Raw genomic sequence first — 57671 nt, forward strand, 5'->3', positions numbered from 1 at the left:
GCACCCTACCGCTTTTTGCAACCTTGCCATTAGCTGCGGCAAAGGCAGCGTTAACCAACTACAGCAAAGGACTTTCCAAAGAAGTTGCCCCGAAAGGCGTGCGAGTGAATACGGTGGCTCCCGGTTTCATCGAGACATCGGCTACCACAAGACGGATCGAGAAATTAGCTGCAAACGCAGGAACAGATTTTGAGACTGCAAGACTTGGGCTGATGAAGTTACTCGGAGGAATTCCAATGGGTCGTCCGGGTCGCCCTGAAGAAGTTGCTGAACTGGTTGCTTTCCTGGTATCCGATCGCGCTTCTTACATCAACGGGTCTGAGTTTGTCATTGACGGTGGAACCATTCCAACAGTGTGAGATATCGAACGGCGAGGGTTCAGTTCTTGCATTCAGGAAAAAATTATGAATATTAACAGGCAAGGAGAAAAAACATGAACATCAACAAAAACGACACCGCAGTAGTTGTCATTGATCCACAAAACGATGTTTTAGATGGAGAAGGTGTCTCCTGGGATTTGGTGGGTGATAGTGTAAAGGAAAATCAGACCATCGAAAACATCGAGCGGATCTTCAAAGCTGCTAAGCAGAATGAATTTGAAGTATTTATCTCCCCTCATTATTATTACCCCACGGATTATGGCTGGAAATTTGCCGGAACGGTGGAGCGCATGATGCTGGAATCCAGGGAATTCGATCGCAAGGGTGCGTTGAGCCTTGACGGTTTCTTGGGGTCGGGTGCTGATTGGCTTGATCGCTATAAGCCCTTCATTGAGGATGGCAAAACCATTGTGGTTAGCCCTCACAAAGCCTATGGACCACAGAGCAACGATCTCGTTCTACAACTGCGTAAGCGCAACATCAGTAAAGTCATTCTCCTGGGAATGTTGGCAAATATTTGTGTTGAAGCGCACCTGCGTGACTTGATTGAGCAAGGATTTGAAGTACTTGTCGTCAAGGATGCAACTGCTGCTCCGCGACACCCAGAGCTAGGCGATGGCTATAAGGCAGCACTGATCAACTTTGGATATATCGCCAATCAAGTTCTGTCTACAGACGAGGTTGTAGCAGTAATGGCATAACACCAAACGCAGCTAGCTAGTTATCTCACCAGTTTCAAGTTAATTGTGTGGGCAACAAAGCCCATTTTAAGGATTTCAGTAATTCAATAAGAATAAAGCATTCACCCAGAAGGAGTAACCCTTATGTCTAAAGATAAACCGTCGATCGTTCTTGTTCATGGTGCCTGGGCTGACGCTACATCATGGCAACACGTCATTCCGCTTTTACAACAGGCTGGCTATACCGTGACTGCTGTGCAAAATCCTCTTACCTCTCTGCCAGACGACGTTGCCACGACCAAGCGCGTGATTGATGCCCAAGAGGGACCCGTCGTAGCGGTCGGTCATTCCTATGGCGGAGCCGTAATTACAGGGGCAGCGGATGGCAACCCACAAGTAAAAGCACTGGTTTATATCGCTGGTTGGGCATTGGGTCCGGGCGAAAGTGTTGGTCAATTAATTGACAAATTTCCGCCACCGCCGCTTGCCACAGCAATTGTTGCGGATACAGCCGGATTTCTCTACATTGATCGTGAGAGGTTTCACGAAGTCTTTGCCAAAGACGTGTCACCAGTTGAGGCGCAAGTGTTGGCAGTAACGCAAAAACCTCCTGCCAGTCTAGCCTTTGGACAATCATTAGATAGCGCAGCTTGGAAAACAATTCCCTCATGGTATCTGGTGTCCCAGGAAGACCAGGCTATTAATCCAGATCTTCAGCGATTCATGGCAGAGCGAATTGGTGCTAAAACAACTGAAATCAAAGCCAGCCATGTAGCCTATATCTCTCATCCGAGAGAGGTTGCTAACTTGATTCTTGAAGCAGCAACCTCCGCTGTCACAGCAGAAGTTGCTGTGAAGTAATCCCTATTAAATCACAGTAACATTTGCCGATTCGCACAGCGACAGCCCCTGCCTACCCCAGCAATGGTATTGTCATACCACTTCTAAAAATTAGAGTTACAGCTGGAAGGGCACCCCGCTTCGCGGGGTGCCCTTCCAGCTGTAACTTGTTTTTGTAGAAACGGTATCGCATCAACAATGCTTGGAGCTGAAAGCTGGACATAACAAAACTTTCAATGGCTATTGTCAACTTGAGGAGAGCCTACTTACAAAGTTTACAAAGTGCCCTCTGCCAACGTTAGGTCAGAATCCCCGAGTTATGTGGACTGTTATGTGATGAACGCAATCTGTCAATCTGCTAATATTCTCTCGTGTTGTGAGCACCAATTAGAAGTAGCTGTGAGGGTTTTGTCTGCGTTACTGAGAAAACACTGGGCATCAGGTTGTGTTGCAAAAACGAGTCAATGGCAAAGTAAGCAGGACTAAGCTTCCCTCGTTGCCCTCTGATTGTCTGCTCCTAAACTAACCCCTGACGTAAAGCGATCACAGCAGCCTGTACACGATGACCAACTCCAAGTTTGTTGAAGATGCCACGTACATGAGTCTTTACCGTGTGCTGGCTCAGATATAGATGGGCTGCAATTTCAAGATTACTTTGACCTTCAACCATGAGTTTCAAAACTTCCAATTCACGAGCTGAAAGTCTGTGAGCAGGCGTTGAATAGGTTGATGAGTAATGTTCTACTCTCTGCATGGGAACCTCTTACGAAACTTGATGTTAATCAATGCAACTACCCGCGATCGCCTAGCGCTTTCCCCAGTAACCCAAGCTGATTTTCAGAGGGTGAGGAAGATAGTGGTAGAAAGGAAAAAATTACTCACTACACTGAAGTACTATGAGATTTCCCCTTTTCTACAATCCTTTGTATAGTCATAATTTAGGGAATAAACCCAAATTTGTCATCCATGCAGAGTCTATATTTGAAGTAACAAAATGATCAATCGTCAGGCAGCCTGTAGCATTGGGGTTACATCAAACTTAAGGTTAGAGCTACATCAAACCTAAGTTTGTATAGTACGAATGATACTGGAATGAGCTGTCTCACCAAGATAGATTAATAGTAAGGTAAAAAAGCTTAAAATTTTGCACCTAATTGTCCTCACAGTGCAGCATTCGTTGAATTAGGCGATCGCCTGACACGGCAAACAGTGAACCGATTAAAGTAGAATACATTTCTCTCTTACCCAATCTGAGGATTAACGGATTGGATCAGTATTCGACTGCTCCTAATGCCCTCAATGTGGCTTGTTGCGCGGCGGTCAACCCATGAACACCCCAAATATTCATCCCTTCATAGAGGCGATCGGCTCTCAGCGTTCTGATGCAGTGTCCTGTTTTTACATCCCATAGCTTAATAGTCTCATCATGACTGCCGCTAGCAATCACCTGACCATTGGGGCTAAAGCTGATGGAGTAGACTGCTCCTGTGTGACCCTGTAAGACTTTGAGGCATTCACCGCTTTGCAAATTCCATAAGCGAATCGAAGCGTCCCAACTGCTGCTTGCCAAAGTTTGACCATCAGGGCTGAAGTTAACTGAGCAGACCCAACCGGTGTGTCCCTGAAAGGTCTTAAGACACTCACCACTGTGGCTATTCCATAGCCTGATAGCCGCATCAAAATGCCCAGTGACTAATGTTTGATCATTGGAACTAAAGCGGGCAGACCAAACTCCACTGGGAGTTTGCAATACCTTGCGGCACTGACCATTTTGTACATTCCACAGACGCACCGTGCGATCGCTGCCGCCACTCACTAAGGACTGACCATCAGAGCTGAAGCCAACTGTCCAAACCCAAGCCGAATGACCTCGCAACACATTGCGGCACTGACCACTTTGCACATCCCATAACCGCACTGTAGTATCTTGGCTGCTACTTGCGATCGTCTGACTATCCGGACTGAAATTGACGCAGAGAACCCAGGATGTGTGACCGTGAAATACTCCTAAGCACCGCCCCTTTTGCATACTCCACAACCGCGCAGTTTGATCTGTGCTGCCGCTGACTAAAGACTGACCATCGGAACTCAAACTGACAGAGTGAATCCAACCTGCATGACCCTGAAATTCCCTCAAACACTCACCTTTTGGCACATTCCACAAACGAATGGAGTGGTCTGTACTGCCACTGATTAAAGACTGACCATTCGGAGTGAAGTGAATGGAGCGGACTCCAGATGAGTTTCCCCGTAAGACTTTGAGGCACTGACCCCGCTGCACGTTCCATAAACGAATCGAGAAGTCATAGCTGCCGCTGGCTAGAGTCTGACCATCCGGGCTGAAGTTGACCGATCGAATTGCCTGGGTATGACCATGCAGCATCTTGAGGCACTGACCGTCTTCCACATTCCATAGACGAATCGAAGAATCAAAGCTACCGCTGGCGATCGTTCGACCATCAGGGCTAAAGCTAATGGATTGGATAACACCTGTGTGACCCTGCAGTACTTTAAAACATTGACCGTTCTCCACATTCCAAAGGTGAATGGCTGCATCATCGCCACCACCTGCGACCGTTTGACCATCTGCATTGAAATGGACTGAGCGAATTCCACCCGCTTGTCCCTGCAAGGTCTTGAAACACTCACCGTTCTGCACATTCCATAAGCGAATGGTTGCATCATTACTGCCGCTGGCAAGAATCTGGCCATCAGGGCTAAAACTGATCGACCAAACCCGGCCCGTATGTCCTTCTAATGTTTTAAGACACTGCCCGGATGCCACATCCCAGAGGCGAATGGTAGAGTCCTCATCACCACTAGCTAATATCTGACCATCAGGGCTAAAGCTGATGGAGAATACAGAATTCCGGTGCCCTTCCAGTTCTCTGAGGCATTGACCGGATGCGACATTCCACAAACGAATGGTGAAGTCTTCACCACCACTAGCAAGCATCTCGCCATCGGGGCTAAAGCTGACGGATAAGATCCAACTCTGATGTCCTTGCAGCGTCAACAGTTGCTTTCCATCTGCCACCTGCCAGAAACTTATTGTTCCATCAACACCACCTGTTGCCAATTGTTTACCATCTGGAGTGAAAGCGACTGAATCAATCCCACTTAAGGTTTGAGTAAACACAGAGGTTGCCAAGTCAGCATTGCAAAAATTGACCCCTGCCAAGTTGACCTGCCGTAAGTCAGCCTGCCACACTGCTAACTCTGAAAAGTCATAGCCACATAAATCACTTTGCAAATGCACCAGCAAGTTGAGCAGGTTTCCCGCGACATAGTGTGACTGGGGTGATTGCTGCTGGTGCTTCAGCATGACTTTCAACTGTTGCTCGATCGCTTGAGAGCTACCAAACTGGATCAGCAATTGCTCGGCGATCGGCTCTATAATCAATCGCTTTTGCATCTCTCGAATATAATCTTTTGCTTGTGCTCTAATCAGGGCATGAGTTCGGAGCCGCTGTGGTGTTTGATTGGTAATTTCTTGAGAAACGCACTGAACCAACTGATGGGTGGCATACTCCAGCACAACAGGCTGAAGAAAGAAGTACTCACCTTCCTTTTCGATTAGCGATCGCCGCAATAATAACTGTATTGCATCTAGCAGTCTGCTTCTGGAGATTGTGGGGATAACATCCTGACTTAATTCAGCTAGCGAGACCGGTTCTCGATTAATCGCTAACTCAAAAATCATTTCCTGCTCAATCTCAGAGAGGCGATCGAACTGGCGTTTGAGCAAGTCGCGAATGTCATCAAAAACGGCAAACCCCTGCTGCACACACTTTAATACTTCAACGATTCTGCCATTAAACAATTCTTGAGTTGTGGCTGCCACCAGTCTCAACGCTAAAGGGTTGCCGCCATAGTGTGCTACTAATCGCTCCCACTCATGCTCCGTGCCGGTAAATTCTCCTTTGTGGCGAAACAGTTCTTGTCCAGCTTCTACATCTAGTCCCTTGAGCGACAGCGAAGCGCAAGTGCGACGAGAAGACGTTCGACCTGATTGTCCCTTTCCTTCAAGTGGCACAATTTCTCTAGGCTTCTCGCGGCTGGTGAGCAGAAAGCAACTCTGGTGAACGACTTCTCCAACCTCCTTGAACAGTTGACCATATCCTTCACAGCCTGCTCGGTACTGTCCCATCTGCCAGGTTGTACTCAAGATAGCTTCGGCATTGTCCAGGATCAACAGACAGCGACGAGAGCGCAGTCCCTCCATCAGCTTCAGCAGTTTTCCGTCCAGGCTAGCGGGTACAGCGATATCCTTTCCCTGAACTTGCAGCAGAATGGGCAGCACGCTCTCTAACCACTCCTCAAAGGGCGGGGCATTTTGTAGCGATCGCCAGATCACAACCTCAAACTCAGCTTCAATTTGCTCCACCAGCTTGGCAGCAAGCGTACTTTTGCCCATCCCACCAATGCCCAGTAGCAGGACAAGGCGGCAATGTTCCTCTAAGATCCACCGCTTGAGACACAGGAGTTCTTGATCACGTCCGCACAATAGAGATGTGTCGATGATGTTACCCCAATCTCGCTGATACTTCTCTGCTTGAGCAACAGACTCGATCGCTGCACCAGGTCGAGTATAGTCATCCTTGTTGAGCTTCAGCCCAAAGGCTCGAAAGGCCCGCTGCAAAGACTGTTCATCAACGGGGGCTGAGCGTCTAAACACTTTAGAAATTGTGGTTAAAGACAGATCCATGCGTTCACTGAGTTCTTCTTGAGTGAAGCGCTCCCCAGCATTCTCATTCAACTCAGCCTCAGTTTTGGCAGCTTGAAGCCTTTCCCATCCTTGCATGGTCAGGACGGCTCCCCGGTAGGATCTAGTCTTTTGCGGTGGTGTCAGAGTCATCTAAAACGCGCATGGAGTTTAAGCAGAATATAAATGCTCAACTTAAAACACTGTTATAAAAACTTTATTAAGATGCAGCAATTTATGTCAGGCTCATACAGGGTGTTTGACAAGTTCTAGAGTGCGATTCAGCAGCACACCCCCAAGTTAGGGATTAACCTAATTAACTTAACTGGTAAAAACTGAAGAAATGTTAAAGAATGAGCATTGCTGATTAATGTTAAAGAATGAGCATTGCTGATTGAATACATGAATTGCGTAGGGGTGTTTTGTGCAACATCTCTACTAAAAGAATCCACATTCGCACCTTATGTCTGTGTTTAGCGATACCGAAGAATGCCGCACAACTACAGCAAGCGGAGGTGTGAAAGGGAAAAGTTTTTGTGCTGAACGATCGAACGCTGGAGACAAGACCGGATGAGCAAGTGGTGTCTAAATGTAGGGGTTTTGCTGGGTAGTGCCTTAGGAGTATTGGTTTGTTCTAAACCGATCGCCGCCCAAGTGATCCCAGATAATACGCTGCCTGTGGGGGAGCGATCGCAAATTACAGGCGATGCCAATGCTCAGATTGATGGTGGAGCGAGGCGAGGGGGCAATTTATTCCACAGCTTCAGCCAGTTTTCAATTCCTACTGGCGGGTCTACTTACTTTAACAATGCGGCTGATGTGCAGAACATCTTCAGCCGGGTTACAGGTGACTCAGTCTCGGATATTGATGGCTTGATTCGAGCTAATGGCACGGCAAACCTGTTTTTGCTCAACCCCAATGGCATTCTGTTTGGACCTAATGCATTACTCAATATTGGGGGTTCCTTTATTGCTAGCACTGCCGACAGCATTAACTTTGCCGATCAATTTCAATACAGTGCCACAAATCCTCAAACAGCACCACTGTTGACCGTTAGCGTTCCGGTTGGCTTGCAGATGGGAGCAAATCCAGGACAAATTGAAGTGCAGGGGAATGGATACGATTTATCTGTTTCACCCCCTCTTGCCTCCCCTCGTATTGTCAGAAGCGTTAATCCAGAGGGGTTACGAGTGCCAATTGGGCAGTCCCTCGTCTTAATTGGAGGAGGTATAAACATTAATGGTGGTGTCCTGACAGCGGAGCAAGGACGAGTTGAGTTAGGAAGCGTGCGTACTGGACAAGTCAGTTTTGATGATAGCTTTGCCTTGAGCTACTCAGGAGTGAAAGATTTTGACAATATTCATTTATCTCAACAGGCGTTAGCTGACGCAAGTGGGGGTGGCTCAATTCAGGTGCAAGGGCAGCAAGTCTCGCTAACAGGTGGCTCACTGCTATTTGTTGAGAACCAGGGGACTCAAGTAGGAGGAAGCATCAGCGTGAATGCTGTGCAAGCTCTAGAACTGAGCGGAACCAGTCCAGATGGTGGAATACGAGGTGGACTAGATAGCCAAAGTGTGGGCATTAGAAGTGGAGCAGATATTACAGTTTCAACTCAGCAGTTAACTCTTCGAAATGGGGCACAGATTGCTGCGATTTCCTTCAGTTCTGGTAGATCAGGCGATGTAACTACGCGAGCCTCTGATTCAATACAAGTCATCGGAGTTTCATCTATTAATCCTTCTATAGTTAGCGGCATCGGTAGTAGTGTTTTTAGCTCTGGAGCGGCAGGAGATGTTGCTGTATCAACACGGCAACTAACACTCCTCAATGGAGGAAGCATATCATCACTAACGTATGGAAGTGGTCGTGGCGGAGATGTAAAAGTAAATGCTCTTGACTTCATAAGACTGATTGGACAGAGCAGCCTTTCCGTTCCAGGTAGTATAACTGCTGTTACTCTGGGTATCGGAGATGCAGGTCAAGTCATCGTCAACGCTGGAAGACTAGTAATTCAGAATGGAGGAGCTGTTGCGTCTTCAACCCTAGCAACTGGCCGCGCAGGCAGTCTCACAATCAATGCCAGAGAATCTGTGGAAGTTAGTGGTCGCCCCGTAGGTCCTGGTCTTCCCAGTTATGTGGGTTCGGCTGCCTCTATTGTGCCTGAATCCCAACAGCAAGCTTTCGGACTGCCTGACAGACCTAGTGGAAGTTCGGGCGATCTAACCATTAACACGCCCCGTTTAAGCATCAGTAATGGTGCGATCGTCACTGTCAACAACGAAGGAACTGGAAACGCTGGCACATTGCGGGTGAACGCCAACTCCATTTCTCTAGATCGTGGCGGTACGATTACTGGGGCTACTACATCCGGTGAAGGGGGCAACCTTAACCTGAATGTGCGAGATGTCTTGCTGCTACAAAATAGCAGTCAAATCACGACCTCAGCGGGTGGCAATGGCAACGGCGGCAACATTCAGATTGATGTAGGCGCGATCGCTGCCGTGCCCCCTGAAAATAGCGACATTAGCGCCGATTCTGTTAACGCTCGTGGTGGCAATATCCTGGTTAATGCTTCTGGCATCTTTGGTATCCAGCCTCGCCCACAAGATACGCCTTTAAGCGACATCACCGCAACCGGTGCAACTTCTGCCTTGAGTGGGGCGATCGATGTTACGACCATAGGCGCAGACCCGACTGCTGGGTTATTGTCCTTGTCTACAGGTTTAGAGGACTCATCTCAGTTAATTGGCCACGGCTGTTTTGCTGACGAGGGCAACTCCTTCATTATCAGCGGTCGCGGAGGCTTGCCTCCCACGCCGGAACAGCAGCTTGACGAGGATGCAAGATGGAGCGATCGGCGGCGACTGGTCGTGACTGGAGGGGGAGGACACAGGGACACGGAAACGCGGAGACGCGGAGAATCTGTCGCAACCTATCCCCGCGTCTCTGCGTCTCCTTCTCCTTCCCTCACCGCTGCCTCAGTTACCGAAGCCACTGAATGGCAGGTCAGTTCTATTGGAGAGATCATTCTGGTTGCTAACCCACCTAGCCCTGTCAGGCAGAATTCACTGAGTTATCTGACCGTCTGCCCGGAGAACTAAGGAACGGCAACAATATCGTTTCTGATTCATCGTGCATGTCTAATCTCTAACCCTCACTAGGCACTGCCATAAACTGGAACTGCTGCCCCTCGGACATCTTGCGCTGCTTCAGATGCCAGAAAGCAAATGACTTGAGCTAACGATTCGGGCTTAACCCATGTGTGCGCATTTTCAGCTCCCATCGCAGCTCGGTTGGTCGGTGTATCGATGATGCTGGGTAGAACAACGTTGGCAGTAACATTTGTGCCTTTCGTTTCATCTGCGATCGCCTTAGTCAGAGCAACCACTCCTGCTTTTGAAGCACCGTAGGCGGCGAGTTGTCCGCTGGGTTCTACTGCACCTCTTGATCCGACTGTTACGATCCGTCCATAGTTCTGTTCCAGCATTCGTCGGAGGCTGTGCTTGCAGACTAAGAAGGTTGAGTTGAGGTTTAAATTAAAGTCTCGTTGCCAGTCGGCAAATGGATACTCATGAGTTTTGCCCATTGCAAAGCCACCAACGAGATGAATTAAGATATCCACTTTGGGCATGTTGTTCACCAAGCGTTCTACGGACCGCTCATCTTGAAGATCAGCAGAGACACCAGTGATGCGAGTTATGTCATCAGCAGGCAACGATGCTTTTAGGCGAGCGAGATCTTGAACCCGACGGTATGGAATTGTTAGGTTAGCCCCTTGTGCTAACACAACCGGCGTTACACCCAAACCAAGTCCACCTGTTGCGCCTGTTAACAAAACATGTTTCCCTTTCATGTAATATCACCTTATATTGATTCAGTCATAGATCGGTTGCAGTAATGCCTTCTAACGCTAATCTGTAGCCGATTCTTTCAATGATTAAGCATTTGAGTTGTTGGGTGAGCGCAACGCTCGTGTAGCGTAAGTTCAGTAAAAGGGAGGTGGAGCTTGACCTCCCTCTACCTCACGCAGATGGAGAATGCTGTAACATCCTTATTTGATTTCAGCCGGATCAAATTCTGTAACTCGCCCAAGCCGTGCTGCTAGAAACACATCGTAGGTTGCACAATAGGCGATCGTGACATCGTTGGCTTGGTTGTAGAGATGGACAACCGTACCTGCTCCTCCCGGTTGAAGTGCGATCGGTCTTAAATCTCCAAAGAAAAGACGACGAATCGTATCACCGCTGCCTAATTCATCTCTCAGTTTTCGCAGTAGAGCCAATTTCTTCTCAAGATCTTGAGGGGTTGGATCGGCTGGATTTGTGGCTTGGCTCATGATCAAAGTTCTCCAATGATGTTTACAACGTACATAACTACGGCTCGATATCCGCAGGCTCATTCACTGATTGCAGAATTAAGCTGCATTCAGACTTCTCTACTGTGCGATCGCAGCATGCTCAATGATCTCGGCAACGGCATCTGGATGGGAAATCATCACGACATGTGACGCACCGCTCACGGCGACTGTCTCCCTTGAGTTAGCACGCTCCGCCATGAAAGATAGTGCTGCTGCGGGAATATTTAAGTCGCGATCGCCATAGATGAACCAGGACGGGATAGACTTCCATGCAGGCTCACCAGAAGGTTCGTTCAGTGCGGCTTCCGTGATCGGACGCTGAGTACTAGCCATCAGTTGCGCGTCGTTGGCGGGCACGTCGGCGGCAAACTGTGCGTGGAACTTGTCCTGTTGAATGTAGAGGTCTTTACCGCCATCGGGCAGTACAATGGGCGGTGCGAGTGTCGGTCCGAGTGTGCTTCCCGGATAACGTCCTGAGAGTTCGATGGCAGTCTCGCCGGTATCAGGAGCAAAGCCAGCAACGTAGACCAGTGCTTTCACGTTGCTGTTATCATTCACCGCATTGGTGATCACTGCGCCTCCATAGGAGTGCCCAACCAGTACAATGGGACCTTCGATATTCTGAAGGACGCTAGCGACATAATCTGCGTCACTCCTGACTCCGCGCAGGGGATTGGCGACGGCAACTGTCGGATAACCTTTCGGAATCAGCTCGGACAATACGCCATTCCAACCGGAAGAGTCAGCGAATGCGCCATGAACGAGGACAATAGTGGGCTTGCTATCTTGTGCGCTTGCAGGATTCATATTGGCTCCTAGAGAAGTGATCACAAGGGTTCCGACAAAGAGTGTGACGATTAGAAGTAGACGGATGCTGTGCTTGAGGGTGAGCCTATTCATGTTGTAATCTCCCTTTCTGTTAGGACGCTTTAAATCTGTGCCATACCACCATCAACAAATAGCTCAATGCCGTTCACAAAGCTGCTGTCGTCTGAGGCGAGAAAAACAACAGCCTTGGCGATCTCATCGGGTGTGCCGACTCGACCTAATGGAATGTTGACGGCTTGGCTATCCACGAATTCCTTTACCTGTTCATTACTTAGCCCCAAGTGATTGTAACCAGGAGTCGGAACCACACCAGGACTGATAGCATTAACCCGAATCTTGCGATCTTTGAGGTCGAGTGTCCAATTGCGGGCAAACGATCGCACAGCAGCTTTGGTAGCGCTATAAACACTGAAGGCTGGAGTGCCCACAATAGAAGCAGTCGAGGCATTCAGAATGATAGAAGCGCCTTCGGGCAGCAGCGGCAATGCCTTCTGCACGGTAAACAGCAAACCTTTGACGTTCGTGTTAAACGTTTTGTCAAAGTGTTCTTCGGTGATTGAGCCGAGTGGGGCGAGTTCTCCACCGCCAGCATTCGCGAAGATCACATTGAGGTGTCCTTGCTCCTGCTCGATTGTGGCAAACAGGCGATCGAGGTCTGCCAGATTGGAGGCATCGCTCTGAACACCCGTGACGTTTTCACCAATCTCTTTAACGGCAGCATCGAGTTCAGTTGGGCGACGACCTGTGATGAAGACATAAGCACCTTCAGCAACAAAACGCTTAGCAGTCGCAAGACCAATGCCACTCGTACCACCCGTAACAAGAGCGACTTTTCCTTCTAGTTTTTTCATGGTGAATCCTAAAGTTGTTGAGTTTGAAAGAACCGTCTGCACGGGTCACGAAAACATGAGAACGTACCCTTGTGAAGTGCCTGCAATGGCTGCCTTCTTACACCTTTGAAAACAGAATATTTAACCCCTCAGTCATTGTGGGATGAGTCAAAATTCCATCGCGCAGAACGGTATAGGGCATCTGCGCTTGCATCACCATTTGCACGGTTGAAATCACTTCACCCGCTGCATGACAAAACAGGGTGCAGCCGAGAATCCGACCTGTTTCAGTATCCACGATCGCCTTCATCAGTCCAGTGGTTTGACCCTCTGTTACCGCTCGCATAATGTTTGAGGCATCCAACCTCGCCACTCGGATGGCATACCCTTGTTGTCGTGCTTGGGTTTCGGTCAGACCTACCTGAGCCAGTTCTGGCTCGATGAATAGGCTGGAGGGAACCACCCGATCGCTCGTGCTGCGGTTGCTGCCATCAATCAGATTCGCTTTGACAATCCGATAATCGTCCAGCGCCACATGGGTATATTGCGGTCCCCCATTGATATCGCCTAACGCCCAGATATTCGGTACGTTTGTCTCCAGGCGATCGTTAACTGGAATGAATCCGCGTGCATCGGTTGCCACACCCGCAGCAGCCAGGTTTAAGCTATCAGTGGTGGGCACACGACCGACAGCAATGAGCAGATGTGACCCTTCTAGACTTACCTGGTGATCGCCAACTTGAATCTGAAGTTGAGTAGCATTGCCAGTGCGATCGACTTTCAACACCTTCGCCTTCAACAAGAAGTCAATGCCGTCTCGCTCTAACAGCGTTTGCACGGCGATCGCAATATCTGGATCGTGCTGTGACAGGATTTGCCCACTTTGCCCAATCACAGTGACGCGAGAGCCAAAACGCCGAAACATCTGGGCAAACTCCAACCCAATGTAGCCACTTCCCAGCACGATCAGATGTTCTGGTAATTGTTCTAGCTCCATGATCGATTCGCTGGTCAAAAACCCAGCTTCTTTGAGTCCCGGCACCGATGGAATCAGCGGTCGCGTACCTGTATTGATAAACAATCGTTCTGCGGTGAGTAAGCGAGTTGTTCCCTCATCGGTTGCCACTTCAATTGTTTTAGGTGCCACAAAGCGAGCCGTGCCAATAATCAGATTGTCTCCCAATGCAGTGTTCAATATGTTGAGATTGATAGGTCGCAAAGACTGCACGACCGAGCGCTTGCGCTGAATCACTGCCGCCATATCAACTGTGGGCGGTGCCGTGTGAATGCCATAGGCTGCACTGTTTCGCACCGTATTTGCTGTCGCTGCACTTGCCACCATCGTTTTGCTGGGAATGCAGGCAATATTAGGACACGAGCCCCCAATCATGGTTAAGCTGCGTTCCACCAGAGCAGTTTTGCGTCCGTCTGCGACGAGTGCGGGTGCCAGGGTTTTACCTGCTTTGCCACCACCGATAATAATGTCATCGTAGTGTTGTGTGTCCATTTATATCTCCTTTGAGTGGGAGGAATGTCTTTAACTAGTTTTGGCGGGCGATCGCATAAATCATTAAGCAGCAGCAACTTCCAAAACAGAAGCTTCAACCTGTTTCAGATATTTCTCAAACCATTTCACGGCAGTTGTGCTGGCAATCTCAAAGCCCTGTCCCTGGAAACCGTCGAAGTGTCCACCCTTCAAGATGGTGAAAGACTTCGGCTCCATTGCACACGCATAGACAGCGGCGGTTAAATCAGGAGATGCTAGAAAATCTTTCTCGCCTGCAATTAAACATAGCGGAGTAGGAAAAATCGCCTCAAGATGAGGAACAGGTTCGTAATAGAGACAGTGTTCGATCGATTCAAAGGTGATGCGATTCTCCCATCGTCCTTCGCTGGCAATTTTAGCGGATTCAACCCAGGTGAATGCATCGGGTGTCGGCAGGAAGCTCGGTTGTCCCGGTGGAGCAACCAGGGGAAAGTAACTCACTTCCCCGGTTTGATACCGTTTGACTCGGTCTTGTGAAAGCAACGTTGTCAGTCCATCGAGTTCAAGGGGTGAAGTCAGGCGACGGGAGTTGAGAAATGCATTCACCGTAGGCATCTGTGCCACAACAGCTTTGACGCGCCGATCGAATGCCGCCAGATGCAGCACATGACCACCACTGTAGGAGAAGCCCCAAACACCGATGCGTTCAGGGTCAACTTCCTTTTGGAGTTGGGTCCAGGTGATAGCATTGCGATAATCCTCGTGCTGCTCGGCAGGCAGCATTTGTCCACGAGGCTCTCCCTCACTGGCACCCATGTAGCGGTAATCGAACAGCGTGACGGCAAACCCAGCTTGAGCAAAGCGCTCAGCAAATTGGGGCAAACCCATTTCTTTAGTCAAGCCAATGCCATGCGCCATAACAATCGCAGGACAACGCTGACCAGATGCGGCTTTATCTGGAGTGTAAAAGGTGACGGAACACTTTAACCCTTTACTGTCAAAACTGGTGGTTCTTTTTGGCATCACTACTTACCTTCTTATTTCTGGAATACGCCCAATCATTGTGCTGATTGGACAGGAATGGGTTGCAGCCGTGATATGAGCAATCGATGGATGTAGTTTGCGATCGCGAAGCGCAGATTGCATCACTAATAGGCTCTTACACCTTGGACCCACTGCCTAAATGCTGTTTCAAAAACGCCAACGTGCGATCGCCCGCTAATTCTGCGGCTTCTTTGCGGTAAGCAGAACTATTGATGCGACTAAACCCGTGGCTCACGCCTTCATAGCGATAGATTGTGACTAGAGGATTGTCTTTCAGCCCTTGCTGAATAGTGGTTTGAGCGCTTGGTGACACATATTCATCATTTGCAGCCATGTGCAAGATCAACGGTTTCTGAATCTTTGTCGCCTCTGCTAAATTTTGGTCAATCTCAACACCGTAGTAACTGACATTGGCATCGGCATCGCTACGAGTTGCCATAAAATATGCCAGTTTGCCGCCCAAACAAAAGCCTACACTGCCGACCTTACCGGTGCTGCTAGGATACTGCCTTAGAAAAGACAGACTTGCCTTCAGATCTTCTACACCATTATCTATATCCAATGCTTTGAGTAACTCAAAAGCTTGAGCCCAATGATCCTGCTTCTCAGGATCGAGTTCTATACCAGGTTTTAGCCGCCAATACAGATCTGGCACGAGCACCAAATAGCCTTCTCTAGCATAAGCATCAGCAGTCTGCCGCATATTATCATTGACCCCAAGAATTTCTTGAATCAGCACAATTCCCGCACATGGCTGAGTATCGGGTATTGCTAGATAAGCGCTAAAACTGCCTCCAGAAAAGGCTGAAATGGTTACATTTTGAGTTGTCATTATGTCTTTTACAGAGATATATACTTATTTCATCAAACTGTTGTCGAGCCAGTGACTAAGCTTGCTCAGGAGGTGGGGGAATAATCTCGATGCCATACTTAGGCGCAGTAGTGAGGATTTTATCTAAGTCTTCAGGACTCAATGGTGAGGCAGATGTAACTTGACCATTCACTGCCTTTCCAACTTCGGCAATAAATTTATCAAATCCTGCGGGTGTCACCCAAACCAGCATTTTGACAGGTACAGCGGTAGTGTTGGTAAATCGATGAAGCTGACCTTTGGGCGAATGAAGGAAGGTTCCTGCTGTTGCAACAAGGGTGCGCTCGTCAAGCTGAAATTCAATCTCTCCCTCTTGCACATAAAACGATTCATTTTCTCGACTGTGCCGATGGGGAGGAGTACCTCCTTGAGGTGCAACAACAACCTCACAAAGCGCATAAGCTTCACCTGTATCCTCACCAACTGCCTTGAAAATATAGAGGTCTTGACCAAACCAATACGAATGTCCTTGACCTTGTTCAACTAAAAGTCCATCTCGGTTGATTGTCATTGTTGTCTCCAAGGAAACAAGTTGTTTATTCGTAAGTTAGTGTTAGTGATGGTGTACAGGGATGTTGCAATCTCGATCGCACACTCAATTTAGAGAACACCCCGCTACCGTTGGAATATACTCACGCCAACTTTTGGGTAAGGCTTCAAGTTGAGCAGCGCGGTGAAGTAACTTCTGAATTGCCTTCTTCACTACGACCTCAATTTAGGGGACTAAATCAAATTTGTAGTCCATTCAGGGTCTATAGTTTAGGCAACATATTGATCAATAGTCAGCTAATCTGAGGTATTAGTTTGGATCAAACTTAAGTTCAGGTTGGAGCAACCTTCTCCTCAATCGGTCAACACTGGTTCATGCGTTGTGCTAATGGAGGATTTCCAAATCAGCCATGATGCCGAAATGGTCAGAAGGATAGAGAGTACGACTGTTAGAAGCGGGTTGATCCAAAATTAGTTGGCAATTCTTCACCCGCAGATGATGACTGACAAAGATGTAATCCAAGGTGCCTCGCCAAGGACGAAGTGTGCGATTGAAGCGCAAATTACGAAAAGCATGCCACAGCACTTTCTGCCAATTGCGTCGCACCAGGGGAGTGGGGCAGGTATAGACTGGCTCCTGACCATGGTGTGCGGCATAAGCAGACGTGAACTGTTGCCGCATAAGGGCGATCGCTGAGGTTTCTGGGGTTCCGTTAAAGTCTCCGACTGCAACAACAGGTAGTTCTGGTGGAAGCTGTCCTAACCAATCTAAAACCTGCTGCACTTGGATATCCCGACCCGGATGGGAGCCGGGGTACCAGTAATAATGTCCATTGCAGAGGACAAACGGTTGCCCATCCACCACAACCTGAATATACTGGGCAACACGGTTCTGCCCTTCCAAGACGAGCATTTCCTGTTGGACGAACGGATAACGACTAAGAATTGCGATTCCTTCAAACAGAGAATTCTCTTCATTGTTGGCTTTAGGAACGAAATACACGTAGGGCATATCCAGTTCTTCTGCAAGCCAGGCTCCTGTATCTTCCGGTAATGTGACGACCTCCTGCAAAGCAATTAAATCAGCATTCTGTGCAGCCAGTCCTTCGACCAGTAGGTCCCGTCGCTGTGTCCATTCTTCTAGGTCAAATAAGATGTTGATTGTTGCAACTCTAACCATCAACGAACATTGAGCTTGTTACTTGATACATTATCAGTTTGAGGCGTGTACACAGTTCTCCATGCTTCGACTGTTTCCTGCCCAATTTCGCTGTCGATTGTTTCCCCGCTTTCCGTCACCAGTCGAATGCTGACATTGCCCTGCGGCGCGGTTTGCAAGGCTTGAGCTAACTCACTACTAACTGGAAAGGTGCTGTTTTGTCCTGAAACTTGAAACACCTGATCATTAATTCTGATAAACAGTTCAGTGATATTCCGGGCGTTGTTAAACTCTGAACAGTCTAAGTCAGACGAGAGACCATAGTGGAAGGGTTGGCTCAAACAATCGCGATCGCGAGTCACCAACAGGAACCGCACCGACTCTGGACTCCAAAGGCTCTGCACCTCAATTCGGGTAGTCGTGTTGAGAAACCTGCCGTAGAAATAGTTGCGGTCAAACACGCCAACAAAGTTACCCTCAAAGGGATCATTAATCTGAACAGGCTCAGACCAGGGTAAACTCCTGCTAGTTCCTAGTGCCGCTGAGTCAACGCTACGAAGATCAGTGGCAGCCTCTACAGATATAGCGCTGGTTGCCAAAATGCCCAGGATTCCCAAGCAAATCATTACCCGCCTAACCATAACTTCCTCGGATTGACGCGACCTCTTTTCGACGATAACACAAGGGCTTGAAGACGGTTGATGACAGCAACTGGCGAAGCAATCACTAGCAACTAGGACGATGGACTCACAGCTACGGTCATTCCAGCGCGACGTAACCGTTCTGCCAAAACATCACCTAGCCCGGTCGCTGGAGTGAGAACTCCTCCCCGCATCCGACCACCTGGTAGTTCATCGGGTTGGAGCGCCAGACTCAATGCCGATTCAGAAACAAACTTGACCGTCGCTCGATTTCCAGGATCGCCCTGATCTTGAATCAGTCCTCGCACCTTACGTCCATCTAGGGCAGTGCCCACCAATTCACAAGAGAACCAGCCCTCATTCATCGTTTGCTCAGAAGGTCCGCTACCGGGTTGAGGCAAAATAGGTTGCAGGAGCGATCGCATCTGTGGCTGTTGCAAACCTGCCACAAACAGAGCGAGTCCCGCAGTTACACCAGTTGCCTTCAGCCACGATAGGGGTTCGTCAAACTTGAGATATTCCTGATAGCTGAAGTCGGGACCATAGGGTTCTTGCCATTCCTGGTACAATGCACGACTGCGGCGGACAACACGAGTATTCACAAGTCCCATGAAAAAGGGAGCGACCCAGGTATTGAGCTCTGCATCAAAGGATGGTGTTTGTGGGTCACGGTTGCGATCAATTTCGGCTTGAGTATGAGATGTGGAGGGGGACAGCAGGAAGGGGTCACTCATCTGAGCTGCCCCTGGTGAGTCAAAGAGATTCAACGCCGATGCTAATGTGCCACCGTTAAAGCTACCAACTGCTTGAAAATAGGCATTCACCTGTTTGCAAGGCACACCCAACTCTCGTTGCAGGTGACGAACGACGAGGTAAGTGCCGAGATCAGATGGGACAGAATCAAAGCCACAGCAGGGAATGATGCGTGTGCCATCGGCTGCTGCCTGAGTCTGATAGCGATCGATTAGCGTTTTGACCCAAGGCGTTTCTCCAGTAATGTCTACGTAATGAGTTCTAAACCGAACGCAAGCAGCAACAAGGGCATTGCCATAGAGAGCAAAGGGTCCGGCAGTGGTGAGCAGTACTCGCGTTTGAGAGGCGATCGCATCAATCGCTTGCTGATCTTGACTGTCAGCAACTAGCACATCCACCCCTACGCCAACCTGATCTCGAACAGCCTCTAATTTCTGGCGGTTTCGTCCAGCGATCGCCCATCGCACCTGTTCAGCAGAGGCATGACGGGCAAAGTACTGCACGGTCTGCTTCCCAACAAAACCTGTGGCACCGTAAAGGACTACATCATAAACACGATCAGACATGGAGGTGCTCCTGGTAGCTATACCTGCAACTTTAACTTTGAAGGTTTTTAAAGAGATTTTGGGAGACCATTAGAAGTAACTTTGGGGACTGTCGAAGCGACCTTAGAGGGGTGTGAAACGACTCTGGAGGCATTTGAAGTGGCTTCAGGGGTATTTGAAGTGACTTCAGAAGCATTTGAAATAACTTCAGAGGCGTTTGGAGTGATTTTAGAGGCATCTGCATCAACTTCAGAGGTATTTGAAGCGGCTTTGAAAGCATTTGCCTTAGCTTCGGAGGCATTTGAAGTCATCTTGGAAGCCTGAGTTATACCAATTCTTCAAATTTGGACTATACATAGATACTCTTGTAGGGGCATTTCGCGAAACGCCCCTACCCAATCTGTTGCTCTACTTTAGGGACTTGGTATTAAAGGAGGAATTTACGGAGGAAAAAGCGATCGCTGTTAAAGCTTTCATCAAATTACAAAGATCTACACCCTACGAGGGCTAGTGTGTGTCTGCGATCGCCACATAGCGCAGCAAGATTCGCAAGACTTCTCCGGGGTTGAGCGTCAGCCTGAGTTCTGACTCAGCCGGGGGGATTTCTGGACTCCATAAGCCTGCTTCGGCGTAGTGCAGGTTGTGTAACTGGTGAATTGTGTTTTGCACGAGCGGGGGTGAACCGATTAGCAAATGGCGAATTGGCTCACGGTTGGGGTAGCGCAGGGGCAAGGGCTGTAGCTGTGGCGTGGAAACGGGTGCAGGAGTTGTTGCAGCAGGATAGGTGCTGCAGTGTGGGTGATTAAGTTGGAGGTCATGGGTTTTCCTTGGGATGAAACGACGGGGAGGAAAACCCAAAAATTTAGCCGCCCCAAACGTCATAACAAACTGGAGCGGCTGAAAATAGGGATAAAATACCTTCAGCCCTCAGACTGCCTCAATCAGTCGAAAGGGTTAGCTGTCGGAAGTTGGTGTCAACAACTTTCGGCAGCGCAACTAAATTTTTGGGTCTGCAACTTGAAAGAACTCATTCTGTTGAAGTCGCATTGCAGAATTAAATCTTATCGGAATAGGGTTAGTCAAGTAGAAAAGTTACAGCACTCGCAAAATAAATGGGTAGCGATAGGGTCGGTCTAGCTGGGTCAGTGCGTGAACTGTAGCAATGATCGGCATCAGCCAGCTAATAAACAGCGTTAGAAACAATAGTGGCAAGCCAATTCCAATGAAGGACAACAGTAAGAAAAGGAAGATATAGACAACAATATTGATGAAAAAGTTAAGTGCTTCTCTAGCATTTTGCTGCACAATTGGGTCGTCAGAGAGAACCAAAACCGCAATCGGAACTAACAGCGGCAAAACCGCAACATTGAAGAGCAAAACCCCGTGGCTGACGGCTGACAACAGCTTGCGTTTCTCTAGATTAGTCATGGCCCGATTCATCACCCGTTAAGCTGATCACGTAAATTTAACCAGGGGCTCCGCACATTGCGGTAGCCTTAAAAGTCTGTTTTCTCGAAGCGCTTTGCGCTTGCAAAACTAAACTGTCGAATTTATGTGGGTTGATTAATGCTGTGACTTTACCCTTCAAGTGTAGCCAACAGATTGAGAGGCGTCAGATCAGCAATGCCCCAATCGTCAAAGACCTACATCTAATACCACCGTCCGTAGAGTAGCGGCATCGATAGGGGCGAAGCGTTCCGTCACAATCCCTGCCACCAAGGCACAATTCTTTTGCCGAATGCTTCGCCCGTACACCCAATAATGCTTCTTAACGAAACGGCTTTATAAACTGCCGTATTCTGCACGCAACCGGGTTTTCTAACCTTACTCTAGACATCATCCCCAGTGGGAGACGGAGTGAAACAACCGCCTATGACTCCTTGCTCACGTCGCAAATGTAATCCAAATGCAGTTGATCTCACCTGGTCAAAAGACACAGAGCTAATCGGGCTGACCCTACAACTACAGCCCCTCCAGGACAGCTCACTCTACCCGCAATATACGATTGGGCTGCACGCCTGGTTTCTCGATCAGGTCCGTCAGGCTGACCCTGACCTATCTGCCTATATGCACGACGGCGAATCTGAAAAACCTTCCACCATCTCCGGTCTGCAAGGGCTCTCCTCTACCTCTAGCCGCTCACATTCGCTGAGTGCAAACCAGACTCATGATTGGACGATCACTGTACTCTCTCAACCCGTCGTACAGTGGCTATGGTATGTCAGTGGTTTTAGGAGTTTTGTCAGTCAACTAGGTCTACGACTGGAGCCATCGCTTGACCCTTGACCTCATCAATCAAAGACTGAATGCGATCATAGTGAGCACCCCGCCAGTAGACCTGATCACAGTTCTGGCATTGGGTAAAATCGTCATAGTAAAGATGGGTGTAGTAGGGAATTTGGTGTTGGATATCAGCTTTATCCACCCAGATTACTTCACCATTGCAACGAGGACAGCGCTGAAGAGGGGCGATCGCAGGATACAGCCTAAACCGCGCTAACACCTCCACTATCTGCTCCTCTGGATTGTGTGAACGAACCGCATACCCATAAGTAACAATGCTTCGCTTCAGTAGTTCCCGGTCTTGAGTCAGGAGAATGCGCTGTTCCTGGCTAGAGGTTTGAGCTAGTTCATCATCGTTGTAGTCATTGCGATAAAGGGTATCGAAGCCTAACAACCGTAAATAGGTTGCCAGCTTGCCCAAATGCACGTCCACCACAAAGCGCATCGGCGATAACGGTGGAGGCTGCACCTGGGAAACGGGTGTGATATCCAACGTGGTGAACTGGGGATAGACGCTGATGCGATCGCCCTCCTGCACCAGATAGTCAAAACTAACCGATTCCCCATTCACGATAATCAGGTTAATTTCAGGATGAGGGACTCCCACCGCTTCGATCGCATCTTTGATAGAACCCCGGTCTTTGATATAACGCTCAAATTCCACCTGCCGACGGTGGGGTGGCAGGAAGTCATTCAGGCTGCTATAAAAGCGAAAAAAGGCATGGGGCATGTTATCGCTGGAGCGTGACGTTACGCTTATCAAATTGCGCTGATCAAATTAGTCCGCATCAACCTCTGATTCTGTATCCTCAAACAAGCGATCGCCCCGGTGTAATCGATATGCCATCTGATAAGTTTGCTCCTGCGATCGCATCGTGGGCGCATGAGCCGCCAGGTATCGCGCCGCTGCCACCAATACAGGTACCCCTTCCACAGGATCGATGAGTTGAGAATACAGGCGAAATGCCGCTTCCATCGATTGCATCACATGAAAATCTCGATTCTCGCGCAACATTAGTTTTGCCAGCGCGGTCATTAGAGCTTTAGGATTGCCACCGCTATAAAGATATTGCGCCACCAATCGTCCCGTTTCGTTGACCTGCTGCTGGCGATCGAGCAGGTCAGGCAATTTCTCCAATAAAGATTCAGGATTGGCAACAATATCTTTAGCATCCGGTAAGCGAGCAGGCGGCACATTGAGAAATCGGTTCAAATAAACGCTCATGGCTGCATCGAATACACCCCGAAGTAGCTCAACCGTTGAAACCCGACGAATTCCTTGCAGAACAGCATTCGCAAAGGTAAAGGGATGGTGGGCACTGTTCCAATCTCCATGATCATTATTCGTGTGAAATCGGGCGACGCGCAGAGCCGCCGCATAGGTGACGATTTGGGCTAACTGTTCCTCCGTACAGCCCGATCGCAATGCATCTAACAAACGATTGGCGATCGCCTGAGCATCCTCTCCCAACAACACTGAAAGGAATTCTGGAGGTTGAACCCACTCTCTTCGATGAGATTTTCCAGTTTCTAGGACAGCAGGCAATTGCTCAAATGCCTCTTCTAGAATGGCTACCAAATCCACTGGATAGCGCCATGAACTGGCTTCTTCCATGCGCGTTGCATTTGCCAACCCTGCCACAAGACTTGCCAGAACAGGTTCAGCTTCTTGCCAATCGGTTGCTTCGCCGTGCTCCGAAGGGGTAACCGCATCTAATGCCTCTAATGCCTTATTGATAAAGTCCAGCACATGCCCCACATCCAAGTAGCGATGATCGGTTGCTGCTGCAAATAACATTTCGGCAATCTGAGTACGACTGATTCCAAGCTCTACTGCGGTCACCAAACACCGTTCAGCCGCCTCGCGATCGCGCTGGTCGATAAACTGACGAAACCACGCTTTTAAGGTCACAAAATCTAAGTGAGTTGTCGGCAGGGGGTGTACTCGAAAATGAGGAGGAGACCCTGCACTGTCACGCGCAACAGCAGAAAGTCCCTGATAGAGGGCACGGGGGCAATCGCTTTCATCGAGGTAGGGCAACAGATTCATCATGCAGGTGAGCATGGTTAGCCCCGTATCCCATCCGGTTTTGTTGTAGCGAGTGCCAAAGGACAGCCCGACCTGAAAGGGCTTAGTTGGCGCAATTCCCAAATCCAGTAATGCAATTACTGATTTTGCAATAACCAGTGAAATGCCTTGCTCTAGTCCATCCTGTAATCATTGCTGATGATGAACTTTGAGGTTATCCAGGGGGGTAACATCTACCCAAATCTCCCCATCTCGAATCTGTACGGGAAACGATCGCACATCATCTGCCCAAGAATCAAACGTGCCGCCGCTTGCCAAGTCAAACCGAGCATAGTGCCACGGGCACGTGACAATCCCATCCTTACACACACTGCCATGTAGTGGAAAACCCATGTGGGGACAACGGTTATCGATCGCATAGACGCGATCGTTGCTGTAGAACAGCGCAATGGGTTGCTGGTTTAAACGGACGAGTAACTGCCCTTTTTCCTGAAGTTCTGCCAGAGTTGCCGCACGAACAAGTGATTGAGGTCGGTCCGAAATAGATTTCATATTTATAAAGAATTAACTTTATAAATATCCTAAGCAAGTCCCCTTAGTTTGTAAAGACTTTTCTTTAGTTTCTTGACCACCGCGATCAAGATTGGTTTTGAATTGCTTTGTCAGTCACTACTGTAGACAAAACGATGGAAACTTCGACCGCTCCCAGTTGGAGAAATCGCTCCATCATCCCTTCCAGGTGTTGCATTGAAGGGAGAACTGCTTTCAAGATGTAATATTCGTTGCCCACAACGCGATGGCAACCTGACAAGCTATCCGATTTTTGAAGGGGCTTAGCAATAATCAAGTCCCTTCAAAAACTTGATCATGAGGTAATAACAACGTTGAGCTACTTATCCTAACTCATTCATTCTGTTTTGCCGCTTAACGCGGTAGTGGTCATAAGCTGCACAAATCCACGCTCCAATTAGCATGAACACATTTTTGTCCCAGTTGCCCTGGTTATTAGGCAATAGTCCACCTGGTCCAATTAGACCAAAAGCCAGAATAAAGCTCAGGAGCATGAGCATCATGATGATGCCAGCCCAGCGCACCCAACGGTTTACTACAAAGGCGGCTCCCACAATCATTTCGACTGCCGGAAGCAGATAGGCATAGGGCAAAGCAAGGAAAGCGGGCAAAGGTCCAACCCCTTGAAATCCCCAGCCCCAGAGAGCTAGCTTGCTCTGTGTCACTGTTTCAAAGAAACCACCTGGGGTGCGAAAGTAGATGTAGTTGGCGATTCCTGAGAGGATAAAAAAGATGCCTAAGAGGACGCGCATGGTGGCGATCGCCGTGATCACCATGCTGCGTTCGCTCTTTAATCCAACTCGCTGATCAAAAGTGTCTTGAAGCATTTGAAATTTTCCTAAAGTATCGGTTTCCCTGTAGAAGCGTTTCGCGAAATACCCCTACAAAATTCATCTATCTAGTTAGCAATGCCTGAAAACACTACTGGCTTTGCTGTAACTGATCTAACAACACAGGTAAACCCGTCGGTCGCAACACCTGACTAAATTGATTGGGCTGGATTGCTCGCCAAAACAATGCACTGCTACTGATTACCACCAGAACGGCCGCAATATCTCCCAACCGTTGCAATAGATGAAGGGAAGGTTGACTGGATAGGTTAGGTTGACTGTGACGGCTAAAAACTTCATAGGTGAGCCAATCTACCGTCGCCCTAAAGTTGTGAATAGGGGTTGGCAAAAGCTCTAAATAGGTGCCCTGACGAATCAAATGCCCCGATCGCCCAGAAATGATAAAGCGATCGAATAAATTAGCAGCTGCCTCCCCTAATCCTAGTTTCATCAAGGTTCCTCGAAGGGTAACTTTGACGGGTTTAAGAGGTTTGTTTTGCACCATTGCCATCACATTGTGGGCAATTGTAGCCCCCTGCTGGTAAGCAACTTGCGCTGTTGCAGGTAGCATCATGTCCAGTGCCGCATTATCCCCACCTACAAACACCTCCGGAAAATCAGGTAGCTGCATGGTGGGCGTAATTCGCAGGCGACCAGAGCGATCGCGCCGGTCAGCAGGAATGTCTAGTTGCTTGAGCAAAGGGTGAACGGCAGTTCCGGCTGTCCAGATAATTGTCGCCGCATCAAGCTTGTTCTCATGTCCCTGCTGCTTGTATTGCAAACACTCTGGATGAATGGCGCTGACTGTTGCTTCTGTCACAAGTTGCACGGGAATGGTGCGCTTCTTCAACGCTTTTTCAGCTACTTCCCGCAAATGACTATTAATGTCTCCTTTAAGAATTTCCTTACTACGATTGAGGATAAAAATTTGAATTTCTTCAGGGTTACCATTGAGCTTTCGATACCACTGGGGCAACAAGTCTGCTAAGGTAGCAGCCATTTCTACACCAGACGGACCTGCTCCGGCGATCGCCACCGTCAACAGGACGCGACGACGCTCTAGATCATCGGTTTGACTTGCCTGCTGGAGACACGCTCGCAAGTGCCGTCCCAGCGATAGTGCATCCTCACCCGTGCGAAATGCAAAGGTGTAGTCTTCTGCTCCAGGAATGCCAAAGTAGTTTGTTGTACTTCCCAATGCCAGCACAAGATGTCCATAACTATATTGCAATCCAGAGGCTAACTTAACCTGTCGCTGATGCAGATCAATCCCCTGAACCGTATCCTGCACAAACGTGATGCCGTCACAATCTAGCAGTTTTGCATAGCGAGGTTGAACCTGGCTATCGGACATTTCACCACTCAACAACTCATATAGGAGTGGCTTAAACACAAATCGGTCCGCTTGTTCGATCAAAACAATGGGTCGAGAGTGTCGGTGATGGCAAAGGTGTAATGCCGTCAGCAATCCAGTAAAACCACCACCTAAGATCACGGTTGGACTTAACGGATTCATGATCTCCCCATCTAACTAGAGAACTGGGAATCGGTTAGCAAAAGATACAACATACTTTGGGTGGAATAGAAACTGTAGGTTGGGTGGAACAGAGCGTAACCCAACACGGGCTTGGATTTTGTTGGGTTACGCTACGCTTCACCCAACCTACGCCTTTTTGGAGCAGGAACTAGGAACCAGTGAACTGTTAGCAGTGTCAATTGAGGCTATTGAATGCTGGCGCTGCTTGAACCTCCGAGGACGGCATAGCCCATTGTTGCGTTAGCCGTGCGACACCAAATCGAGACGGATTTGAACTCTGATAGATTAACCGAATCTGGAATGGGATAGCGCTGTTCACCCGTGACACTTTGCAGCGCACCCAAGTTTACAAAGCTACCAAAACTAGAGTAGCTACCCGGTGGAACTTCAGAAGTTTCTAGAACGACGTGTAGGTCAGGAGCCATATCGGTGGTGCTGAAGGCGGAATCTAACACGACATATCGTTGTCCGTCTTCTTCAATGATTTGGGCTGTCCCCGTGGTGGGTGCCTCTGCTGCAACAAAACTTCCAGCTAGGGCAACGATGGACTCACTTTGAGCAATTAAGCTTTCAGTTGCAGTGACCGATCCGAAGGTTCCATGAACAGGATTAGCAATGGTGGCAGCAGCAGCGGCAATTGAAAGTGCTGACGCTAAAACTGAAACCATGCCAAATTTCACAATTGAATGGCGCTTAATTGATTTGATCTTCATGCAGAAACCTCTCTTAGTTAGAATATTTTTGGAATGATCTGTTGTTTGGGCGATCGGACTAACCGTCAGGATGCACGGCAGAACTGAGAGTTGCCTGAGTTAGCCCTGAGAGTTCTCAGAAAAGAGCGTCAACAGGAAGTTCCTTTTCCTTGTAGATACAAGCAGCCTTGAGGTAACGCAAGACTTGAACGAAGTATCTGTGCTTAAGTCAGCTCTGTGGAAAAAGATGAAATCGAAGTTAAGGAAAAACTTATTTAATAGACTCCCTGCATGAATCATTTTTTGAAGCGTGAATGGGGCAAACTGAAGCCCCAGGTCGCCCACGACTTCATCCAGTCTCATGTTTTTACTGGTTGCTTTGGCTAAATCGTAGGCTAAACGAGTGACTCTGTCGACGCATTTCTAAAAGCTGCTGTGTATACACAACGCTTTTTCTTTGTCACCTGTAATGCCATATAGCAAGTAAGTTTGCTCTTAAAGTTCTCCTTATCTTCAAGTGAAAGATAGACCTAAGCAATAGGAATATTTGACAGAATGCCTAGAAGCTCTGGGTAAATTGATGAATGTAGAACCTCACCATCCCATTTCTATTCTGCGTCGTTGGAGAATGTCATCTCCGCACTTTGCAACCCTGGTTATGTTGGGGATTGTGGTGTTGTCAGGCGCAATTACGGTTGCCTGGTTTGCGGGAGAGGGTACGATTAGCACGCTTTTTCAGCAATTGGATCAGCTTCAGGCAAGCTCACCCATGTGGATTGAAGCGCCAATGATGGTTGGGAACTACCTGCTGTTTTGGACGGTAGCGCTGATGCTCGTCGTGATTGCTATCACCAAGATATCTCCACGACCGCGTACCTGGTCAAGAACAATTGTAGTAGGCGTTCTGTTAATTCTGGCTATCCGCTATTTGCTGTGGCGATCGCTCTCCACCCTCAACCTCAGCACACCTCTAAATGGAGTATTCAGCATCGGCTTATTTTTAATGGAGCTGATGCTGCTGAGCGGCGGCATTATTCAACTCATGTTGTTATTGCGAACTAACGATCGCCGTCCTGAAGCCAATCGCCTTTCGCAAGCGGTGATCAATAAGACCTATTTACCGACTGTTGATATCTTAATTCCTACCTATAACGAACCTAGCTTTATCCTGCGGCGCACGATAATTGGCTGTCAGGCGTTGAACTATGAGGCAAAAACGATTTATTTGCTCGATGATACTCGACGACCGGAAGTGGAGGCATTGGCAACAGAGTTAGGCTGTGAATATCGGACGCGCCCCAACAATCGCCATGCTAAAGCTGGGAGTCTGAATTATGCGATCGCCCACACCCGCGGCGAACTCATCGTGATCTTTGACGCTGACTTTGTACCTACCCGCAACTTCCTCACCCGCACGCTTGGCTTCTTTCAAGATCCTCAGGTGGCGCTGGTGCAAACCCCTCAAACCTTCTACAATCCTGACCCGATCGCCCGCAATCTTGGTTTAGAGAATACGCTTACGCCTGACGAGGAGGTGTTTTATCGCCAGATCCAGCCGATCCGGGATGGTGTGGGGGGTGTAATTTGTGCAGGAACATCCTTTGTGGTGCGGCGATCGGCATTAATCGCAACCGGATGCTTTGTCACGGAGTCGTTAAGTGAGGACTACTTTACCGGAATTCGATTAGCGGCAAGTGGCTATCGGGTTCTTTACTTGAATGAAAAGCTAAGTGCAGGACTGGCGGCTGAAAATATTGCAGTTCAGGCACTCCAGCGAACTCGCTGGGCACAGGGAACGTTGCAAGCCTTTTTCATCAAATCTAACCCACTCACAATTCCGGGGTTAAATCTGTTGCAACGATTGGCACATCTGGAAGGACTGCTGCACTGGTTCACCAGTCCGGCACGGGTTGGGTTGTTGTTTGTGCCTCTGGCTTATGCCTTTCTGGGTGTGATTCCGGTTCGAGCCACAGGAGCAGACGTGCTGTATTTCTTCATTCCCTTCTACCTGGTGCAAATTAGTACCTTCTCCTGGCTCAACTCACGATCGCGCTCCGCCGTGCTATCTGACGTTTATTCACTGGTGTTAGCGTTTCCGCTAGCAATTACCGTGTTTAAAGTCATGCTCAATCCCTTTGGCAAAGGTTTTAAGGTGACTCCCAAAGGAGGAGTAAGCGATTGCTTCTCCTTTAACTGGCAGCTAGCCTTTCCACTGATTGCCATGTTTTTGGTAACGGCAATCAGTTTGTGGATGAACCTGGGCACTTATCTGATCATGGGAACCTGGCAGCCCAGTATGCCCGTAGAAGTGGCGGAACAGCTGAAGGGGATCGGTTTAGGCTGGGTGTGGAGTGCTTACAATCTGCTGATGTTAAGCATTGCCCTGCTGATTTTGGTAGATGTGCCTCGCACTAGTCCCTATGAATGGTATAACTTGCGCCGCACCGCACGGATTCAAGTAGGTGAACAAATGCTTTGGGGATTCACCACTGCAATCTCAGAAATTGGAGCAGAGGTTGCATTAACTCAAACTAACCATTTAGCTATAAGTGAAGTAAAAACGTTACCTGTGCAAATAACTTTGATGGAAGAAGAATTAACCTTTCCGGGGCAAATTGCGCGGACTGATCTGAGCAATGAATATCCAATTGTGCAAGTTTCGTTTGAAGCTCTCACCCTGGATCAACAGCGAGGATTAGTAGAACTGTTATATTGCCGTCCGGGGCAGTGGAAGAGTCGCTGCTCTCCCGGAGAGTTAGAATCTCTGGGGTTGCTGCTTAAAATCCTGCTTAAACCGCGATTCCTATTTGACCGGCAGGCAAATGTTAGAGCGATCGCCGTTGCCCACGTTGATTGAGGTAAAAAATCTATGGAAACCACAGATTTAATTGTGACTGGCAGTGGTCAGAGTGCAATTCTCCTCGCGGCTGACTTTGCTGAAGACGGACGAAAGGTTATCTTATTTGAACGCGATGCACTGGGTGGAAGCTGCGTTAACTACAGCTGTATGCCTTCTTGCCCCAATACGTAACCCAATCGCACTTTCAAACTCATGTTGTTTAAGAGGTTTCAACCAATGAAATTTGCTCCATTAAGTATCCTTGCCAGTTTTCTTATCTTATCTGTAGGCTGTGCTGAACAAGCTGTTGAACAGCCTGTGAACGAGACGGCAAGTCCTTCTCCTAGCGCAGAGGTTACGGCTTCGACGGATGCACCTGCCGCGTCGGAGGCTTCCACAAAATCTGGTACCTTTGTGCCTGGAGAAGCCCCAACCAAAGGAATGGTTCAAGTTGTAACTGAAAATGGTGAACGTTATTTAGAGCTAGATGAATCCTTCAAAACCAGCGATCAAGGGCCAGACCTATTTGTAATTCTGCATCGTTCTGATGATGTGTTGGCAACGACTGAGCCACCTGCTTATCCCTTGCAAGAGGGGGATTATGTCATTCTGGCTCCGCTTGAGGAGTTTACTGGCGCTCAGCGCTACCTAATTCCTGAAGAGGTAAATCTAGACGATTACAAATCTGCTGCAATTTGGTGTCGCCAGTTTAACGCCACATTTGGGGTAGCTAAGTTTGAAGGTTAGAAACAGCGAGAATGAACTACCCCCGACGGACAGCCCTACAGCTTCACTGGAATTATTGTCGGGCAACAGGTGACATAGCTCCGGCTCATCGTACTGACTTTCAGCAGGGCATTCAAATTTGGCTACTCAGTGCCTTTGCCCTGGCGCATCTGCGAGTGTACAACATTTATCAGGTAAGAGTTTTAGGCTAATTACTCTTTCGCTACAGCAACGCTCACATCACCTCTTTTACTGCTCAGTTACATCATTATTTGGTTGCTAAATTTCTGTTTTAGCAGAGCGCGAAAGTTTTTCTTCTTAACAGGTTCTTGCAAAACCTCTGAAAGCGATCGCCACAGTTCGGCACCTGCTTCTCGAATGTAACAATCGTCATAACCTGCTTCTTTGGCGATCGCCCTATATTCCCTACCGTTCCAGGAATGATGGAATACCAATGTTTTGACCGAGGTTAATGTCCCTGGTGGTAAAATCCGTTCTACAATTTCCAAGGCTTCTTGGGAAGTCATAATTCAACCTCTAATTTTGATGGGATATGAGCTTGAGCTTTGGCTTCGATGAGAAGGTATCTTGCGGCTCAGGCAGGCACTCGTTGATATATATCTGCATCATTGGATTAAGACTGAAGTGAGCTCCCTGCCGCTGTAGCAACGATCGCCGATTGAGCGAATCTAGTCCCTCTAGCAAGTATGGTTGATTGCTTAATAGAGCAATATCCTTGCAGAACTGCGATATTGAGACTGGTGTCTGATGAAGAGCCAAATAACAAGCTAATTCTCGTTCTACTTCAGAGAGTCGATTGAACTGTTGGCTGAGTAGATCACGCAGATCGCCAAACAACAACTGCCCATGATTGAGATATCGAAGATAGTCAGAAATACGACCGTTGAAATAGTCTTGAATACAAACCACGACCACTTTTAACGCTAATGGATTTCCAGCAAACAGTTCAACAAGCGATCGCCACTCGTCTGTAGATCCAACTAGTTCACTGTGGTTGCCAAACATCTGTTGACATTCCAATAGTGATAAGCCGTTGAGTTGAAGCGATCGAATATAAGATTCTCGTTCAAGTCCAATCGCTCTTGGCTTTTCTCGGCTGGTGATGATTAAACAACTTTGGTGAGGAACTTCTGCAACAATTCGCAGCAATTCACCATAGGCTTCATATCCTGGGCGACAATAGCCTGCATACTGCCTGCCACACAAAACTGCATCAAAGTGATCAAACACTAATAAACAGCGGTGTTTCTGGAGCTGTTCGATTAGCATCCCTTTCAATTCTTCAATATGAGTTGGTAGTTGGAAATTTTCCTCCGTTCGTTTACTCAGACACTGAAGAATGCTGGTCAAAACGGTCGGAGTCGTCGGAATATGGTGAAGGCACCTCCAAATCACAAACTCAAACTCAGGCTGGGCTGCCTTCACTAGCATGGTTGCTAACGCCGTTTTTCCGACCCCTGCAATTCCTAAGACCTGCACGAATCGACAATGCTCAGTAATGACTGCTTGATTAAGCTGAGTGAACTCATGAACCCGCCCACAGAGGTGAGCTTCATCCACTGCTTCACTCCAATCCTGGTGCTTAACTGGAGAGACTACCTTTAAAGATGCTGTTGCGGGTGCGTTCACAGATGGCTGAACTTCAGCAGATTGGTGACATAAACCTGCATGAGCATAATCCCCCTCCTCAAGCTGGATCTGTAATATCCGAAAAATGAGTTGGAGCGATCGCTTGTCTACTCCGTTTTCGCCGTTAAGAATCTTTCTAACCGTTATCGGGTGAATGCCTTCAGGTTCACTCAATTGGACTCGCTCTGCGATTGTCCGAGGGCTTTGCCGCAATCGAGTTTGAATTTCTAGCTGCTTAATTTGTTCCTGTAGCTTTTGCAAACCCACAGTAGTCAAGACAAAACCACGGTATCTTTGAGGGCTACGCAGAGTTTTTGCCATTACGGATCTACCCCAAGCATTTCTAACAATTGTCGTTATCATGACTTGTTCTTCTTAGAAGAAGATTAATTTAGAAACAAATTACTTTCCGATTTTGGAAAAGCAAAAAATTGCATTAAGAAGTTGGGATAATAAGTCTTTTCAAGTTACCCTATTGAACTCTTACCCAGCCTTTTAACCAGTTCCTTTGCATGGGGAAAATGAGTTCACAAATTGTTCCTTTGGGGTAATGCGATCGCCTCTGGAACCGTCCTCCTAGTTCCCAAGCAATAACTTTTGCTTGTTTCGTTCCCTGACCTTCGTGAACAGATGTAGAACCCGGACCATTATCAGTAACCCGCAATACGTAATTATTTCCCTCCCGGAGGCACATTACATCTAAACGAGTCGTACCTATTGCGTGCTTCCCCACGTTCCACAACGCTTCCTGCAGGAATAGACATAATCCTCGTTTTTGTTTGACACTGAAATGATTACGCTTGAGAACTTCAAAATCGGGTGAAATATAGGTTTGAATTTCAGCGAAACCAGGAGCCTGTATCTCCAGGGTATAGTTGTAGACTTGATAAAGCAGTTCTGAAATTGGGGCTTGTAGATCTAGAATCAGGTTTCCTTTCAGATAAAGTCTGTCGCTGCGGGTTAACATCTCCTGCCGCATATGTTGAAAAATACTGCGTAGCTCCTCGTTCAGAGACTGTAATTGCTGCTGTAATTCTCCAGGTGAATTGCTCTCGTCCAAACTTCTGAGGACGACAGCCAAATGTTGTAATGGACCATTGTGAATGGCTTCATACATCCGTTCAACTGCAACGCGACGATACTCCAGTTCAAACCGTAGGTTACGCTCCAGAAAAGCTGTAACCAATCCGGCTCCATTCAGTGCCAGTCCCGCTGGAACTAAAGGAATCCACCATCCAAGGATTAAGGCAAAAAAGCTAATACCGATCAGGATAGCTGTGGCGACCACAAGGCTTAATACGCTTCTCCAGGGAGATTGCAGCAGGATTTCTAACATAATTCCTAGCAATCCCCAAGAGGCAATCCACAGATACTCCCAAGCATCAGCCCAAACTCGAAGCTGGGGCTGTCGCGTGAGTGCTATGTTAATGATCTGGTTTGCGGCATGAGCCTGTACCTCTACGCCATAGATGAGTTGAGTTGCTGGAATTAGTCTACTAATCAGGCGAGACGATAACGTTTCTCTCAAAGCAGAGGTAAAAAACACATCTTTGACGCTGGGAGCAGTCATTCCAATGATCACAATGCGATCGCGAATCCACTCCGGTGCAAAGTTTTGTTGTAGAACATCGGTTAATGAGAGCGTTTGAAAGAGGCTCTGGGCGGCACAAAAATTAAACAGTGCTTGATGACCCATTGTTTTAGCCCGAATGTAACCTCCAGAGCTAGCTTGAAATTGACTCAGCTCAGAGGCACCCAATTGAATTGATTTACTGGTGAAGTTTTCAGCTTGAAATGGAATATTTTGACTTGCAAGATACCTCTGCGCCAGCTGTAGTGCAAACGAATACAGCATTCCTTGCTCAGTTTGACTTGCCAAAACCATTCGGCGTAATTTGCCATCTTCATCGACGCTAACATCAACAAAACCAATTCGCTCTGATGGCAGCATAGAGGGTGGCTTAATGTTTAAACTTGGTTCTGGATTTAATGCCATCTCAACCCCAACCAGGTTTGAACTTTGAGCAAGCATCTGGGCAAGCGCGTCGTGCCCAGGCTGTACGGGCATATCTCGAAACAAACCTAGCCCAATCACAGCGGGGCTATAACGTTGTAGTGTCTTTAGCAAATCTACTAGTGTTTGATCGGGAATAGGGAAGCCTCCAACCCTATCAAGATCTGCTTCATCAATTCCCACAATCACAATGGAATGCTCCGCTGTTGAAGAGGGGCAGCGGCTTGATAGGGAATCGAATGCCATCCATTCTTGAATTTGTAATAGCCCAGTCCAGCGAATTAGCAGCATAAGGACGATGATCAGTAGCCCTGGCAAAGCAACTTCACACCAAACGATTGCCTGTTGTCTAAACTGTTGCCAGAGCGCAATCAACACATCAACTGATTAAACCTGCTTTTCGGGCTGCAATCTGAATCTGAATCCGTAAATCTTGATTAGGATGATCATAAACATTCAGAGCATCTTGAATTCTAAGCCAATAATTGCGAATGGTGCGATCGCTGATTCCCATCCGTTCTGCGATCGCTTTATCAGACAAACCCTCCTGATATTTGAGCATTAGAACTTCCAGCCATCGTCGGTCGAACTCTGGGCGCGATCGCACCTCTGAAGGTAAATAAATTGAACCTCGTAAGGCTAAATCTACATACTTCAACATCTCTCGAACCGGCAGGGATTTATCCAATGCTACAAAGCCACCTTCATAAATATGAATAGCAGGTTTAAGCCGTAGCAAAGGTTTCACATTAACACTCAACACCATAAGGTTAGGTGCTGGATCAGTACGCATGAGTAACTCTAGAAGTTGAAGCCCAACTTCAGTACTGGGAACAGTAGCAGGAGAGGCAGGTAAACCGAGATCAACTACAACAAACTCTGGGCAACATCGTTTGATGCACTGTTTTGCTTCTTGCTGACTTTTTGCCGTTAAAATCTCAACCGTTGGATACTTTGTCTGAAGCGCAGGAACTGTGCCCTCCAAAATAGCTTCGTGGTCATCAATAACCAGAAATCGACGTAGTGTTGGATTGGCGCTGCTTGACTGCATAGACAGAATAAAGGGTTGCTGGTGAGATATGGGAACAAGGAATGTGAGTCACTAAGCAGCAAAACCTAGAGAAGCAATCGCCCCCGTCTCATTCTCATCTTGGTAGTCTACTCTAACTGGTAACTTTAAAGCATAAGATAACGGTGAACTTAAGCATTATTTCAAGGCCTCAAAACAGGTCAGCGCAATACCATCTTCTTTGTTGAAGCGGGGTGTCCCTACAAATTTGCAATACCCCGCTTCAACGCCAGGAGTACAGCTTGAGTGCGATCGCTCACCCCTAATTTACTTAAGATATTGTTTACATGATATTTGACGGTGTTTTCTGCAATGTGCAAACTATCTGCAACATCTTGATTACTTTTGCCCTGTGCCATTAGTTGCAGCACTTCCCGTTCACGATCGCTCAACTGAGGATGGCTCAACCGTTCTGCGAGTTTTGCGCCGACTTCAGGCGGGATGTATTGTTTCCCCATATGAACCGTGCGAATTGCTTTGAGCAATTCATCCAGGGGAGCATCTTTAAGGATATAGCCCTTTGCCCCAGCTTGCAGTCCCCGATAGATATCTTCGTCAGTATCATAAGTTGTCAAGATGACAATGCGGGCATTAGGAGAATCTTGGCGAATCTTGGCAATTACCTCTACGCCGTTCATGTCGCCCAAACGTAAATCCATCAGGGTTACATCGGGTTGATGTTCATGGAATTGGGCGATCGCCTCAATGCCAGTGCTAGCTTCAGCTACCATTTCCATGCCTGATTCATACTTGACCATCAGCACTAAGCCATTACGAACAATAGGATGGTCATCAACAATCAAAATCCGAATCGGCGTAGAGGGTATCATGGTGACTCCAAAGGTACTTGAATGCAAATATTAGTGCCTTGTTCCAGTTGGCTCTGAATGGTCAAATTGCCGTTAATGCGATCGGCTCGTTCAGACATACTAATCAGTCCAAAACCACCCGTATCATTAGGAAATAAGAAGCCACGCCCATTGTCTTGAATACATAAACTGACCCATTCGGCCTCGTAGGTCAGCTTCACTTGAAGTTGAGTTGCACAGGCGTGTTTAAGCGTATTGGTAATAGCTTCTTGCCCGACCCGCAGCAAATTTTTACCAATTAGTGGAGAAAGTAGACGAGGGTCTCCTACAATCTGCATTTGAACTTGAATGTCAGTCCCTTGAGTCATTTGTTCAACGTATTGGGAGAGCTTTGTAGCTAGGTCGGCAAATTCTTCTGCTGTTGGATGCAATGCCCAAACTGACTGCCGGGCTTTGGATAGGGCTGTATTCGCAAGCTCCATGACGCGGTCGAGGATTTGTGACACCTCATCTGGGCTATGTTGAGCGATGCGTTTCGCTACACCCAGTTGAATCGAAATCGCTGTGAAAGCTTGAGCCAGCGTGTCATGGATCTCGCCTGCCCAACGGTTACGTTCTTGAGCGATCGCTGCCCGTTGAGCCTCTTCTGCCAGTCGAGTTAGCTCTAGAGCCAGTACCGCTTGGTTAGCCAGAGCGTGAGCGAGTTCAGCCTCCTCTGGAGTAAAGCAGTGGCGATCGCCAAATCGCAGCACCAGGATTCCCCGCAGCTCGTCATCTAAAAACATAGGAACTTTCAACGCCGCTTTAATCTGCCGCTGTTTAAAGTAATCTCGATACTGCTCGTAGGCAGGTTGAGTCTCAAAATCTTCCTCGTAATCTGCGACAATCTCACGTTTTCGCAAGTGAGCCAATATATCTTGATTCCGAATTTTCTTAGCCACTTCCAGACTGCCACCGGGATGAGATGCCTCTGATCGCAGTCTAATCCTGTCATCTTCGTAGGAGACAAACAGGCGAAAGATGCCCTCCTCATAGCGCCAAAGCCCTGCTTCTGAAGCTGCAAACCGTTTGGTACAAACCGTTAACAGATGTCCTAAAAACTTTTCTAACTCTGGTTCTTCTGCCAATTTTCGCAGTGAAGCTTGCAGAACTTTGTTTGCTTCACTAAGTTCTACAACTCGCTTTTGTGCGGCTTGCTCTTGCTCGTGGATAGATTCCTCCCGCTGCCTGTATTCGAGCACCTCTGCTTGCAGTGCAGCAGAGGCTGCTTCCAGATCTAAATTGTAGGGTGAGGTAAGCGATTGTGAGGAGGTGAGTTGCGATCGCAACATTGCATTCTCCGACTCCAGGGCAGCGATGCGTTCCTCAAGTTGAGCAATCTGTTGCTCCTGTTCTGAATGGGAGTTTGACACAGTTTTACAATAAACCTATTCACTTCTACTCTCACCTAACTGCCAATCTAGCCACAACCCTTCACTCGCCCATCGCAACCTAACAACTCAAAGACTAATCAAAAGTTGAGGATCAACCCATCCTTAAGAGTGGGTCAAACTTGGCGTTTTGAAAGGGCCACAATAATCCTACAAGCGGGTGACATGTAGCATCTGACTTTGTAAGCTTTCAGGAACTAGATCAATCGTTGTAGCCCAGGTTATGTAGATATTATCTAAACCCTAACGTAATGAGAAATACAGCAAAAACTGGTACAGCTTGCTTCTAGAATGGAGTACAAGACGAATGCAACCCCGTCTCCCCAATGCTTTAAGCAGGGTAGAATTAACTCATATTTTGATAGTTGGGCAAGGTGCGACAGTAGATGCAATCAAAATAGAACTTTGTCGGCAAGGCTATCAGGTTGATACGCTCGATAGCGATAAATTGACACTCCTCACTCCTCACAAGATGCATTCCGACCTTGTGATTTTAGATGGACGGCACTCAACCCTAGTGAGTCTTGATATTTGTCGTTACTTGCGGCAGTTAAGCCAAGTACCGATTATTTTATTAGCTTCTACTTATGAGCTGATTGACTCTAATGCTGGGTTTGAGGCTGGAGTTGATGACTGCATCTATCATCCATTTGAGATTGAAGAACTATTAACCAGGATTCGAGTACGCTTGCGCTATGTCCATAAGGAAAAACCACCTATTTTACAGTTTGACAAGTTGACCTTGAATTGTCAGAAACGCGAAGTGCATTGGAGCGACCAAGAGATCAGATTAACGTCTAAAGAATTTGACTTACTCAAATATCTAATGGTTCGCTATCAGCAGGTCGTTCCTCGATATGAATTGATGGAGCATCTTTGGGGATCGAAGTACAATGTATCTTCTAACGTGGTTGAAGCTTACATTTGCCGATTACGTTTCAAGTTAGAACAATATAGTCAGGATCGTCTAATTCAAACTGTGTATGGAGTCGGGTACAGGCTGTATTACGGAAATTGTCAGGACTGAGTATCAAATATTGCCTCTTTTTCATAAAAGTATCTTTCCTCTCCTTTCCTTCGTTAAGTAGCAGCGTTGCTTTATCCCCTGATGACTCTGCTCAATCAGATTCCCTCTGCAATTTACCTCATGTTCAACCGCTTCTTCCAGTTCTTCCTCAATCGCTCTGAGATAGCAGGTGTTTTCATCGGTTGCTACTCGTTGCAGGGAGGTACTGTGCGACCTCATAGGCTTGAGCGAAGAATGCTTTTGTGGCTTCCATGTCTCGCTTCTCGCTCAATCCCACATCCACCAAGGCTCAAATTGAGTACCCAGTTCTGACAGAGTCTGTTAATCAGATGACTCACTGAGTAGCGATGGCTGACCTATTGAAGCATCCAACCCGCAAATTGTTTTTCAACGGCTTTCAACGGATCGGCGATTGCAGAAAATACACTCTGAGAAACGAGATCGGGATAGACATCATCAATTTCTGTCTCAATTGCCTGCAAAGCAGCTTTAGCTACTTCGCTTGGAGCAATTTTTTCTGCAGGAATGGCTTCAGCCATTGCCGTATCCACCGGTCCAGGGAACACACCAATCACTTGCGTTCCCTGCTGTGCCAGTTCTGCGCGAATACCTTGGGTTAAGGAGTGGAGCGCGGCTTTGGAAGCACTGTAGCAGCTAAATACAGGTGCATTAGCAACGGCTACCACTGATATCATATCGACGATCGCACCGCCACCGTTGCGCTCTCAGACACAGGGTTGAGGCGGCTTAAGCCAGCATTGTAGAACCGACGTCGCCACAGCTTGTCGGCGGCTTTAGGGTCATCTTCGTGAATGCTGGTAGCAAAAATGTGGTCTTTGAATCGTTCAATCAATTCCCCGCATGTTGTTGCAGAAGAAGAGTTACTAGCTGCATCCAGGTAATCAGCCCATTCAAAGGTCTTCGCAGCCAATTTAGCGCCTACCATCTTTGCCTCAGCCTCGGCTTGTTTAAGCCCTTGATGGCTAGCATATATGCCCAACGGAATCCTTTGCTGATGATCCTTAGTTTTGATTGAGTCTGGTTTTGGCGGCAGCGTAGCTACCAGGCTAATGCGATCGCCCCGTAGCTGTAGGGCAACTCCCATTTTTGCTGCTTTCAATCTGGCATTGGCTTTTCGGACTTCCTCTTGAATGTTCATGTCCAATCGAAATAGAGACACAGAGACAACGTAGAGACGCAAATAGAGACAGGGTGTTTTTAGCCCAAAACCCAGTGATTACAATGGTTTAAAAGAATAAGAAGAAGAAAATAGAGACAACTTTTTCTTTTCTGCTCCATTTCCTTTGATCCGTAGTTCTGAAGCTTAACGGATTACAATCAGAGATTGGCTTAAGTTTGGCTTAAATTTAGGGCAGAAATTGAAAGAATTGGGTGCGATTTAGAAGATAGACACCCCTCCAAATCACACCCGAAACCCTTGACACTTATGAATTTTGGCGAAAGCTGGTGACAAGACTCGAACTTGCGACCGGCTGATTACAAATCAGCTGCTCTACCAACTGAGCTACACCAGCAATATGACTAATATATCAAATTGGGCGATCGCCTTCCAACAAAATCGCCCAAAATCGCCTTCCAATAAAAAAACCCAGCAGCCCCTTGCTGGGTTAGTTCAATCAACGTCACTTACAGTTATTAAGGTAACGGCTACCGATGGTCTAGCACCTCATTCCAACGGCTCACCTAGTTGGGTGATTTTCACCAATGTTGGATTTTGAGTTCCAAATTTGAGTAAACCGCTACAACTTCATCTTTTACCCTTGCGCTGCCGCCTCAGTCTTTGCCTTATCAAGTTTCAGCACTAGTACGCCTAACGGTGGCAAACACAGATCAATCGAGTAAGGGCGATTGTGGTAAGACCATTCCTCTGCCCACTTACCGCCCAAGTTGCCCATGTTGCTACCGCCATATTCCCGCGCGTCACTGTTAAACAGCTCTGTATAGAAACCAGGTTGAGGCACACCGACCCGATAGTGGGAATGGGGCTGGGGGGTAAAATTGCAGACCGTAACCACAAAATCTTCAGAGTCCTTAGCTTTGCGAATGAAGGAAACGACGCTGTGGCGATTGTCGCTACAGTCGATCCATTCAAAGCCGTCAAAGCTAAAGTCATGCGTATACAGAGCTGGCTCGTCGCGATAAAGCTGATTTAACTTGGTAATAAAATGCTTCAGCTTTTGGTGCGGCTCGAACTGGAGCAAATGCCATTCCAGGTCGCCCCAGACATTCCACTCGCTCCACTGCCCAAACTCCATGCTCATAAACAGTGTCTTCTTACCCGGATGGGTAAACATGTAGGCATAGAGACAGCGCAAATTAGCAAATTTCTGCCATTCGTCACCTGGAATCTTGCCGATCATGTTGCTCTTGCCATGCACCACCTCATCGTGGGAGAGCGCCAGCATAAAGTTTTCGCTGAACGCATACATGATGCTGAAGGTGACATTGTTTTGATGGAACTGGCGGAACCACGGGTCCATGCTGAAGTAATCGAGCATGTCGTGCATCCAGCCCATATTCCACTTCAGGTTAAAGCCCAAGCCGCCAACGTAAGTGGGCCAGGAAACCATTGGCCAGGAGGTCGACTCCTCGGCGATCGAGAGCGCTCCAGGGAAATAGCTAAACAGAGTATGGTTGGTCTGGCGGAGGAAATCGGCTGCTTCAATATTTTCTCGTCCGCCGTACTGGTTCGGCAGCCATTCACCGGGTTCGCGGCAGTAGTCAAGGTAAAGCATGGAGGCAACCGCATCTACCCGAATGCCGTCAATGTGGTACTTGTCAAACCAGAACAGGGCATTGGCAACCAGGAAGTTACGCACCTCATGGCGGGCATAGTTGAATACCAGCGTTCCCCATTCTTTGTGTTCACCTTTGCGGGGATCGGCGTGTTCGTATAGGTGGGTGCCGTCAAAGTTAGCCAATCCATGTCCGTCTTTAGGAAAGTGCCCGGGCACCCAGTCCACGATTACGCCAATGCCGTTTTGGTGGCACTGGTCAATAAAGTACATCAGGTCTTCCGGACTGCCATAGCGCGAGGTGCAAGCATAGTAGCCCGTCACTTGATAGCCCCAGGAACCATCAAACGGATGTTCAGCGATTGGCAGTAGCTCGATGTGGGTAAAGCCCGTCTCCTTGACATAGGGGATCAGCCGATCTGCTAGTTCTCGGTAGGTCAGGAAGCGTGCTCCAGGCTTGAGTTCTGCCACAATGACGACGGGTTCGTCTTCGCCTGTGAGAGATTTGGCGGGTTCGGCGGCTGAAGCGTGTAGCCAAGAGCCAAGGTGAACTTCGTAAACTGAGATCGGCTGAGTCAGGGGGTCAGAGTGACGACGCTGTTCCATCCAATCGCGATCGCCCCATTCATACCGATCCAAATCCGCCACAATAGAAGCCGTCTTAGGACGCACTTCCTGCTGAAATCCATAAGGATCAGACTTCTCGTAAATATGACCCGTCTCATTCTTAATCTCGTACTTATAGCAGTCACCAACTTTTAGCCCAGGCACAAACAGTTCCCAAATGCCGCTCGAACCTCGGCGCATCTGATGCTTACGACCATCCCAATAGTTGAAATCGCCCAAAACGGAAACGTTTCGCGCATTTGGTGCCCAAACTGCAAAATAAACGCCTTCAACCCCTTCAATTTCGGTCAGGTGAGCGCCTAACTTTTCATAAATTCGGTGGTGGTTGCCTTCGGCAAACAGGTGAATGTCAAAGTCCGTTACCCGGGGCGATCGAAACGCATAAGGATCATAGATGACTCGCTCATGCTCCCCTTCCTTAACGCGAAGCTGATAATTAGCAAGTTCAGGGCGTTCTAAAGTGCATTCAAAAAAATGCGGATGATGCACGGTCTGCATTGGGTACTCGGCCCTTTCTTCTGGCAATACCACCCATGCTGCGCTGGCATCAGGCAGATAAGCCCGCACCACCCAGACAGCTTTGCCGTTGTCCTGAATTCGGTGGGGACCTAAAACCTCAAACGGGTCTTGGTGCTGGTTCCAAACAATCCGTTCGATCTGCTCTGGAGCGACAGTCATCGACATGAAACTACCTACCTAAATCGAGTTGTTGAACAGACGTTAAAGGGACTTCAAAAATAAAAGATTACTCTTTTGGGTTTAACTTAGCTGCTTACTAATACAGGAATAGGGAAACCCCCAGAACCTGCCACTACTGCTGATAAAACTAAATCCAGCCAGTCTTCACATCAGTCTAGGGATGCAATCCTGGCGGATGGGGTCAGTTAGATGTCATCCATCTAAGGAAAGGAGGAGAATATAAAGAATATGTAAGCATCTGTAATAAACCGTAGCAAATAGCGGTTAAAGTCTCAAATGTCGCATGGGAGAAATATTGGAAAATCCGTCTCTGCATCTCTTTTGCCTCTGCGTCTCTATAGTAGTGGTGCTAGGTCAACAACTGTGATAAAGATTTTGAGGCATTGCTGAATTGGGCAATTGCCAGCGCTTCCAGGTAAAACAGCATTGTTGAAGCTGCACTAGAATGAAGTATTGAGGAATTAACAGCCAGACGGGCTGGCGGATTTTTATATGTCTTTGCCTATAGTTGCTATTATCGGTCGCCCCAATGTGGGCAAGTCTACGCTTGTCAATCGTCTGGCAGGGGGAATGGATGCGATCGTACACGATGAACCCGGAGTGACCCGCGATCGCACCTATCGAGAAGCCTTTTGGCGCGATCGCGAATTTTCAGTCGTAGACACAGGCGGTCTGGTCTTTGACGACGACACCGAATTTCTGCCGTTGATTCGAGAGCAGGCAATGGCGGCTCTCGCAGAAGCCAGCGTGGCGATTATGGTAGTTGATGGTCAGGAGGGTCCAAATGCTTCTGATGAAGCGATCGCCACTTGGCTCAGGCATCAGACTGTTCCTGTACTGCTTGCGGTAAACAAATGCGAATCGGTCGAACAGGGGGCAGTGCAAGCGGCAGAATTTTGGAGTTTGGGGTTAGGCGAACCCTATGCCGTTTCCGGTATTCATGGCAGCGGCACAGGCGATTTGCTGGATGCACTGATGATGTATCTGCCCGCCACAGAAGAATTGCCAGAAACAAACGAGATTCGAGTGGCGATCGTCGGTCGCCCTAATGTGGGCAAATCTAGTCTGTTAAACGCCTTTGTGGGAGAAGCTCGGGCGATCGTCAGCCCCATCTCGGGCACCACTCGCGATGCGATCGACATGGTGGTCGAGCGTCAGGGGCAAATCTATCGCCTGGTTGATACCGCAGGCATTCGTAAAAAGAAGCAGGTCGAGTACGGCCCTGAATTTTTTGGCATCAACCGTGCCTTTAAAGCAATTCGACGGGCTGATGTAGTGCTTCTAGTGATTGATGCCATAGACGGTGTGACCGAACAAGACCAAAAGCTAGCCGGACGAATTGCCGAAGACGGACGTGCCTGTGTCGTCGTCGTGAACAAATGGGATGCTGTCGAAAAAGACTCCTACACTATCTATGCCTACGAAAAAACGGTGAAAGATCGACTGCACTTCACCGACTGGGCTGAAACCATTTACGTCAGTGCCATGACCGGACAACGGGTAGAAAAAATCCTGGAACTGGTCAACATTGCCGCAGAACAACATAAGCGTCGCGTTTCAACTTCCGTCATTAACGAAGTGCTGGAAGACGCGGTCAAGTGGCACACGCCTCCCACAACCCGACAGGGACGACAGGGCAGAATCTACTACGGCACTCAAGTGACCAGTCAACCCCCGACGATCGCCCTGTTCATCAATGATCCCAAGCTGTTTAACGACAACTACCGCCGCTACATCGAGCGCCAGTTCCGCCAAAGCCTTGGCTTCAACGGCACCCCTGTTCGCCTCCTCTGGCGCGGCAAGAAAATGCGCGAACTAGAGCGAGGCGCGAATCGGGCAACGAAGGTTAAAGGGTGAATCTGGGGCTGAGGACTGGGGAAAGAGGGAGAAGGACGCAAAGAGCAGGAGGGGATTACTTTTCTGCTTTTTAGAGTCTTTTGGTGGTGTTGCACATTTGACGAATAATTTTCGTGGGGCACGGCAATGCCGTGTCCCTACGGTGGGCGATTCGCGTATTAGGAATTTCCGCATCATTCTCAATTTGTGCGATGCCCTTTTGGCGACTTCTCTTTGAAAAATTGCCCAATGTTTGCAACGCTGTAGACTGGACTGAGCCTGTGAAACTTAGACATTGCACAGATAGGGATTTAACAATCTCAAACTCCTGCAATCACAAGATTAGGCAGGTTAAGCCCATCTCCCCTGTTGGGTTCCGCTGCACTTCACCCAACCTACGGTTCTGCTATCTGTAGGTTGGGTGGAGCAGAGCGAAACCTAACACTTTAGACTTGCCGTACTACTACCGTTCTACAATTCCGTGATCTTCCTTAGCCCCCAAGCCCCTAGCTCCTAGTCCCTAATTACCCTCATGGATCTGCTGCGATCGCTCCCAATTGGGCTTTATCTCGAACAACCCGTCACCTGGCTCCATCGGATTGATCCCCGAATCAAACTGGTCTGGCTATTTGGATTTTTGCTCTCGCCGATTTCAGCGGGTCCAATTTGGCGGCTTTCACTGGTTGGCTGGCTGCTGCTGTTGACGCTGGCGACCCGAATTCCGTTTCGGGTTTGGCGGCAACAGATGGGGTTGGTGATCATCTTTAGCCTCCTGCTGTTTTTTGTCACCATGCTGGCTCCAGACGGCTTAAATGTAGGTCATCAGGGTCGGTTGCCCGAGAATGAACTTGCTTTTGTAGAAGCAACGTTAGAACCTACAGATGCGGCGGTGGAGGTGGCAGCTAGTGGATTGCCTCAGCCCACGGGCTATCAATATGTGCTGATTGAGCAGTCCCGAATTACGGTGACGCGGCGATCGCTAGAGTTAGCCATTCGCGCTGGGACGCTGATGTTTGTGCTGATCTACAGTACGAATTTGTATCTGCTGACCACTGCTCCCGAAGAGATCACCGCCGGACTGGATAACTTGATGCAGCCGTTGCGTCGATTTAACGTACCCGTCACTGAAATCGTGCTGACGTTGACGCTATCGCTGCGGTTTATTCCGCTGGTGCTGGAGGAAATTCAGAATTTGGTGCGATCGGTTCGCACTAGAGCGATCAACTGGAAAAAATTGGGGCTTCGCGGCACGACGCAGATTTGGCTGGTGATTTCTGAGCGGCTGTTAGACAACCTGCTGCTGCGGGCAGAGCAAATTGCTAGCGCCATGCAGGTGAGAGGGTTTACCAGTCCCAATCAGCATCAGGTGCGCTGGTATCAATTTCGGCTGCGGCTATTAGATTGGGCAGTGCTGCTGGGTGCAGGCGCATTTTGGAGTGCCCGTTTTTTCTGGGGCTATCTGTGAGGGGCAATGCTGCAATCGATTCAACCTTGGCACTGGCGATCGCTTCCCCTTAACCAGCGCACTGGCTCAGACGTATTTGAGGCGCTGTTTCACCGTCCAGGTGGAGCTGCTGAAACTGGAGTGGGGGCGATCGCCACCCTGCTAGAAAGTCCTTCTGCTACTTCTACTGCCTCTACTTCTTCCCTTGCGCGATACTCCATTTGTGCCGGAGCGCCCCGCTTTCAACAGGGGAAACCGCAGGTCTGGACACCCGCTGTCGGCAAGATTTTGCCTCAATTGCGACAGCTACTCCAGCATTCAACCACTCTGGAGATTCCCGATCCTGAACTTCCCTTTACCGGAGGCTGGCTGGGCTGGCTGGGCTACGACCTTGCCTGGGAAATTGAGCGGCTCCCCTCGCTCAACTTCGACCCTCTCCCCTTTCCGGTTGCCTACTGGTACGAGCCAGACCAATTTGCCATCCTCGACCACCACAGCCAAACCCTCTGGCTAGCCGCCACCCATTCCTCTCAACTCGACACCCTTCAATCACGCTTAGAAAACCCTCCACCCGCCATTCCCCAATCCCTAATCCCTAATTCCCATCCACTCCCCACTCCCCACTTTCACACCTCTCAAGCCGACTACGAAGCCGCTATTCTTCAGGCTAAAAAATACATTCAAGCCGGAGACATTTTTCAGGCAAACCTCTCTCTGCGATTTGAGACTCAGACTCTGGTAGATAACTGGTCAATCTACCGAGCCCTTCAGCAGATCAACCCTTCCCCCTTTGCTAGCTATTGGCAGACACCGTGGGGAGCGATGATTAGCTGTTCACCAGAGCGATTAGTAGAATTGCGGGGACGCGAGGCTCAGACTCGACCAATTGCCGGGACGCGATCGCGAGGCAACACCCCAGAGCACGATCGCCAGCAGGCTCAAGACCTGCTCGACAACGCTAAAGAAAATGCCGAGCACATCATGTTGGTTGACCTGGAGCGCAACGACCTGGGGCGGGTTTGCGAATGGGGATCGGTTACCGTCGATGAACTGCTGACGATCGAAAGCTATAGCCATGTGATGCACTTAGTCAGCAATGTCAGAGGCAGACTTCACTCAGACTGTGATGCGATCGCCTTGATTCGGGCTTTGTTTCCGGGTGGCACAATCACAGGCTGTCCTAAAGTTCGCTGTATGGAGATCATTGAAGAACTGGAACCTGTTCGCCGCAACTTGTTCTACGGTTCCTGCGGCTATCTGGACTGGCGCGGCAACCTAGACTTAAATATTTTGATTCGTACCCTTCTCTCCGCCCCTGCTTCATCGCTGTCAGTTCCGACAGAGAGTGCAGTGAGCGGTCGAGGAAATGTGATCTGGGGACAGGTAGGAGCGGGGATCGTAGCAGATAGCAACCCAGAATTGGAGTGGTTTGAAGCACTACACAAGGCACAAGCACAACTAGCTGCACTAGCAATCAAATCTCGTAGTGTCGAGACTTATCAAGAGAAATAAACCCAGAAATGCCCTGATTTTGATAACATTTGATCAGGCTTTCTACAAATTTCTATAAATTAGGAAAAAGTAGCAAAGTCGACATAAATTAAGCAACGGTAAGTAATGTCCAGCCAGCGTTTTGACATCTACCTTCTAAATTTTTGCGTTTGGTTAGACCCGTTTTTTAACTTAATTCCCGATCCTATTGCTGCCACACAGCCCAAATTTGAATGAGTACCGAAACTTATCTAAATCATCCAACATTTGGTTTGCTGTTTAGGGTCTGTCTCGTCGAAGAAAGCCGCGAACTGTTTGCTACACTCTACGCCCAACGATTGTTCTTTCTAGTTACTACCGGACCAGAGGGAGTCCAGTTTGAACCAGTGGGTCGCAGTGATGCTCGAATTCTGGTTGAAAATCGCCTCCGCAATCTGCGCCGTCTGGGGCAGCAGCAAGAATATAGCCAGCTTCAGGCGGCATACAAACAAACTTTTCATTAGATTCTGCCTCGTAAATGGGGGCTACAGATAAAAGGGCACCCTGCTGAGCAGGGTGCCCTTTTATCTGTAGTCTCTTTTAAGAGAAACGTTGTGATTTGCGCTCAGTTACCGCAATAAACAATCAGGTCAATTTCTACATTGCCCTGACCTGCCAGCCCCATCACTCCAACAGTAGTACGACTGGGACGGCGACTGGCGTCAAAGTAAGACGCAAATACCTCATTGACAACCGCATAGTCTCTAAAATCAGTGAGAAACAGACGAGCCATCACAACGGTGTCAAAGCTCGCGCCAGCATGGTCAAGCACAAGCTTCAGGTTTTCCATCACTCGCTTGGCTTGCTCAGCAATGGGTCCGAGAATAATCTCGCCACTTTCTGGATCTTCTGACAACTGCCCCGTTACAAACAAAAAATCACCTGCCCGCACAGCATGGGAGTAGGGAGCTGGAGGCGGCAGCAGGTTATCTGGAAGCGTAATGAATTCAAGCATGGGCTACAGCGGTTTCGCGACTAAAGTTCCGGGTTCTTGCTGAATTGGCAGCACATCTAAAGTATCAGTTTGGGCGCAATATTTCAGGTCATCAATTACTCCCAAACGCAGCAATCGCTGACCGTGACTGGCTTGGTGCAGTAACTCTAGCAGCTTGTCTTGCCACTGCGTATACAGGGCGATCGCCCCCACAACTTCATCGTTACCAGATAGCTCTTTTAGGGAAAGCCCCGTTTGAGTTAGCAAACTGTGGGCGATCGCGCCTGCACAAACCGTATCTTCTAAAGAAAAGCTACCTTCCCAGCCAGAGCCAGAAATCCAAACGGTTTCAGGCTGGTGGCTGAGCAAATATTGCACGACCGCATTTCGGTTGACTAGCGCAGCCGTCAACACGACCGGGGCATTCTGAATGCGCTCTAGACAGCGAGTGCCATTGGTGGTGCTGATAAATAGCCGTTTGCCGCTCACCCGTTCTGGGGTACAGTCCAAAGGCGAATTTCCTAAATCGCACCCTTCGACCGTAGCTCCCCCCCTTTCACCTGCGCGGAGTCGTTTGTCGGATGGCCACGCTTCACTGGTTTGCATCAACTGGTCGATGCTGCTAAAGACCTGAACCGCTTCAGCACCATTTGCCAAGGCAGTTGCCATCGTCGTTGTAGCACGAAGCACATCAATGGCGATCGCACAATCAGGCACGTTATCACTAGGGGTAAGTTCGGGTGTATGGAAAACAAATAGCTTCACGAGTTGGCGCACCTGGGTTGAGAACTGCCGAAAACCATTCTAGGGTGATTAGGGTAGCAAATTAGCATTAAAGTTATTTCGGTGAATCAGTAGGAGCATACTCGGAAAACATGAAAGGGGGAAGCAAATATCAGCCACTACTGGACTACTTGCTTCGGAGCGATCGCCCTGAAGTCACGCTAACCTTTGTTGAAATTGAAGCAATCATGGCTGAAAAGCTGCCTGAATCTGCCCGTACCCATCGCGGCTGGTGGAGCAACCGCAGCAAAGGAGCCCTGCAAGCAACCTCCTGGATGAACGCAGGCTTCCTGGTCGCAGCGCTCGACCTGGATTCCGGAAAAGTCACCTTTCGCAAACCGCCAACTCAGTACATCGTGAAGCGCGTCGGCGACACCGTGATCTGGCACAGCGACTTAATCAAGGCACTCCGACAACATATGCAACTGTCGCAGACCGAGTTTGCCGAAAAGCTGGGCGTGCGACAGCAAACGGTAAGCGACTGGGAAACGAGGGTGTATGATCCCCGTCTGTCTACTTCAAAACATCTAACAATCGTGGCAGAGCAGGCTGGCTTTGAATATGTAGAAGAAAACGGACAGACTTATTCAGAAAACTCTTAACCAGCCTCTTCTCAATTGGATGACAGCCATTCGGCATTCGGTTGACACGATACGCATAAGCGTGTATTGTGCCAATACTGCCCAATGAGCCAGTTTTCACAGCCATACCTTACAGCTATCTACCTTATAGAGAGTGTGCTCCCCCCAACTCTCCTGTAAGGTGCGGTGAAAATTCAGCAATTTTCTACTGGAATAGACCAGCGATTTTCTACTGGCTTTGCAGTGCAATGTCTTTACAGATATCTTTGCAGTGCAATGTCTCAGACTTCGCCTGTATGAATGCTGCAAAGTGAAGCCTTTCATCGCTTGCTCTATGCTCCCTGGGGGCATGGCAATGCCATGCCCCTACTGAAGGGATTGAGATCCGTGAATCATACCCGCATTCAGCAACGCCATCTCCAGCACTTCACGCTTGTTTGTCGCAGTGCCACCTCTGAAAACCCAGTTAGTACAAAAATACTATAATTAATAAAAAGGTTAACCCCGGAGGTGTTAGCCAGTGGATGCTAAATACAAAGCTGTTTCACGCAAAGGGCTAGTGATTTCACGCACGCCGACAACTGAAATTCGCCCTGGAGGAATCTTTAAGTACGTGGGGGCAGATCAAGGCTACGCTAAGCGGCTACCAGGGTACGTTTTGATTCACAAAAACAATCCTGAATACAAAATGCTGAAGCGAGAAGACGGTTTTCCGGAAGTTGCCTATGACATGACAATGGTAGAAGCACTGCCTCAGGATTACTGCTTGTTTTGGGTGGAGAAGGCTGATTTGCGATCGCTCACTCCAGAAGAGCACCAGGAAGCACTAACCCAAATGGGCATCGAGATACTGGAGCCAGAGTTAGAACCCGAACCCCATTCAGAACTGCAATCGGTTCAATAGTTTATAGGGGCTTAGTGTTGCCGAATGAAGGGATCGTAACGGGCGATCGCTCTGTTGCCCTGGTTTCAGGCATGAGCTATCTAAGGCTCAAAACAATAAGCCCTAACCTCGCGGTCAGGGCTTTGTTTTTTATATGCCAACCTTATAAAGCGTGGTTGGCGGCTTTGGTATAGATGTATCATCCTGCTTTCTTTTGTTCTGGCATAGTCGGTGATCTACCCGTCCTTATGGGTAGATATGGGCAAAACAAAGAGTAATCACGCTCCTGTATTGGAGCACAATTTCTAACCCAAAGTTTTGCAATTTCTGCCAGATGAGAGAAAGAGAAAAACTACTTGATCAGCCTTGATAGAGCAAGTGTGTTTTCCACTGTGACTATGAAAGATGTGCAAGCTAAACCCCATACCCACCAAGCGCTTTTGGCAGGACTGACCGTGCTTCTGGTTGAGGATGAGCCTGACATTGCTGAACTATTTACGTTCATTCTTGAAGATTACGGAGCCGAGGTTATCCTATCTAACTCTGCTATTAAAGCTTTAGGGAGGTTGGGAGAACGACGACCAGACATTCTAGTGAGCAACGTCAAGCTTCCTGAAGAAGATGGACGTTGGTTGATTGAACAAATCAGGCAACTGGAGGGCATATGGAGCGAACTTCCAGCCATTGCTGTCACGTCCTATACCAGGGAGTACGACGCTGAAGGAGCATTAGAATCAGGCTTTCAACGCTTTATGCCCAAGCCCATAGACCCAGATGAGTTAGTTCAAGAGATTCTCAAACTTGTTGGGAGAGGCAAGGCAGAAAAGAATGAGGACAATAGCTAAAGCCTTGTATAGGAATTCTCAATTGCAGGGCATACAGCAGTAACGCGCTGTGCCATTGCTGTATGCCCTGCTTTGTAGTCCACTCAAGCAAGAACCGCTATATTTCAACGGAGAGGGTGGGATTCGAACCCACGGTACCTTTCGGTACACTCGATTTCAAGTCGAGCGCATTCGACCACTCTGCCACCTCTCCTTCAGACCTCTTATCTTAACCTGAGTATCTGCATTGGCGAAACCATCCTGATTGTAGGACAGGAAGGTTTTTCTGTCTTAAACCCTTAAGAATCTGCTACTTCATACCGCTTCTATATGAAGCTGCCTAGTTCAAAACGCTCCAAACTACGCAGCCTTGAAGAGAATTGGTATCAGTCATTCTCAAGTAGATGCAAGTTGTGCAACTGGATTAACCTGATAAAGAATTTGCTCAGAATGAATGTCGAAATCTTGATTGAGCCAAGTCAGGGTAATTTGCGAAACTACGCCTGACTGAAGCGTGACAAGGGAGAAATTTCGGAGGCGATCGCCCCCTTGCTCCACAATTCGAGGCACGCTCGCTGCATTCAGGTAGACCGTTCCTTCGGGGCTAGTGTGAACCATTTTGCGAAGCTGGGTCTTGGTGTGACGCAGCCTATGGTGCATGTGCCCAAAGGAAACTAGAGGAATCTTTTTCTGAGACAGACGGACTTGAGCGATCGCCTCTGCCAGGTCAGGATCGCCATAGTCACCGCCAATCGGCTGCCAATCTCTACCACAAGGATCTTCGGCTTTGTCACCCAAGCCGATTGGTCCACAGTGCCCAATAAAAATCAGGGCATCTTCAGTAGCACTTTCAGCCGCCGCTAAGATTTTTGCGGTCGATTCTGCAAAACTGCTGACTCCGTAACGTTCCTGATAAAACTCTTGATTTTTCCAAGTAGAGCCGCCCCAGCTAAAGGGACGACCTCCCACCACGGTCAGCCCCAATTTTGGTAAATCTAGCTTGCCGTAACCGACATGGGCTACTCCCAGCAAATCTATTTGCTGCTGCACTCGGTCTTCTTTTTGGCGGTCGTAGGGACACTTTTTTCTGCCCCATTCCGTAGCGCTGTACCAGGCATCGTGGTTGCCAAAGATGGCGGCTTTAGGAATGTCGAGGGAGGCGATCGCCCGGACAACATCCACTGACTCATTGCCAAAATCACCAAGCAGCAGCACTAGATCCACGCCCAAGTGCTTCAACGCTAGTTCATCATCGGCATCCCAACAGTCATGGACATCTCCAATCACTGCAATCGTGAGTAATTCTGCTTGACCCTGGCTGCTCATGCCAACTCCCTTTATCCTCTGCTGATGTGCAAGTTGTGAGGGCACATTTCAGAAGCGTGCGCCTTTCACAACCCATTTGGGATTAATCCACGATCCCCTTCTCCAGAATAGGCAACGTTAGCTGTTTTTGCATTCAACCCCCGATCACGCGGGGATCGTGTAGTATCAGCAGTAATTCAGCTAAAACAATCCATCGTGTGACCGATGAGTGATTGACGAGTATGCTGAATGAACACATCTGGAAAAAGCCATTCTGAAGCATCACAGGCGTAGGCAAGGGCATGGTGAGGAAGTATTTTGACCGCCGATTGGGGACAAAGACAAATCAATACACACAACACACATCCGACTGGCAAATCCAGAATATCGAACCAGCCGACTTGCACAAGCTGAAGCTGCCAAAGTTACCTATTAGTCCCCCTGATGCTACGGCTCCAGCCTCTCCTCCTGCGGGAGTAGGCAGCACCGTTGAGTCACCGCCCGCAGAAGCGAGCCAACCGCAGGAAGCGGACGCACCTCAACCCGCTCAAGCAGAGAATGCAATTCAGATTGCGCAACCTGGATCAAGGCGATTACCCCAGAGGGGGAACGGCTTCGCATCGCGCCGTCAGCAGATGCGCTCACCCAAGTCGTGGAACTGGTCAATGCTGGGACTGGGGGCAATCATTCTCTCGGTTGGCATGGGGGCTGTTGCCCTAACGTGGCTGACCACCTTGCCACCCCTGCCTGACTGTGGAAAGATATCGCCGATTGCGGCAGATTCAGAACGGCTTTATTGCGCTCAAGAAGCGATTCGCTCAGGTGATTTGCCCCAACTAGTGGCAGGGTTGCAATTAGTGGGACAATGGCCAGACGATCACCCGCTTCATGGCGAGGCGCAAAAGCTAATGGCAAATTGGTCTAAAGCCATTCTGGCGATCGCCAACGACAAAATTAACCATAACGACCTGCCCGGTGCCGTCGAAGCGGCTGCACACATTCCGCCCAACAGCCCCATTTACGAGGAAGCACAGGCATCGATCGCCCACTGGAAAGAACAATGGCAACAGGGAGAAACACTCTACAAGACAGCCCAGGAAGCCTTGCAAAACCAGTATTGGGATAAAGCTTCTGAGCAAGTCTCTGCCCTAGGACAATTGGAAAATCCCTATTGGCGGCAACGGGCAGACCAGCTAACCAGCCAAATTTTGGCAGAAAAGCAGGCTCGATCGCAGCTTGTCGAGGCCCGCAACCTGGCTAAGCGACAGAACCCGAAAGCGCTGGGAGAAGCGATCGCTCTGGCCCAGCAAATTTCTCCCAACAGCCACGCCTGGGCAGAAGCCAAAACCGAATTGACGCAGTGGAGTCAGGCACTCCTCAAAACTGGGATGCAGCAGTGGCAGCAAGGCAACCTGGAAGCGGCGATCGCCCTGGTGCAGCAAGCCCCTCCTGACCCGACCCTGTCTCCCGATGCAGCCGCTCTGGTGCAATATAGTCATGCCCAGCGGCTGGCAAGCTGGAGCGAGGTACAGTGGGAGCCGTCCTTCAAGCAAATTTGGGGGTTGATGCAAGCCCTTTCTACGGTCAACCGAATCGAACCTGGCAGCGAGCTTTATCGCCAAGCCCAAACCGAACGTGAAACCTGGCAGGCTCAACTAGACGACCTGGTTCAGCTTCAGTTTGCCAACCTCAGCGCCAGTCTAGGTCAGCGATTCTCTCTAGAAACTGCAATCAAACAGGCAGAATTAGTCGGAGCCGATCGCCCCCGTCGAGTTCAGGCGCAAACTCTGGTCGCCCATTGGCGGCAAGAAATTGAGCGCGTAGAAGACCGTCCCTATTTACGTCGCGCCCGCGAGCTGGCAGAACCTGGCACCATCCCAGCGCTCAAAGCGGCGATCGCTCAAGCTAGCGTCATCCCGCTTAACCGCGTTTTGCGAGGAGAAGCACAGGGGGCGATCGCCGCCTGGAATAGCCGGATTGAAACGATTGAGGATCAGCCATTCCTGGATGAAGCCAGAACCTTGGCTGAGAAAGGCAAACGCCGAGAAGCGATCGCCGCCGCCGAAAAAATTCGTTCTGGTCGTGCCCTTTACGACGAGGCCCAAACCGCCATTAGAAACTGGCGCACCGAAATCGAAATTGCTGAAGATCGCCCGATTCTCAACGAAGCTTACGAACTGGCAGAAGAAGGCAGCCTCTCCGGTGCGATCGATGTCGCCTCCCAAATTGGTCGAGGTCGAGCCCTCTACTCTGAAGCTCGATCGGCGATCGCCCAATGGCGAATCGAACGAGAAATCATCTGGGACTCCTGGGAAGCAGAATCCGCTCCCGAAAGCGACGATTCTTACTACGAGGAAGATTATGAATATGACGAAGGTTATGAAGAAGACTACTAATCCTTAAAGTCTTCTTTAAGGTATGTTTTTTGCATGTGCGTCGCACATGCAAAAAACATACTTGGAATAGTTCCAGTTCTTAGCTCATGCAATCCCTCCAGCACAAACTGATAGTCTCCTGCCAGGCTCCCGTTGACTCCCCGTTACATGACCCGATGGTGATTGCAGCGATCGCCCAGGCAGCCGTTAACCAAGGGGCAGCAGGCTTGCGAATTGACACTCCAGCCCATGTTCAAGCGGTCCGACAACGCACTTCAGTTCCGATTATCGGACTCTGGAAGCGACAGTTTGAGGGGTCCGAAGTCTACATTACCCCTCAAGCTGAGCAGGCAAAAGCGATCGCCCAGGCAGGCGCAGATATCATTGCCATTGATGCTACCCTCAGAGCGCGTCCCGGTGGAGAAACCGTTGCTTCCCTGATTGACTCCATTCACAATCTAGGAAAACTCGTGATGGCAGATGTTGATACGTTAGAGAGTGCGATCGCTGCCGCTGCTGCGGGTGCCGACCTGGTTGGTACAACACTTTACGGCTACACCCAACAAACTCGCCATTTGCCCCCTCCTGGCTTCGACCTGTTGAAACAGATGGTCGATGAACTATCAGTTCCTGTAATCTGCGAAGGCGGCATTGCTTCTGCCGCTATGGCCAAGCAGGCTTTGGGCTTAGGAGCCTATGCAGTCGTGGTAGGCACAGCAATCACAGGCATTGATGCTCAAGTTAAGGCTTATTGTGAAGCGCTTAGTTCCCAGTAAAAATGCGATTCATTGCATTTCCACAGGACAGGGTAAAGCTTTACAGAATGTTAGCTTTTACACCTCTACCCAAGAGTCGTTTAACCTGAATTAAGGGCATCATAAGGACACTCACAATGTGCCTTAAATAACATCCACCGATGGATAACGCTACAACCAAAGTTCTCCTGGTGGAGGACGACGAGGACGATTACATCATTACCTCAAACCTTTTCCGTGACATCCAAGAAAAGAAGTTTGAAGTTGAGTGGATTCGCAACTATGACAATGCCTTGGAAATCATGAGCAAAAATCAGCACGATGTTTATCTTGTTGATTTTCGTCTGGGCATCAAAAATGGAGTGGAGCTATTGGAGCAAGCCACTGCTGACGGTTGCAAAGCACCCATTATTTTGTTGACAGGGCAAGGAGATTCCCGAAGTGACGTTGCTGCAATGAAAGCAGGCGCAGCCGATTATTTAATCAAAGGGCAAATTGATGCAACAGGGCTAGAACGAGCCATTTCCCATGCCATTGAGCGAACTCACACACTCGAAAAATTGCGTCAGGCACTGCAGGAAAATAGCCGACTGGCTTCTGCGATCGCCAACATCACAACAGGTGTCGTGATTACAGACCCCAAACAACCTAATAATCCAATTATTTTTGCAAATCCAGGCTTTACAGCTGTCACAGGTTACACCCAGGAAGAGGTGCTGGGGTCCAATTGCCGCTTCCTACAGGGCAAAGAGACAGATGTAACAACCCTGCAGCAGTTGCGAGAGGCGATCGCTCAGGCTTGTCCTCATACCTGCGTTTTGCTCAACTACCGTAAAGACGGCACTCCCTTTTGGAACGAACTTAGCGTCAACCCAGTTTTTGACTCACAAGGCGAACTCACTTACTTTGTCGGACTGCAAACAGATGTGAGCGATCGCAAACAGTCTGAAGCAGCGTTGCGAGAGAGTGAAGAGCGCTATGCTCTAGCCGTACGAGGCGCAAATGACGGCATTTGGGACTGGAACCTTAAAACCAGCGAGATCTATTTTTCACCCCGATGGAAATCAATGCTGGGATATCTTGATGAGGAGATCACAAACCAGCTAGACGAGTGGTTTGAACGGGTTCATCCAGAAGATCTAGATTGGGTCAAGGTCAAAATTGCAGCTCATTTAGACGGGCTAACGCCTCACTTTGAAAATGAACATCGAATGCTGCATCGGGA

52 protein-coding genes, 2 tRNA genes and 4 pseudogenes (2 of these 58 cut by a window edge) are annotated in these 57671 nt (G+C 48.7%); 22 read left to right on the plus strand and 36 right to left on the minus strand.

Annotated elements, in window-relative coordinates:
* From H6F88_RS26200 to H6F88_RS26210, 3 genes are all read left to right on the plus strand, one after another.
* A protein-coding gene (locus H6F88_RS26200; protein ID WP_190645754.1) for an SDR family oxidoreductase crosses the window boundary here: on the plus strand, nucleotides 1-359 show its 3' end. It extends 433 nt beyond the left edge of the window; only the last 359 of its 792 coding nucleotides appear in the window; its start codon lies off the left edge, out of view; it ends in the stop codon at nucleotides 357-359.
* 74 nt (nucleotides 360-433) lie between these two features.
* Nucleotides 434-1081, plus strand: coding sequence for a cysteine hydrolase (locus H6F88_RS26205; RefSeq protein ID WP_190645755.1), 648 nt, complete (start codon nucleotides 434-436; stop codon nucleotides 1079-1081).
* Between the two features lie 123 nt (nucleotides 1082-1204).
* A complete protein-coding gene (locus tag H6F88_RS26210) occupies nucleotides 1205-1921 on the plus strand; it encodes an alpha/beta hydrolase (protein ID WP_190645756.1) in 717 nt (238 codons plus the stop codon).
* Nucleotides 1922-2417: 496 nt separating this feature from the next.
* On the opposite strand, the pseudogene H6F88_RS26215 reads toward H6F88_RS26210, so the two are convergent.
* Nucleotides 2418-2606: pseudogene (locus H6F88_RS26215) on the minus strand (LuxR C-terminal-related transcriptional regulator); the annotation flags it as partial.
* A gap of 564 nt (nucleotides 2607-3170) precedes the next feature.
* Nucleotides 3171-6758, minus strand: a complete 3588-nt coding sequence (locus H6F88_RS26220) for an NB-ARC domain-containing protein (protein ID WP_190645758.1) — start codon at nucleotides 6756-6758, stop codon at nucleotides 3171-3173.
* Between the two features lie 417 nt (nucleotides 6759-7175).
* On the opposite strand from H6F88_RS26220, the gene H6F88_RS26225 reads away from it, so the two are divergent.
* A complete protein-coding gene (locus tag H6F88_RS26225; protein ID WP_190645759.1) occupies nucleotides 7176-9707 on the plus strand; it encodes a filamentous hemagglutinin N-terminal domain-containing protein in 2532 nt (843 codons plus the stop codon).
* A gap of 56 nt (nucleotides 9708-9763) precedes the next feature.
* Here H6F88_RS26225 and fabG read toward each other — a convergent pair whose 3' ends face one another.
* From fabG to H6F88_RS26280, 12 genes and pseudogenes are all read right to left on the minus strand, one after another.
* Nucleotides 9764-10459: a 3-oxoacyl-ACP reductase FabG gene (gene fabG, locus H6F88_RS26230; RefSeq protein ID WP_190645760.1), complete on the minus strand. Its 696-nt coding sequence runs from the start codon at nucleotides 10457-10459 to the stop codon at nucleotides 9764-9766.
* A 25-nt stretch (nucleotides 10460-10484) separates the two neighbouring features.
* A pseudogene (locus H6F88_RS34670) lies at nucleotides 10485-10595 on the minus strand (enoyl-CoA hydratase/isomerase family protein); the annotation flags it as partial.
* Between the two features lie 62 nt (nucleotides 10596-10657).
* A complete protein-coding gene (locus H6F88_RS26235) occupies nucleotides 10658-10942 on the minus strand; it encodes a hypothetical protein (protein WP_190645761.1) in 285 nt (94 codons plus the stop codon).
* 99 nt (nucleotides 10943-11041) lie between these two features.
* A complete protein-coding gene (locus H6F88_RS26240; protein WP_190645762.1) occupies nucleotides 11042-11863 on the minus strand; it encodes an alpha/beta hydrolase in 822 nt (273 codons plus the stop codon).
* Nucleotides 11864-11892: 29 nt separating this feature from the next.
* Nucleotides 11893-12642: an SDR family oxidoreductase gene (locus tag H6F88_RS26245; RefSeq protein ID WP_190645763.1), complete on the minus strand. Its 750-nt coding sequence runs from the start codon at nucleotides 12640-12642 to the stop codon at nucleotides 11893-11895.
* A gap of 97 nt (nucleotides 12643-12739) precedes the next feature.
* On the minus strand, nucleotides 12740-14128 hold the full coding sequence (locus H6F88_RS26250; protein WP_190645764.1) for a mercuric reductase: 1389 nt from the start codon (nucleotides 14126-14128) through the stop codon (nucleotides 12740-12742).
* A 63-nt stretch (nucleotides 14129-14191) separates the two neighbouring features.
* Nucleotides 14192-15130 (minus strand): alpha/beta fold hydrolase, encoded by a 939-nt coding sequence (locus H6F88_RS26255; protein ID WP_190645765.1) that lies wholly within the window; start codon nucleotides 15128-15130, stop codon nucleotides 14192-14194.
* 136 nt (nucleotides 15131-15266) lie between these two features.
* Nucleotides 15267-15983 (minus strand): dienelactone hydrolase family protein, encoded by a 717-nt coding sequence (locus H6F88_RS26260; RefSeq protein WP_190645766.1) that lies wholly within the window; start codon nucleotides 15981-15983, stop codon nucleotides 15267-15269.
* A 55-nt stretch (nucleotides 15984-16038) separates the two neighbouring features.
* Complete coding sequence (locus tag H6F88_RS26265; protein ID WP_190645767.1) at nucleotides 16039-16533, minus strand: cupin domain-containing protein; 495 nt, start codon at nucleotides 16531-16533, stop codon at nucleotides 16039-16041.
* A 363-nt stretch (nucleotides 16534-16896) separates the two neighbouring features.
* On the minus strand, nucleotides 16897-17691 hold the full coding sequence (locus tag H6F88_RS26270; RefSeq protein ID WP_190645768.1) for an endonuclease/exonuclease/phosphatase family protein: 795 nt from the start codon (nucleotides 17689-17691) through the stop codon (nucleotides 16897-16899).
* The gene (locus tag H6F88_RS26275; protein WP_190645769.1) at nucleotides 17691-18311 is read right to left on the minus strand and encodes a hypothetical protein; all 621 of its coding nucleotides are present in this window, start codon (nucleotides 18309-18311) and stop codon (nucleotides 17691-17693) included. Before H6F88_RS26275 ends, H6F88_RS26270 begins: the two co-directional genes overlap by 1 nt.
* 92 nt (nucleotides 18312-18403) lie before the next feature.
* Nucleotides 18404-19630 carry a saccharopine dehydrogenase NADP-binding domain-containing protein gene (locus H6F88_RS26280; RefSeq protein ID WP_190645770.1) on the minus strand — a complete coding sequence of 409 codons (1227 nt, stop codon included), beginning with the start codon at nucleotides 19628-19630 and terminating at the stop codon, nucleotides 18404-18406.
* A gap of 81 nt (nucleotides 19631-19711) precedes the next feature.
* Here H6F88_RS26280 and H6F88_RS26285 point away from each other — a divergent pair, with 81 nt between their 5' ends.
* Nucleotides 19712-19933: a hypothetical protein gene (locus H6F88_RS26285; RefSeq protein ID WP_190645771.1), complete on the plus strand. Its 222-nt coding sequence runs from the start codon at nucleotides 19712-19714 to the stop codon at nucleotides 19931-19933.
* Nucleotides 19934-20116: 183 nt separating this feature from the next.
* On the opposite strand, the gene H6F88_RS26290 is transcribed toward H6F88_RS26285, so the two are convergent.
* Entirely contained in the window at nucleotides 20117-20491 is a 375-nt protein-coding gene (locus tag H6F88_RS26290) for a hypothetical protein (protein WP_190645772.1), read from the minus strand.
* A gap of 210 nt (nucleotides 20492-20701) precedes the next feature.
* Nucleotides 20702-21037 carry a DUF4870 domain-containing protein gene (locus H6F88_RS26295; protein WP_190645773.1) on the minus strand — a complete coding sequence of 112 codons (336 nt, stop codon included), beginning with the start codon at nucleotides 21035-21037 and terminating at the stop codon, nucleotides 20702-20704.
* 444 nt (nucleotides 21038-21481) lie between these two features.
* Here H6F88_RS26295 and H6F88_RS26300 point away from each other — a divergent pair, with 444 nt between their 5' ends.
* The gene (locus H6F88_RS26300) at nucleotides 21482-21895 is read left to right on the plus strand and encodes a hypothetical protein (protein WP_190645774.1); all 414 of its coding nucleotides are present in this window, start codon (nucleotides 21482-21484) and stop codon (nucleotides 21893-21895) included.
* Here the strand turns inward: H6F88_RS26300 and H6F88_RS26305 are convergent.
* From H6F88_RS26305 to H6F88_RS26330, 6 genes and pseudogenes are all read right to left on the minus strand, one after another.
* The gene (locus tag H6F88_RS26305; RefSeq protein WP_190645775.1) at nucleotides 21852-22622 is read right to left on the minus strand and encodes a Mut7-C RNAse domain-containing protein; all 771 of its coding nucleotides are present in this window, start codon (nucleotides 22620-22622) and stop codon (nucleotides 21852-21854) included. The genes H6F88_RS26300 and H6F88_RS26305 overlap by 44 nt on opposite strands.
* Nucleotides 22623-22670: 48 nt before the next feature.
* Nucleotides 22671-24473, minus strand: a pseudogene (locus tag H6F88_RS26310) (Rieske (2Fe-2S) protein).
* 85 nt (nucleotides 24474-24558) lie between these two features.
* Entirely contained in the window at nucleotides 24559-24768 is a 210-nt protein-coding gene (locus H6F88_RS26315) for an Lrp/AsnC ligand binding domain-containing protein (RefSeq protein ID WP_190645776.1), read from the minus strand.
* 46 nt (nucleotides 24769-24814) lie between these two features.
* Nucleotides 24815-25318, minus strand: coding sequence for a MauE/DoxX family redox-associated membrane protein (locus tag H6F88_RS26320; protein ID WP_190645777.1), 504 nt, complete (start codon nucleotides 25316-25318; stop codon nucleotides 24815-24817).
* A gap of 94 nt (nucleotides 25319-25412) precedes the next feature.
* On the minus strand, nucleotides 25413-26837 hold the full coding sequence (locus H6F88_RS26325) for an NAD(P)/FAD-dependent oxidoreductase (protein ID WP_190645778.1): 1425 nt from the start codon (nucleotides 26835-26837) through the stop codon (nucleotides 25413-25415).
* A 206-nt stretch (nucleotides 26838-27043) separates the two neighbouring features.
* A complete protein-coding gene (locus tag H6F88_RS26330) occupies nucleotides 27044-27571 on the minus strand; it encodes a DM13 domain-containing protein (protein ID WP_190645779.1) in 528 nt (175 codons plus the stop codon).
* Between the two features lie 607 nt (nucleotides 27572-28178).
* Between H6F88_RS26330 and H6F88_RS26335 the strand changes: the two genes are divergently transcribed.
* From H6F88_RS26335 to H6F88_RS26350, 4 genes and pseudogenes are all read left to right on the plus strand, one after another.
* Nucleotides 28179-30407 carry a glycosyltransferase gene (locus tag H6F88_RS26335; protein ID WP_347277750.1) on the plus strand — a complete coding sequence of 743 codons (2229 nt, stop codon included), beginning with the start codon at nucleotides 28179-28181 and terminating at the stop codon, nucleotides 30405-30407.
* A 12-nt stretch (nucleotides 30408-30419) separates the two neighbouring features.
* Nucleotides 30420-30566, plus strand: a pseudogene (locus H6F88_RS26340) (dihydrolipoyl dehydrogenase); the annotation flags it as partial.
* Nucleotides 30567-30626: 60 nt separating this feature from the next.
* The gene (locus H6F88_RS26345) at nucleotides 30627-31136 is read left to right on the plus strand and encodes a DM13 domain-containing protein (protein ID WP_190645780.1); all 510 of its coding nucleotides are present in this window, start codon (nucleotides 30627-30629) and stop codon (nucleotides 31134-31136) included.
* 11 nt (nucleotides 31137-31147) lie between these two features.
* The gene (locus H6F88_RS26350; protein WP_190645781.1) at nucleotides 31148-31327 is read left to right on the plus strand and encodes a hypothetical protein; all 180 of its coding nucleotides are present in this window, start codon (nucleotides 31148-31150) and stop codon (nucleotides 31325-31327) included.
* Nucleotides 31328-31375: 48 nt separating this feature from the next.
* On the opposite strand, the gene H6F88_RS26355 is transcribed toward H6F88_RS26350, so the two are convergent.
* The 6 genes from H6F88_RS26355 to H6F88_RS26380 form a co-directional block, all read right to left on the minus strand.
* The gene (locus H6F88_RS26355; protein WP_190645782.1) at nucleotides 31376-31642 is read right to left on the minus strand and encodes a hypothetical protein; all 267 of its coding nucleotides are present in this window, start codon (nucleotides 31640-31642) and stop codon (nucleotides 31376-31378) included.
* Between the two features lie 10 nt (nucleotides 31643-31652).
* Nucleotides 31653-33086 (minus strand): NB-ARC domain-containing protein, encoded by a 1434-nt coding sequence (locus tag H6F88_RS26360; protein ID WP_190645783.1) that lies wholly within the window; start codon nucleotides 33084-33086, stop codon nucleotides 31653-31655.
* 151 nt (nucleotides 33087-33237) lie between these two features.
* Nucleotides 33238-35157, minus strand: a complete 1920-nt coding sequence (locus H6F88_RS26365; RefSeq protein WP_190645784.1) for a CHASE2 domain-containing protein — start codon at nucleotides 35155-35157, stop codon at nucleotides 33238-33240.
* A gap of 1 nt (nucleotide 35158) precedes the next feature.
* Nucleotides 35159-35830 (minus strand): response regulator transcription factor, encoded by a 672-nt coding sequence (locus H6F88_RS26370; protein ID WP_190645785.1) that lies wholly within the window; start codon nucleotides 35828-35830, stop codon nucleotides 35159-35161.
* 218 nt (nucleotides 35831-36048) lie between these two features.
* Nucleotides 36049-36678, minus strand: coding sequence for a response regulator transcription factor (locus H6F88_RS26375; RefSeq protein ID WP_190645786.1), 630 nt, complete (start codon nucleotides 36676-36678; stop codon nucleotides 36049-36051).
* Nucleotides 36675-38069, minus strand: coding sequence for a GAF domain-containing sensor histidine kinase (locus H6F88_RS26380; RefSeq protein WP_190645787.1), 1395 nt, complete (start codon nucleotides 38067-38069; stop codon nucleotides 36675-36677). Before H6F88_RS26380 ends, H6F88_RS26375 begins: the two co-directional genes overlap by 4 nt.
* A gap of 325 nt (nucleotides 38070-38394) precedes the next feature.
* Here H6F88_RS26380 and H6F88_RS26385 point away from each other — a divergent pair, with 325 nt between their 5' ends.
* Complete coding sequence (locus H6F88_RS26385; protein ID WP_190645788.1) at nucleotides 38395-39114, plus strand: response regulator transcription factor; 720 nt, start codon at nucleotides 38395-38397, stop codon at nucleotides 39112-39114.
* 356 nt (nucleotides 39115-39470) lie between these two features.
* Here the strand turns inward: H6F88_RS26385 and H6F88_RS26390 are convergent, their stop codons facing one another.
* The 3 genes from H6F88_RS26390 to H6F88_RS26400 form a co-directional block, all read right to left on the minus strand.
* A complete protein-coding gene (locus H6F88_RS26390) occupies nucleotides 39471-39809 on the minus strand; it encodes an SDR family NAD(P)-dependent oxidoreductase (protein ID WP_190645789.1) in 339 nt (112 codons plus the stop codon).
* The gene (locus H6F88_RS26395) at nucleotides 39806-40294 is read right to left on the minus strand and encodes a hypothetical protein (protein ID WP_206756468.1); all 489 of its coding nucleotides are present in this window, start codon (nucleotides 40292-40294) and stop codon (nucleotides 39806-39808) included. The genes H6F88_RS26390 and H6F88_RS26395 overlap by 4 nt, the downstream gene beginning before the upstream one ends.
* Nucleotides 40295-40576: 282 nt before the next feature.
* Nucleotides 40577-40649, minus strand: a tRNA-Thr gene (locus tag H6F88_RS26400).
* 3 nt (nucleotides 40650-40652) lie between these two features.
* Between H6F88_RS26400 and H6F88_RS26405 the strand changes: the two genes are divergently transcribed.
* Nucleotides 40653-40853: a hypothetical protein gene (locus H6F88_RS26405; protein WP_190645791.1), complete on the plus strand. Its 201-nt coding sequence runs from the start codon at nucleotides 40653-40655 to the stop codon at nucleotides 40851-40853.
* A 36-nt stretch (nucleotides 40854-40889) separates the two neighbouring features.
* Here the strand turns inward: H6F88_RS26405 and glgB are convergent, their stop codons facing one another.
* Nucleotides 40890-43181: a 1,4-alpha-glucan branching enzyme gene (gene glgB, locus H6F88_RS26410; RefSeq protein ID WP_190645792.1), complete on the minus strand. Its 2292-nt coding sequence runs from the start codon at nucleotides 43179-43181 to the stop codon at nucleotides 40890-40892.
* Between the two features lie 507 nt (nucleotides 43182-43688).
* Between glgB and der the strand changes: the two genes are divergently transcribed.
* The 4 genes from der to pipX all read left to right on the plus strand — a co-directional run bounded on the left by der (nucleotide 43689) and on the right by pipX (nucleotide 48470).
* The gene (gene der, locus H6F88_RS26415) at nucleotides 43689-45053 is read left to right on the plus strand and encodes a ribosome biogenesis GTPase Der (protein ID WP_190645793.1); all 1365 of its coding nucleotides are present in this window, start codon (nucleotides 43689-43691) and stop codon (nucleotides 45051-45053) included.
* Nucleotides 45054-45564: 511 nt separating this feature from the next.
* Nucleotides 45565-46497, plus strand: coding sequence for a CbiQ family ECF transporter T component (locus H6F88_RS26420; protein WP_190645794.1), 933 nt, complete (start codon nucleotides 45565-45567; stop codon nucleotides 46495-46497).
* Nucleotides 46498-46503: 6 nt separating this feature from the next.
* On the plus strand, nucleotides 46504-47988 hold the full coding sequence (locus tag H6F88_RS26425; protein ID WP_190645795.1) for an anthranilate synthase component I: 1485 nt from the start codon (nucleotides 46504-46506) through the stop codon (nucleotides 47986-47988).
* Nucleotides 47989-48200: 212 nt separating this feature from the next.
* Complete coding sequence (gene pipX / locus H6F88_RS26430) at nucleotides 48201-48470, plus strand: transcriptional coactivator PipX (protein ID WP_190645796.1); 270 nt, start codon at nucleotides 48201-48203, stop codon at nucleotides 48468-48470.
* A 101-nt stretch (nucleotides 48471-48571) separates the two neighbouring features.
* Here pipX and H6F88_RS26435 read toward each other — a convergent pair whose 3' ends face one another.
* A complete protein-coding gene (locus tag H6F88_RS26435; protein WP_190645797.1) occupies nucleotides 48572-48961 on the minus strand; it encodes a RidA family protein in 390 nt (129 codons plus the stop codon).
* Between the two features lie 3 nt (nucleotides 48962-48964).
* The gene (locus tag H6F88_RS26440) at nucleotides 48965-49705 is read right to left on the minus strand and encodes a 2-phosphosulfolactate phosphatase family protein (RefSeq protein ID WP_190645798.1); all 741 of its coding nucleotides are present in this window, start codon (nucleotides 49703-49705) and stop codon (nucleotides 48965-48967) included.
* Between the two features lie 110 nt (nucleotides 49706-49815).
* Between H6F88_RS26440 and H6F88_RS34180 the strand changes: the two genes are divergently transcribed.
* The 3 genes from H6F88_RS34180 (at nucleotide 49816) to H6F88_RS26455 (ending at nucleotide 52032) form a co-directional block, all read left to right on the plus strand.
* Nucleotides 49816-50325, plus strand: coding sequence for a helix-turn-helix transcriptional regulator (locus tag H6F88_RS34180; protein WP_190645799.1), 510 nt, complete (start codon nucleotides 49816-49818; stop codon nucleotides 50323-50325).
* Nucleotides 50326-50824: 499 nt separating this feature from the next.
* Nucleotides 50825-51208 carry a hypothetical protein gene (locus H6F88_RS26450; protein WP_190645800.1) on the plus strand — a complete coding sequence of 128 codons (384 nt, stop codon included), beginning with the start codon at nucleotides 50825-50827 and terminating at the stop codon, nucleotides 51206-51208.
* 377 nt (nucleotides 51209-51585) lie between these two features.
* Nucleotides 51586-52032 (plus strand): response regulator, encoded by a 447-nt coding sequence (locus H6F88_RS26455; RefSeq protein WP_190645801.1) that lies wholly within the window; start codon nucleotides 51586-51588, stop codon nucleotides 52030-52032.
* A 108-nt stretch (nucleotides 52033-52140) separates the two neighbouring features.
* On the opposite strand, the gene H6F88_RS26460 is transcribed toward H6F88_RS26455, so the two are convergent.
* Nucleotides 52141-52225 (minus strand) — tRNA-Ser (locus H6F88_RS26460).
* A 182-nt stretch (nucleotides 52226-52407) separates the two neighbouring features.
* Complete coding sequence (locus H6F88_RS26465) at nucleotides 52408-53337, minus strand: TIGR04168 family protein (protein ID WP_190645802.1); 930 nt, start codon at nucleotides 53335-53337, stop codon at nucleotides 52408-52410.
* A gap of 281 nt (nucleotides 53338-53618) precedes the next feature.
* Between H6F88_RS26465 and H6F88_RS26470 the strand changes: the two genes are divergently transcribed.
* From H6F88_RS26470 to H6F88_RS26480, 3 genes are all read left to right on the plus strand, one after another.
* Nucleotides 53619-55712: a hypothetical protein gene (locus tag H6F88_RS26470; protein ID WP_190645803.1), complete on the plus strand. Its 2094-nt coding sequence runs from the start codon at nucleotides 53619-53621 to the stop codon at nucleotides 55710-55712.
* A gap of 86 nt (nucleotides 55713-55798) precedes the next feature.
* Nucleotides 55799-56467: an N-acetylmannosamine-6-phosphate 2-epimerase gene (locus H6F88_RS26475; RefSeq protein WP_190645804.1), complete on the plus strand. Its 669-nt coding sequence runs from the start codon at nucleotides 55799-55801 to the stop codon at nucleotides 56465-56467.
* A 140-nt stretch (nucleotides 56468-56607) separates the two neighbouring features.
* Nucleotides 56608-57671, plus strand: partial view of an EAL domain-containing protein gene (locus tag H6F88_RS26480; RefSeq protein WP_190645805.1) — the 5' portion only. 1495 nt of this gene lie beyond the right edge of the window; only the first 1064 of its 2559 coding nucleotides appear in the window; its start codon is at nucleotides 56608-56610; the stop codon falls past the right edge of the window.

The sequence above is a fragment of the Oculatella sp. FACHB-28 genome (assembly GCF_014696015.1).
Lineage (GTDB): Bacteria > Cyanobacteriota > Cyanobacteriia > Elainellales > Elainellaceae > JAAUTN01.

Bases quoted from the DNA above. Each gene is read 5' to 3' on its own strand.
- H6F88_RS26405 (WP_190645791.1), top strand. From the start codon at position 40,653: ATGACTAATATATCAAATTGGGCGATCGCCTTCCAACAAAATCGCCCA.
- H6F88_RS26360 (WP_190645783.1), bottom strand. From the start codon at position 33,086: ATGGCAAAAACTCTGCGTAGCCCTCAAAGATACCGTGGTTTTGTCTTG.
- H6F88_RS26325 (WP_190645778.1), bottom strand. From the start codon at position 26,837: ATGAATCCGTTAAGTCCAACCGTGATCTTAGGTGGTGGTTTTACTGGA.
- H6F88_RS26220 (WP_190645758.1), bottom strand. From the start codon at position 6,758: ATGACTCTGACACCACCGCAAAAGACTAGATCCTACCGGGGAGCCGTC.
- H6F88_RS26235 (WP_190645761.1), bottom strand. From the start codon at position 10,942: ATGAGCCAAGCCACAAATCCAGCCGATCCAACCCCTCAAGATCTTGAG.
- H6F88_RS26425 (WP_190645795.1), top strand. From the start codon at position 46,504: ATGCTGCAATCGATTCAACCTTGGCACTGGCGATCGCTTCCCCTTAAC.
- H6F88_RS26275 (WP_190645769.1), bottom strand. From the start codon at position 18,311: ATGGTTAGGCGGGTAATGATTTGCTTGGGAATCCTGGGCATTTTGGCA.
- H6F88_RS26240 (WP_190645762.1), bottom strand. From the start codon at position 11,863: ATGAATAGGCTCACCCTCAAGCACAGCATCCGTCTACTTCTAATCGTC.
- glgB (WP_190645792.1), bottom strand. From the start codon at position 43,181: ATGTCGATGACTGTCGCTCCAGAGCAGATCGAACGGATTGTTTGGAAC.
- H6F88_RS26305 (WP_190645775.1), bottom strand. From the start codon at position 22,622: ATGCCCCATGCCTTTTTTCGCTTTTATAGCAGCCTGAATGACTTCCTG.
- H6F88_RS26320 (WP_190645777.1), bottom strand. From the start codon at position 25,318: ATGCTTCAAGACACTTTTGATCAGCGAGTTGGATTAAAGAGCGAACGC.
- H6F88_RS26420 (WP_190645794.1), top strand. From the start codon at position 45,565: ATGGATCTGCTGCGATCGCTCCCAATTGGGCTTTATCTCGAACAACCC.
- H6F88_RS26455 (WP_190645801.1), top strand. From the start codon at position 51,586: ATGAAAGATGTGCAAGCTAAACCCCATACCCACCAAGCGCTTTTGGCA.
- H6F88_RS26300 (WP_190645774.1), top strand. From the start codon at position 21,482: ATGACTCCTTGCTCACGTCGCAAATGTAATCCAAATGCAGTTGATCTC.
- der (WP_190645793.1), top strand. From the start codon at position 43,689: ATGTCTTTGCCTATAGTTGCTATTATCGGTCGCCCCAATGTGGGCAAG.
- H6F88_RS26225 (WP_190645759.1), top strand. From the start codon at position 7,176: ATGAGCAAGTGGTGTCTAAATGTAGGGGTTTTGCTGGGTAGTGCCTTA.
- H6F88_RS26265 (WP_190645767.1), bottom strand. From the start codon at position 16,533: ATGACAATCAACCGAGATGGACTTTTAGTTGAACAAGGTCAAGGACAT.
- H6F88_RS26255 (WP_190645765.1), bottom strand. From the start codon at position 15,130: ATGCCAAAAAGAACCACCAGTTTTGACAGTAAAGGGTTAAAGTGTTCC.
- H6F88_RS26270 (WP_190645768.1), bottom strand. From the start codon at position 17,691: ATGGTTAGAGTTGCAACAATCAACATCTTATTTGACCTAGAAGAATGG.
- H6F88_RS26470 (WP_190645803.1), top strand. From the start codon at position 53,619: ATGGTGAGGAAGTATTTTGACCGCCGATTGGGGACAAAGACAAATCAA.
- pipX (WP_190645796.1), top strand. From the start codon at position 48,201: ATGAGTACCGAAACTTATCTAAATCATCCAACATTTGGTTTGCTGTTT.
- H6F88_RS26280 (WP_190645770.1), bottom strand. From the start codon at position 19,630: ATGTCTGATCGTGTTTATGATGTAGTCCTTTACGGTGCCACAGGTTTT.
- H6F88_RS26390 (WP_190645789.1), bottom strand. From the start codon at position 39,809: ATGATATCAGTGGTAGCCGTTGCTAATGCACCTGTATTTAGCTGCTAC.
- H6F88_RS26290 (WP_190645772.1), bottom strand. From the start codon at position 20,491: ATGACGTTTGGGGCGGCTAAATTTTTGGGTTTTCCTCCCCGTCGTTTC.
- H6F88_RS26335 (WP_347277750.1), top strand. From the start codon at position 28,179: ATGTCATCTCCGCACTTTGCAACCCTGGTTATGTTGGGGATTGTGGTG.
- H6F88_RS26355 (WP_190645782.1), bottom strand. From the start codon at position 31,642: ATGACTTCCCAAGAAGCCTTGGAAATTGTAGAACGGATTTTACCACCA.
- H6F88_RS26295 (WP_190645773.1), bottom strand. From the start codon at position 21,037: ATGACTAATCTAGAGAAACGCAAGCTGTTGTCAGCCGTCAGCCACGGG.
- H6F88_RS26435 (WP_190645797.1), bottom strand. From the start codon at position 48,961: ATGCTTGAATTCATTACGCTTCCAGATAACCTGCTGCCGCCTCCAGCT.
- H6F88_RS26330 (WP_190645779.1), bottom strand. From the start codon at position 27,571: ATGAAGATCAAATCAATTAAGCGCCATTCAATTGTGAAATTTGGCATG.
- H6F88_RS26245 (WP_190645763.1), bottom strand. From the start codon at position 12,642: ATGAAAAAACTAGAAGGAAAAGTCGCTCTTGTTACGGGTGGTACGAGT.
- H6F88_RS26250 (WP_190645764.1), bottom strand. From the start codon at position 14,128: ATGGACACACAACACTACGATGACATTATTATCGGTGGTGGCAAAGCA.
- H6F88_RS26385 (WP_190645788.1), top strand. From the start codon at position 38,395: ATGCAACCCCGTCTCCCCAATGCTTTAAGCAGGGTAGAATTAACTCAT.
- H6F88_RS26210 (WP_190645756.1), top strand. From the start codon at position 1,205: ATGTCTAAAGATAAACCGTCGATCGTTCTTGTTCATGGTGCCTGGGCT.
- H6F88_RS26475 (WP_190645804.1), top strand. From the start codon at position 55,799: ATGCAATCCCTCCAGCACAAACTGATAGTCTCCTGCCAGGCTCCCGTT.
- H6F88_RS26370 (WP_190645785.1), bottom strand. From the start codon at position 35,830: ATGCAGTCAAGCAGCGCCAATCCAACACTACGTCGATTTCTGGTTATT.
- H6F88_RS26260 (WP_190645766.1), bottom strand. From the start codon at position 15,983: ATGACAACTCAAAATGTAACCATTTCAGCCTTTTCTGGAGGCAGTTTT.
- fabG (WP_190645760.1), bottom strand. From the start codon at position 10,459: ATGAAAGGGAAACATGTTTTGTTAACAGGCGCAACAGGTGGACTTGGT.
- H6F88_RS26465 (WP_190645802.1), bottom strand. From the start codon at position 53,337: ATGAGCAGCCAGGGTCAAGCAGAATTACTCACGATTGCAGTGATTGGA.
- H6F88_RS34180 (WP_190645799.1), top strand. From the start codon at position 49,816: ATGAAAGGGGGAAGCAAATATCAGCCACTACTGGACTACTTGCTTCGG.
- H6F88_RS26345 (WP_190645780.1), top strand. From the start codon at position 30,627: ATGAAATTTGCTCCATTAAGTATCCTTGCCAGTTTTCTTATCTTATCT.
- H6F88_RS26205 (WP_190645755.1), top strand. From the start codon at position 434: ATGAACATCAACAAAAACGACACCGCAGTAGTTGTCATTGATCCACAA.
- H6F88_RS26350 (WP_190645781.1), top strand. From the start codon at position 31,148: ATGAACTACCCCCGACGGACAGCCCTACAGCTTCACTGGAATTATTGT.
- H6F88_RS26375 (WP_190645786.1), bottom strand. From the start codon at position 36,678: ATGATACCCTCTACGCCGATTCGGATTTTGATTGTTGATGACCATCCT.